58 protein-coding genes and 1 other annotated feature (2 of these 59 running past the window's edge) are annotated in these 57671 nt (G+C 54.0%); of the genes, 20 read left to right on the forward strand and 38 right to left on the reverse strand.

Annotated elements, in window-relative coordinates; genetic code table 11:
- The 4 genes from thrA to yjjY all read right to left on the reverse strand — a co-directional run.
- Positions 1-2150 carry the 5' portion of a bifunctional aspartate kinase/homoserine dehydrogenase I gene (gene thrA / locus QNN88_RS13805; RefSeq protein WP_414240722.1) on the reverse strand. 313 nt of this gene lie to the left of the window's left edge, so only the first 2150 of its 2463 coding nucleotides appear in the window; it begins with the start codon at positions 2148-2150; its stop codon lies beyond the left edge, outside the window.
- Positions 2151-2175: 25 nt separating this feature from the next.
- Positions 2176-2296 (reverse strand) — a sequence feature (Thr leader region).
- A complete protein-coding gene (gene thrL, locus QNN88_RS13810) occupies positions 2232-2297 on the reverse strand; it encodes a thr operon leader peptide (RefSeq protein ID WP_001386572.1) in 66 nt (21 codons plus the stop codon). Its footprint overlaps the feature before it by 65 nt.
- Positions 2298-2633: 336 nt before the next feature.
- Complete coding sequence (locus QNN88_RS13815; RefSeq protein WP_414240723.1) at positions 2634-3320, reverse strand: tRNA/rRNA methyltransferase; 687 nt, start codon at positions 3318-3320, stop codon at positions 2634-2636.
- 398 nt (positions 3321-3718) lie between these two features.
- On the reverse strand, positions 3719-3859 hold the full coding sequence (gene yjjY / locus QNN88_RS13820; protein WP_042998021.1) for a protein YjjY: 141 nt from the start codon (positions 3857-3859) through the stop codon (positions 3719-3721).
- A 95-nt stretch (positions 3860-3954) separates the two neighbouring features.
- On the opposite strand from yjjY, the gene arcA reads away from it, so the two are divergent.
- Positions 3955-4671 carry a two-component system response regulator ArcA gene (gene arcA, locus QNN88_RS13825; protein WP_001194359.1) on the forward strand — a complete coding sequence of 239 codons (717 nt, stop codon included), beginning with the start codon at positions 3955-3957 and terminating at the stop codon, positions 4669-4671.
- A gap of 66 nt (positions 4672-4737) precedes the next feature.
- On the opposite strand, the gene creD is transcribed toward arcA, so the two are convergent.
- Genes creD through creA form a run of 4 tightly spaced genes read right to left on the reverse strand, consistent with a single transcriptional unit; the run spans position 4738 to position 8742 of the window.
- Positions 4738-6084: a cell envelope integrity protein CreD gene (creD, locus tag QNN88_RS13830; protein ID WP_414240724.1), complete on the reverse strand. Its 1347-nt coding sequence runs from the start codon at positions 6082-6084 to the stop codon at positions 4738-4740.
- A 58-nt stretch (positions 6085-6142) separates the two neighbouring features.
- A complete protein-coding gene (gene creC / locus QNN88_RS13835) occupies positions 6143-7567 on the reverse strand; it encodes a two-component system sensor histidine kinase CreC (protein ID WP_414240725.1) in 1425 nt (474 codons plus the stop codon).
- Complete coding sequence (gene creB / locus QNN88_RS13840) at positions 7567-8256, reverse strand: two-component system response regulator CreB (RefSeq protein ID WP_414240726.1); 690 nt, start codon at positions 8254-8256, stop codon at positions 7567-7569. Before creB ends, creC begins: the two co-directional genes overlap by 1 nt.
- A 12-nt stretch (positions 8257-8268) precedes the next feature.
- A complete protein-coding gene (gene creA / locus QNN88_RS13845) occupies positions 8269-8742 on the reverse strand; it encodes a protein CreA (protein WP_414240727.1) in 474 nt (157 codons plus the stop codon).
- A gap of 211 nt (positions 8743-8953) precedes the next feature.
- On the opposite strand from creA, the gene robA reads away from it, so the two are divergent.
- Positions 8954-9823 (forward strand): MDR efflux pump AcrAB transcriptional activator RobA, encoded by an 870-nt coding sequence (robA, locus tag QNN88_RS13850; protein WP_414240728.1) that lies wholly within the window; start codon positions 8954-8956, stop codon positions 9821-9823.
- On the opposite strand, the gene gpmB is transcribed toward robA, so the two are convergent.
- On the reverse strand, positions 9820-10467 hold the full coding sequence (gene gpmB / locus QNN88_RS13855; RefSeq protein ID WP_414240729.1) for a 2,3-diphosphoglycerate-dependent phosphoglycerate mutase GpmB: 648 nt from the start codon (positions 10465-10467) through the stop codon (positions 9820-9822). The genes robA and gpmB overlap by 4 nt on opposite strands.
- 49 nt (positions 10468-10516) lie before the next feature.
- On the opposite strand from gpmB, the gene yjjX reads away from it, so the two are divergent.
- Complete coding sequence (gene yjjX, locus QNN88_RS13860; protein ID WP_414240730.1) at positions 10517-11032, forward strand: inosine/xanthosine triphosphatase; 516 nt, start codon at positions 10517-10519, stop codon at positions 11030-11032.
- Between the two features lie 93 nt (positions 11033-11125).
- Here yjjX and trpR read toward each other — a convergent pair whose 3' ends face one another.
- Positions 11126-11452 (reverse strand): trp operon repressor, encoded by a 327-nt coding sequence (gene trpR / locus QNN88_RS13865; RefSeq protein ID WP_414240731.1) that lies wholly within the window; start codon positions 11450-11452, stop codon positions 11126-11128.
- A 57-nt stretch (positions 11453-11509) separates the two neighbouring features.
- Entirely contained in the window at positions 11510-13447 is a 1938-nt protein-coding gene (gene sltY, locus QNN88_RS13870; RefSeq protein ID WP_414240732.1) for a murein transglycosylase, read from the reverse strand.
- 206 nt (positions 13448-13653) lie between these two features.
- On the opposite strand from sltY, the gene ettA reads away from it, so the two are divergent.
- Positions 13654-15321 (forward strand): energy-dependent translational throttle protein EttA, encoded by a 1668-nt coding sequence (gene ettA / locus QNN88_RS13875; protein WP_414240733.1) that lies wholly within the window; start codon positions 13654-13656, stop codon positions 15319-15321.
- An 89-nt stretch (positions 15322-15410) separates the two neighbouring features.
- Here ettA and QNN88_RS13880 read toward each other — a convergent pair whose 3' ends face one another.
- From QNN88_RS13880 to QNN88_RS13915, 8 genes are all read right to left on the reverse strand, one after another.
- A complete protein-coding gene (locus tag QNN88_RS13880) occupies positions 15411-16154 on the reverse strand; it encodes an oxidative stress defense protein (protein WP_414240734.1) in 744 nt (247 codons plus the stop codon).
- Between the two features lie 93 nt (positions 16155-16247).
- A complete protein-coding gene (gene argO, locus QNN88_RS13885) occupies positions 16248-16883 on the reverse strand; it encodes an arginine exporter ArgO (RefSeq protein WP_043001725.1) in 636 nt (211 codons plus the stop codon).
- A gap of 144 nt (positions 16884-17027) precedes the next feature.
- Positions 17028-17888: a small-conductance mechanosensitive channel MscS gene (locus tag QNN88_RS13890; RefSeq protein ID WP_414240735.1), complete on the reverse strand. Its 861-nt coding sequence runs from the start codon at positions 17886-17888 to the stop codon at positions 17028-17030.
- Between the two features lie 116 nt (positions 17889-18004).
- Positions 18005-18949: an HTH-type transcriptional activator AllS gene (gene allS / locus QNN88_RS13895; protein WP_414240736.1), complete on the reverse strand. Its 945-nt coding sequence runs from the start codon at positions 18947-18949 to the stop codon at positions 18005-18007.
- Positions 18906-19733, reverse strand: coding sequence for a DUF2877 domain-containing protein (locus tag QNN88_RS13900; RefSeq protein ID WP_414240737.1), 828 nt, complete (start codon positions 19731-19733; stop codon positions 18906-18908). Before QNN88_RS13900 ends, allS begins: the two co-directional genes overlap by 44 nt.
- A 97-nt stretch (positions 19734-19830) precedes the next feature.
- A complete protein-coding gene (locus QNN88_RS13905; protein WP_414240738.1) occupies positions 19831-21093 on the reverse strand; it encodes a DUF1116 domain-containing protein in 1263 nt (420 codons plus the stop codon).
- A 15-nt stretch (positions 21094-21108) separates the two neighbouring features.
- Positions 21109-22770, reverse strand: coding sequence for an acyl-CoA synthetase FdrA (locus tag QNN88_RS13910; RefSeq protein WP_414240739.1), 1662 nt, complete (start codon positions 22768-22770; stop codon positions 21109-21111).
- 12 nt (positions 22771-22782) lie between these two features.
- Complete coding sequence (locus tag QNN88_RS13915; RefSeq protein ID WP_414240740.1) at positions 22783-24006, reverse strand: MFS transporter; 1224 nt, start codon at positions 24004-24006, stop codon at positions 22783-22785.
- Positions 24007-24341: 335 nt separating this feature from the next.
- Here QNN88_RS13915 and QNN88_RS13920 point away from each other — a divergent pair, with 335 nt between their 5' ends.
- On the forward strand, positions 24342-25247 hold the full coding sequence (locus QNN88_RS13920) for a carbamate kinase (RefSeq protein ID WP_414240741.1): 906 nt from the start codon (positions 24342-24344) through the stop codon (positions 25245-25247).
- 85 nt (positions 25248-25332) lie between these two features.
- On the opposite strand, the gene fbaA is transcribed toward QNN88_RS13920, so the two are convergent.
- From fbaA to tkt, 10 genes are all read right to left on the reverse strand, one after another.
- Positions 25333-26412: a class II fructose-bisphosphate aldolase gene (fbaA, locus tag QNN88_RS13925; RefSeq protein WP_414240742.1), complete on the reverse strand. Its 1080-nt coding sequence runs from the start codon at positions 26410-26412 to the stop codon at positions 25333-25335.
- A 90-nt stretch (positions 26413-26502) separates the two neighbouring features.
- Entirely contained in the window at positions 26503-27666 is a 1164-nt protein-coding gene (gene pgk / locus QNN88_RS13930) for a phosphoglycerate kinase (RefSeq protein ID WP_042324055.1), read from the reverse strand.
- Positions 27667-27717: 51 nt separating this feature from the next.
- Entirely contained in the window at positions 27718-28737 is a 1020-nt protein-coding gene (gene epd / locus QNN88_RS13935) for an erythrose-4-phosphate dehydrogenase (RefSeq protein ID WP_414240743.1), read from the reverse strand.
- Positions 28738-29024: 287 nt separating this feature from the next.
- Complete coding sequence (locus QNN88_RS13940) at positions 29025-29735, reverse strand: nucleoside/nucleotide kinase family protein (protein ID WP_414240744.1); 711 nt, start codon at positions 29733-29735, stop codon at positions 29025-29027.
- Positions 29732-30241, reverse strand: a complete 510-nt coding sequence (locus QNN88_RS13945; protein ID WP_414240745.1) for an MltR family transcriptional regulator — start codon at positions 30239-30241, stop codon at positions 29732-29734. The genes QNN88_RS13940 and QNN88_RS13945 overlap by 4 nt, the downstream gene beginning before the upstream one ends.
- A 15-nt stretch (positions 30242-30256) precedes the next feature.
- A complete protein-coding gene (gene glpX, locus QNN88_RS13950) occupies positions 30257-31228 on the reverse strand; it encodes a class II fructose-bisphosphatase (RefSeq protein WP_414240746.1) in 972 nt (323 codons plus the stop codon).
- Entirely contained in the window at positions 31225-32499 is a 1275-nt protein-coding gene (locus QNN88_RS13955) for a zinc-binding dehydrogenase (protein ID WP_414240747.1), read from the reverse strand. The genes glpX and QNN88_RS13955 overlap by 4 nt, the downstream gene beginning before the upstream one ends.
- 23 nt (positions 32500-32522) lie before the next feature.
- Positions 32523-33902, reverse strand: a complete 1380-nt coding sequence (locus QNN88_RS13960; protein WP_414240748.1) for a PTS mannitol transporter subunit IICB — start codon at positions 33900-33902, stop codon at positions 32523-32525.
- 26 nt (positions 33903-33928) lie between these two features.
- Entirely contained in the window at positions 33929-34372 is a 444-nt protein-coding gene (gene cmtB, locus QNN88_RS13965) for a PTS mannitol transporter subunit IIA (RefSeq protein ID WP_414240749.1), read from the reverse strand.
- Positions 34373-34687: 315 nt separating this feature from the next.
- A complete protein-coding gene (tkt, locus tag QNN88_RS13970; protein ID WP_414240750.1) occupies positions 34688-36679 on the reverse strand; it encodes a transketolase in 1992 nt (663 codons plus the stop codon).
- A gap of 278 nt (positions 36680-36957) precedes the next feature.
- Here tkt and QNN88_RS13975 point away from each other — a divergent pair, with 278 nt between their 5' ends.
- Positions 36958-37716 (forward strand): M48 family metallopeptidase, encoded by a 759-nt coding sequence (locus QNN88_RS13975; RefSeq protein ID WP_414240751.1) that lies wholly within the window; start codon positions 36958-36960, stop codon positions 37714-37716.
- A gap of 212 nt (positions 37717-37928) precedes the next feature.
- Here the strand turns inward: QNN88_RS13975 and speB are convergent, their stop codons facing one another.
- From speB to QNN88_RS13995, 4 genes are all read right to left on the reverse strand, one after another.
- On the reverse strand, positions 37929-38849 hold the full coding sequence (gene speB / locus QNN88_RS13980) for an agmatinase (RefSeq protein ID WP_414240752.1): 921 nt from the start codon (positions 38847-38849) through the stop codon (positions 37929-37931).
- 142 nt (positions 38850-38991) lie between these two features.
- Complete coding sequence (speA, locus tag QNN88_RS13985) at positions 38992-40968, reverse strand: biosynthetic arginine decarboxylase (RefSeq protein ID WP_414240753.1); 1977 nt, start codon at positions 40966-40968, stop codon at positions 38992-38994.
- Positions 40969-40976: 8 nt separating this feature from the next.
- Positions 40977-41108, reverse strand: a complete 132-nt coding sequence (gene yqgB, locus QNN88_RS13990; RefSeq protein ID WP_414240795.1) for an acid stress response protein YqgB — start codon at positions 41106-41108, stop codon at positions 40977-40979.
- A 93-nt stretch (positions 41109-41201) separates the two neighbouring features.
- The gene (locus QNN88_RS13995) at positions 41202-41345 is read right to left on the reverse strand and encodes a hypothetical protein (protein ID WP_269460499.1); all 144 of its coding nucleotides are present in this window, start codon (positions 41343-41345) and stop codon (positions 41202-41204) included.
- Between the two features lie 539 nt (positions 41346-41884).
- Here QNN88_RS13995 and metK point away from each other — a divergent pair.
- The 8 genes from metK to ruvX all read left to right on the forward strand — a co-directional run bounded on the left by metK (position 41885) and on the right by ruvX (position 49161).
- The gene (gene metK, locus QNN88_RS14000) at positions 41885-43039 is read left to right on the forward strand and encodes a methionine adenosyltransferase (RefSeq protein ID WP_414240754.1); all 1155 of its coding nucleotides are present in this window, start codon (positions 41885-41887) and stop codon (positions 43037-43039) included.
- 424 nt (positions 43040-43463) lie between these two features.
- On the forward strand, positions 43464-44858 hold the full coding sequence (gene galP, locus QNN88_RS14005; protein ID WP_414240755.1) for a galactose/proton symporter: 1395 nt from the start codon (positions 43464-43466) through the stop codon (positions 44856-44858).
- A gap of 78 nt (positions 44859-44936) precedes the next feature.
- Positions 44937-45437 (forward strand): SprT family zinc-dependent metalloprotease, encoded by a 501-nt coding sequence (locus QNN88_RS14010; protein WP_414240756.1) that lies wholly within the window; start codon positions 44937-44939, stop codon positions 45435-45437.
- Positions 45438-45528: 91 nt separating this feature from the next.
- Positions 45529-46236, forward strand: coding sequence for a deoxyribonuclease I (endA, locus tag QNN88_RS14015; protein WP_414240796.1), 708 nt, complete (start codon positions 45529-45531; stop codon positions 46234-46236).
- Between the two features lie 79 nt (positions 46237-46315).
- A complete protein-coding gene (gene rsmE / locus QNN88_RS14020) occupies positions 46316-47047 on the forward strand; it encodes a 16S rRNA (uracil(1498)-N(3))-methyltransferase (RefSeq protein ID WP_414240757.1) in 732 nt (243 codons plus the stop codon).
- A gap of 12 nt (positions 47048-47059) precedes the next feature.
- Positions 47060-48007 (forward strand): glutathione synthase, encoded by a 948-nt coding sequence (gene gshB / locus QNN88_RS14025; RefSeq protein ID WP_414240758.1) that lies wholly within the window; start codon positions 47060-47062, stop codon positions 48005-48007.
- Positions 48008-48181: 174 nt separating this feature from the next.
- Positions 48182-48745: a YqgE/AlgH family protein gene (locus tag QNN88_RS14030; protein WP_414240759.1), complete on the forward strand. Its 564-nt coding sequence runs from the start codon at positions 48182-48184 to the stop codon at positions 48743-48745.
- The gene (gene ruvX / locus QNN88_RS14035) at positions 48745-49161 is read left to right on the forward strand and encodes a Holliday junction resolvase RuvX (RefSeq protein WP_061077975.1); all 417 of its coding nucleotides are present in this window, start codon (positions 48745-48747) and stop codon (positions 49159-49161) included. The genes QNN88_RS14030 and ruvX overlap by 1 nt, the downstream gene beginning before the upstream one ends.
- Before the next feature lie 12 nt (positions 49162-49173).
- Here the strand turns inward: ruvX and QNN88_RS14040 are convergent, their stop codons facing one another.
- The gene (locus QNN88_RS14040) at positions 49174-50154 is read right to left on the reverse strand and encodes a type IV pilus twitching motility protein PilT (RefSeq protein ID WP_414240760.1); all 981 of its coding nucleotides are present in this window, start codon (positions 50152-50154) and stop codon (positions 49174-49176) included.
- 17 nt (positions 50155-50171) lie between these two features.
- On the opposite strand from QNN88_RS14040, the gene QNN88_RS14045 reads away from it, so the two are divergent.
- Genes QNN88_RS14045 through hemW form a run of 5 tightly spaced genes read left to right on the forward strand, consistent with a single transcriptional unit; the run spans position 50172 to position 53478 of the window.
- Positions 50172-50876, forward strand: a complete 705-nt coding sequence (locus QNN88_RS14045; protein ID WP_414240761.1) for a YggS family pyridoxal phosphate-dependent enzyme — start codon at positions 50172-50174, stop codon at positions 50874-50876.
- Positions 50877-50894: 18 nt separating this feature from the next.
- On the forward strand, positions 50895-51461 hold the full coding sequence (locus tag QNN88_RS14050) for a YggT family protein (protein ID WP_414240762.1): 567 nt from the start codon (positions 50895-50897) through the stop codon (positions 51459-51461).
- A complete protein-coding gene (gene yggU / locus QNN88_RS14055; protein WP_044255664.1) occupies positions 51458-51748 on the forward strand; it encodes a DUF167 family protein YggU in 291 nt (96 codons plus the stop codon). The genes QNN88_RS14050 and yggU overlap by 4 nt, the downstream gene beginning before the upstream one ends.
- 7 nt (positions 51749-51755) lie before the next feature.
- Complete coding sequence (locus tag QNN88_RS14060) at positions 51756-52349, forward strand: XTP/dITP diphosphatase (protein WP_414240763.1); 594 nt, start codon at positions 51756-51758, stop codon at positions 52347-52349.
- On the forward strand, positions 52342-53478 hold the full coding sequence (gene hemW, locus QNN88_RS14065) for a radical SAM family heme chaperone HemW (RefSeq protein WP_414240764.1): 1137 nt from the start codon (positions 52342-52344) through the stop codon (positions 53476-53478). The genes QNN88_RS14060 and hemW overlap by 8 nt, the downstream gene beginning before the upstream one ends.
- 116 nt (positions 53479-53594) lie before the next feature.
- On the opposite strand, the gene ansB is transcribed toward hemW, so the two are convergent.
- The 4 genes from ansB to trmB form a co-directional block, all read right to left on the reverse strand.
- Positions 53595-54641 (reverse strand): L-asparaginase 2, encoded by a 1047-nt coding sequence (gene ansB, locus QNN88_RS14070; protein WP_042998066.1) that lies wholly within the window; start codon positions 54639-54641, stop codon positions 53595-53597.
- Between the two features lie 189 nt (positions 54642-54830).
- Complete coding sequence (locus tag QNN88_RS14075) at positions 54831-55550, reverse strand: DUF2884 domain-containing protein (protein WP_414240765.1); 720 nt, start codon at positions 55548-55550, stop codon at positions 54831-54833.
- Positions 55551-55602: 52 nt separating this feature from the next.
- Positions 55603-55929, reverse strand: coding sequence for a YggL family protein (locus QNN88_RS14080; protein ID WP_061076322.1), 327 nt, complete (start codon positions 55927-55929; stop codon positions 55603-55605).
- Positions 55929-56648: a tRNA (guanosine(46)-N7)-methyltransferase TrmB gene (trmB, locus tag QNN88_RS14085; RefSeq protein WP_414240766.1), complete on the reverse strand. Its 720-nt coding sequence runs from the start codon at positions 56646-56648 to the stop codon at positions 55929-55931. Before trmB ends, QNN88_RS14080 begins: the two co-directional genes overlap by 1 nt.
- 162 nt (positions 56649-56810) lie before the next feature.
- Between trmB and mutY the strand changes: the two genes are divergently transcribed.
- Positions 56811-57671, forward strand: the 5' portion of a protein-coding gene (mutY, locus tag QNN88_RS14090) for an A/G-specific adenine glycosylase (RefSeq protein WP_414240767.1). It continues 192 nt past the right edge of the window; only the first 861 of its 1053 coding nucleotides appear in the window; its start codon is at positions 56811-56813; its stop codon lies beyond the right edge, outside the window.

Here is a 57671-nt window from a genome sequence, read left to right on the forward strand (position 1 = left end):
GCGGAGACGTCGCCAGAATCATCAAATTCTTTTGGCAGAACCGGTTCAATGACGATATCCGAGAGCTCCAGCTCGCGTCCGGTTTCACGGGCAAGGATCAGCAGCTTGCGCGCCACGTCCATTCCCGAAAGATCGTCACGCGGGTCCGGCTCGGTATAACCCATTTCACGCGCGATACGGGTCGCTTCAGAGAGGCTCATACCCTCGTCGAGCTTACCGAAGATAAATGACAGCGAACCGGACAGGATGCCGGAGAACTTCAGCAATTCATCACCCGCATTCAACAGGTTTTGCAGGTTTTCGATCACCGGCAAACCCGCCCCCACGTTGGTGTCATAGAGGAATTTGCGCCGTGACTTCGCGGCAGCGAAACGCAACTGATGGTAGTAATCCATCGACGAGGTATTCGCCTTTTTGTTCGGCGTAACCACGTGGAACCCTTCGCGCAGGAAATCAGCATATTGATCGGCAACCGCCTGACTGGACGTACAGTCCACAATCACCGGGTTCAGCAGGTGATATTCCTTCACCAGGCGAATTAAGCGACCAAGATTGAACGGCTCTTTCGCTTGCGCCAGTTCAGCCTGCCAGTTTTCCAGGTTCAGGCCATGCACATGGGTCAACAGCGCTTTCGAATTCGCTACGCCGCACACGCGCAGATCGATATGTTTTTTCTTCAGCCAGGTTTGCTGACGCTTAAGCTGTTCCAGTAACGCACCGCCTACACCACCGACGCCGATAACAAACACTTCGATCACCTGATCGGTATTGAACAGCATCTGATGGGTGACGCGTACGCCCGTCGTGGCATCGTCGTTATTAACCACCACCGAAATGGAACGCTCGGAGGAGCCCTGAGCAATCGCCACGATATTGATATTCGCACGCGCCAGAGCGGCAAAGAATTTCGCCGAAATTCCGCGCAGCGTCCGCATGCCATCCCCGACGACGGAGATAATCGCCAGCCGTTCGGTGACCGCCAGCGGTTCCAGTACGCCCTCTTTAAGTTCGAGATAGAACTCATCCTGCAAAGCTCGCTGTGCGCGGGCACAGTCCGCCTGCGGCACGCAGAAACTGATACTGTATTCAGAGGATGACTGAGTGATCAGCACCACGGAAATGCCTGCGCGGGACATCACCGCAAAGACGCGAGCCGCCATTCCCACCATCCCTTTCATGCCAGGACCGGAGACGTTGAACATCGCCATATTATTCAGGTTAGAAATGCCCTTCACCGGCAGATCGTCTTCATCGCGACTGGCGCCAATCAGCGTACCCGGCGCCTGCGGATTTCCGGTATTTTTGATGAGGCAAGGGATCTGGAACTGCGCGATGGGGGTAATTGTACGAGGGTGAAGGACTTTCGCGCCGAAATAGGAAAGCTCCATCGCTTCCTGGTACGACATCGACTTCAGCAACCTGGCGTCAGGCACCTGCCGCGGATCGCAGGTGTAAACGCCGTCGACGTCTGTCCAGATCTCGCAACAATCGGCACGTAAGCAGGCCGCCAGGACTGCCGCGGAGTAATCGGAGCCATTGCGCCCCAGCACCACCAGTTCGCCTTTCTCATTACCGGCGGTAAAACCGGCCATCAGCACCATGTGGTCCGCAGGAATGCGCCCGGCAGCAATGCGGCGAGTCGATTCGGCAATATCGACGGTAGATTCGAGGTAATGCCCCACTGCCAGCAGTTTTTCGACCGGATCGATAACGGTAACCTGATGGCCGCGCGCTTCCAGTAACCCCGCCATGATGGCGATCGACATCTTTTCGCCGCGGCAGATGAGCGCGGCGTTAATGCTGTCCGGGCACTGCCCAAGCAGACTGATCCCATGTAATACATGCTTAATTTGGGCAAATTCCTGCTCAACAAACACTTTCAACTGCGCCAGCGGAAAGCCAGGCTGGGAGTCGGCGAGTCCCTGCAGAAGTTCGGCGAAAATACGTTCGGCATCGCTGATATTGGGCAATGCATCCTGACCTCCGATGGTTTTTTCAATCATCGCCACCAGATGGTTGGTAATTTTAGCGGGGGCAGAAAGTACGGTCGCTACCTGCCCCTGCCTGGCATTGCTTTCCAGAATATCGGCAACCCGCAGAAAACGTTCTGCATTTGCCACTGATGTACCGCCGAACTTCAACACTCGCATGGTTGTTACCTCGTTACCTTTGGTCGAAAAAAAAGCCCGCACTGTTCAGGTGCGGGCTTTTTTCTGTGTTTCCTGTACGCGTCAGCCCGCACCGTTACCTGTGGTAATGGTGATGGTTGTGGTAATGGTGGTGCTGATGCGTTTCATGGATGTTGTGTACTCTGTAATTATTTACCCTAAATAATTCGTGTTGCAGGAAGGCGGCAATTGCGTGAAGACCCTGAAGCATAGAAAACTATGTGACTGGGGTGAACGAAAGCAGCCAACGCACATGCAACTCGAAGTATGACGGGTAATCTGTCTGTGCTGTATGTCTATATTGGTTAAAGTATCCGGTGACCTAAGTCAATAAATATTTGATTTATTACCCTGACGAAACTTGTTCACGTGCTGCTGGTGAAGGGGGTATTTTCAACTTATACCGCAGGAACACCCCTCTTGTATTTAGCATCTATCACTAAAAAACAGGAAATTGTCAAACTATTATTTTGTGACATTTTTTTCAATATCATGAACCAAACGGTGCAACATTGCCGTGTCCCGCTGCCCTAATCGTCCTAAACGCTGTTGCAGCCAGTCGACCAGTTTGACGTCATCCGCGACCTCCAGTGTGGTCAGTAACGTCATTATTCGTGATCGTAATGCCTGTAATTGAAATTCATCAGATGAATCGACTTCTTTAGCAGGTTGTTGCATTAAATTTGCTAATTGATAGCAGTAGACCATCACCGCCTGCCCCAGATTCAAGGAAGGATAATCTGCAACCATTGGCACGCCGGTCAGAATATCCGCCAGCGCCAGTTCGTCATTGGTGAGCCCTGAATCTTCACGACCAAAAACCAGCGCGGCGTGATTCATCCAGGTCGATTTTTCTGTCAGCAGCGGAACCAGCTCCGCTGGCGTCGCGTAATAGTGGAATTTTGCCCGGCTACGCGCCGTGGTGGCGATGGTAAAATCTACATCGACAAGCGCATCCGCAAGGGTCGGGAAAACGGCAATATTATCAATAATATCGCTGGAGCCATGCGCCACCCAGCGCGTAGCGGGTTCAAGATGCGCCTGGCTGTCGACGATACGCAACTGCGTAAACCCCATAGTTTTCATCGCGCGAGCCGCGGCACCGATATTTTCCGCTCTGGCGGGAGCGACAAGGATAATACTAATGCGCATTTTTCTTCTCTTCATGCCTGTCCGCAGTCAATTGTGTGACATGTGTCAAGATATTACGCGGAGCGAATTTACAAATTTTTAACGAAAAAGTCTGAAAAAGTGTTTCACCATTGGTAATTAACGCTAAACTATTTCCTTACTTTACTAACGTTTTTTATGTTAACAGAAACAGCATATCCTCCTGTTTATCAGCGGTAATTTGATTTAAAATGAATCTCATTTATAGGATTCGCCGTGTTAATTAGTTATCCTGTGCAACTAGTTGGATTATTGCAATTTTGTGATGAAAGCTAGCATTTAGATACGATGATTTCATCAAACTGTTAACGTGCTACAATTGAACTTGATATATGTCAACGAAGCGTAGTTTTATTGGGTGTCCGGTACGTCTTAGCCTGTTATGTTGCTGTTAAAATGGTTAGGATGACAGCCGTTTTTGACACTGTCGGGTCCAGAGGGAAACTACCCACGACCAAGCTAATGATGTTGTTGACGTTGATGGAAAGTGCATCAAGAACGCAATTACGTACTTTAGTCATGTTACGCCGATCATGTTAATTTGCGACATGCATCAGGCAGGTCAGGGACTTTTGTACTTCCTGTTTCGATTTAGTTGGCAATTTAGGTAGCAAACATGCAGACCCCGCACATTCTTATCGTTGAAGACGAGTTGGTAACACGCAACACGTTAAAAAGTATTTTCGAAGCGGAAGGCTATGATGTATTCGAAGCGACTGATGGCGCGGAAATGCATCAAATCCTCTCTGAATATGACATCAACCTGGTGATCATGGATATCAACTTGCCAGGTAAAAACGGTCTTCTGCTGGCGCGTGAACTGCGCGAGCAGGCTAACGTTGCGCTGATGTTCCTGACTGGTCGCGATAACGAAGTCGATAAAATCCTCGGCCTCGAAATCGGTGCAGACGATTACATCACCAAGCCGTTTAACCCGCGCGAACTGACTATCCGTGCCCGCAACCTGCTGTCTCGTACCATGAACCTGGGTACCGTCAGCGAAGAACGCCGTAGCGTTGAAAGCTACAAGTTCAACGGTTGGGAACTGGACATCAACAGCCGCTCTCTGATTGGGCCTGATGGCGAACAGTACAAACTGCCGCGCAGCGAGTTCCGTGCCATGCTTCACTTCTGCGAGAATCCGGGCAAGATCCAGTCTCGTGCTGAGCTGCTGAAGAAAATGACCGGCCGTGAGCTGAAGCCACATGACCGCACCGTTGACGTGACTATCCGTCGTATTCGTAAACATTTCGAATCAACGCCGGACACGCCGGAAATCATCGCCACGATTCACGGTGAAGGTTACCGTTTCTGTGGCGATCTGCAGGATTAATCGGGTTACCACCGTCATAAAAACGGCGCTCAATGCGCCGTTTTTCTTATCCATTTTTCACTAAATTTACTTCCATATGCGTAGCGTATCGTCCTCTGCCGCTGTGGGTGTCGGTTTCGTACGTGAAAACGCATACCAGTCCAGATGCCGCGTCAGGAACATCACACTGCCCAGCGCCAGCAACAGTACGCTCGTCCCCAGTAGCAGCGAGCTGTCTTGCGAACGTAGCAAAACCCACATCACACCATCCAGCGCCAGCAATGCCAGGGTAAAGACCACACTACTGCGCCAGCCCTGCAACACGGCCTGGAGATACACCCCGTTCATTAATGCTCCTACCAGGCTTGCGACAATCCATGCCAGGGTGAAACCAATATGTTCTGAAAGCGCCAACAGCAGCAGATAAAACATCACCAGCGACAACCCCACCAACAGATACTGCATCGGGTGTAGTTTTTTTCCCGTCAACGTTTCGAACACAAAGAAAGCCATAAATGTCAGTGTAATCAGCAGAATGGCATATTTTGTCGCCCTATCCGTCAGTTGATACTGATCGGCAGGAGTGGCAACCGCAACGCTAAACGACGGCAGGTTATACCACCCGTCTTTTTGCGCATCGGCAAACCGATCGCCCAGGTTGGTGGCAAACCAACTGCTTTGCCATTGTGCCTGAAACCCTGACACGCTGATTTCGCGCTTATCCGGTAGAAAATCACCGAGGAAATTAGGATGCGGCCAGTTACTGGTGAGCATCATTTGGCTACTACGCCCCAGCGGAACTACCGAGAAAGCGCCGGTCCCGCTCAAATTGAGCGACATCGTCAGGTTAAGATCGCGCATCGCCCATTGCGCATCCGGAAGCGGAATGTGAAGCCCCTCCCCACGTCCCGTTAACCCTGTTCCCGGCTCGACGGTGAGCGCCATCCCGTTCACCTTCGGTGGTTTTACTACACCAATGCCACGCGCATCGCCCACGCCAACCACGATAAACGGTTTCCCAAGGGTTACGTTGGGCCGGTTCAGTTCGCTCAATCGGGAGACATCAAACTGCGCTTTCAGCGTGACATCGGTATGCCAGACCTGCCCCTCGTAGATACCCACTTTTCGCGGTTCGACGTTCTGGTTACCCTCCACCATCAGCGACTCCGGCAGCCAGAAGCGGATAAAACTGCGTGTGTGCTGCACCTCTTTCTCGTTTTCCAGCACGGTGTATAACTCGGTCACGGGTACGGCAATGAGCGGGCCGACCACTTTTTGCGGTCCGCTGGTACTCTGCCGAATGGCATCCTCTACCACATCACGATAATCAGCACGTTCCACAATAATCTGCCGGACCATCATAAGTGGTATCAACAGCAGCACAATCGCGCCACCCAGGGTGACGATTTTCCAGAACAGGGGGGATTTCAACATAGCGTTCTCCTTATGCAATATCGTCAGAGTACGCACGCTATGTGGGGCGAATTTGAAGTTATGTGAAGTGACGGTGAAGTGTGAGGATGGCCTCGACGCCCCCTTCTGGCCGGTTGCGTAATTCCACACTCCCCTTCAGCAGGCGCGCCACTTCGCGGACGAACGCCAGCCCCAGGCCGCTGCTTTTGAGGCCATTCTCACGCGGCAAGGAGTAAAAGCGCTCGAAGATACGTGCCAGGGCGAAATCGGGAATGCCGGTGCCAGTATCGGCCACCGTCAATGTCACCTTATCTGCATGCGCCTGCGCGCTGAGGGTGATCGTTCCACCTGCCGGAGTAAAATCAATGGCATTGTCCAGCAGATTGCCCAGCGCCTGCCCGAGCAACGCCGGTTCCGCTGAGACGGATAACGCTGAGGGGACAATCTCCAGCGATATCGCCTTCGTCGCCAGTTGAATGGCGCGCGCGTCGCTGATTTGCGCAAACAGTTCATCGACCACAACCGCGGAGAGGGCAATATCCTGACGGTTCTCCAGCCGCGCCTGACGCAGCAGGGTTTCCACCAGCATCTGCATGCGCGCGTTTTGGCTGAGAATATTGTCGGTAAAGCGTTTAACAATGTCCGCAGGCGGATTTTCCCGCAGGATTTCCGCCGCGCCGCGAATGGCCGCCAGCGGACTCTTTAGCTCGTGAGTCAGTGCATACACGTACTGTTCGATGTAATTCTTGCCTTCCAGCTTCAGACGCATGCTCTCTAGCGCCTGCGCCAGCTTGCGTAACTCACTGCTGCCCAGTTCTGGCAGCGGCATCGGCTGGTTGTCGGTCACGGAATCCGCATAGCGCGTCAGGCGGGCAATCGAGCGGTTAATCCACCAGACCATCCCGGCGCCAATCACCAGCGCAATGCCAAGCAGAATCGCGCTGGCCCAGAGGATTCGCCGCTCGCTGCGTTTAATCACCGGCGCCATCGCCGCATTGGGTTTCCCTACGCTGAGCACGCCGATGATCTTTCCGTCGTCGACAATCGGCGCGGCAACGTACATGACCGAGCTTTCCGCATCGGCAGGATCCAGCGGCGTGCTGCGCGCGCCATACTGCCCACGCAGCGTTAGCCAGACATCGTTCCAGCGGGAGTAATCCTGCCCGACCGCTTTATTGACGGAATCAAACACCACTTTGCCCTGCGCGTCCGTCATGTAGACATGGTATTCGTTGCGGACTTTATTAATTCCGCTGATGTTGGCGCGAAAAGGACGGTTATGCAGTTGCGTAAACGCCTGCGCCAGTTGGCCATGCGCCGGGTTACCGGAGAGCAGATCGTCACGTGCCAGCGCCGCCAGCAGCGTGGCGGTATCGATCAGCGTCCCTTCCGTTGCACGCCGTACGCCAGGTTTAATTTCCTGCACAAAAATGGAGAGAACAAACCACGCAGCAACAGCGACAATCAGGAAATAGCCCAACAGCAAACGCATGCCAATGCGCATCAGAGACTCCTCAGACTGTAGCCCATCCCACGATGCGTGTTGATTGGTGAGAGCGTCGGGTTGATAGCGCGCAGTTTGGCACGTAGCGTTTTGATGTGCGTATCGACCGTACGATCATAAGTATCCTGCGCATCAGCCCAGACGATATCCATCAGTTGCTGGCGGGAATAGACGCGTCCTGGTGATAGCAGCAGCGTTTTCAGCAGCAAAAACTCATAGCGCGTGAGTGACAGGGGCGTCCCAAACCAGGCCACTTCAGCCGCCGGTTCATTCAGCTCAAAATGGCCGGTTTTGACGATCGGCGAGGGCGTGGAAAACTTCTTCACCCGGCGTAGTAGCGTGCGGACTCTGGCGCAAACTTCCCGAGGAGAAAACGGTTTGGCGACGTAATCGTCAGCACCGATTTCCAGCCCCAGCAGGCGATCCACCTCGTCACTGCGCGCCGTCAGAAAGAGGATCGGCAATGCCGGATGATGCGCCAGCAACCGCCGACACAGTTCAAAGCCGCTGATATCCGGCAACCCGACATCGAGAATCGCCACATCCGGACACTGATGACGCGCTTTGTCCAGCGCGGGCAGTCCGCGCTCAAAGGCTTCCACGCTGAACCCTTCCTGCTGGAGCATATAAATCAGGGTATCCGCGATACCCTGCTCATCTTCCACCAGCCAGACCGACACCTGCTGCATAGTGCTTCCCTGTTATTCGCGCCACGGCATGATAGGTACCGCGCTAATGGCATTTTTCGGCGATCCGTCGACAACCTTGTCGGAATAGGCCAGATAAGCCAACGCGTTGCGTTTGGCATCATAGAAACGCACGACCTGTAAGGATTTGAAGACCAGCGAAGTGCGTTTCTTAAAGACCACTTCGCCCTGCGCTTTGCCGTTCTTAATTCTGTCGCTCAGTTCTACGGGCCCCACCTGCTGGCAGGAGATGGCGGCATCGGAGGTGTCTTCGGCCAGTCCCAGACCGCCTTTAATGCCACCGGTTTTGGCACGGCTGACGTAACAGGTCACGTTTTTGACATCGGGATCGTCAAACGCCTCCACGACGATTTTATGATCCGGTCCAAAGATTTTAAACACCGTATCGACGGAACCGATCTGCTCGGCGGACGCCAGCGGTGCCAGCATTAACAACAAAGTAGAAAGGACTAAATTCTTGTATTTCATATTGTTACCATTCTTTAAAATTACGCCGCGCAATAATTCGTCATTGTAAAAGAAACTGTTTACAGATCACAGGATTACAATAATCACGTTTTATCGAGGTGAAAAAAAGCATTAATGCGCAAAAAAAACACTGAATGCTAAAACAGCAAAAAATGCTATTATCCAATAATCTGATGTCAGGTGTTTGTAGTTGAAAGGATGAGGATATTTTATGGATCAGGCCGGCATTATTCGCGACCTATTAATCTGGCTGGAAGGTCATCTGGATCAGCCGCTGTCGCTTGACAATGTGGCGGCAAAAGCGGGTTATTCCAAGTGGCACCTGCAGAGAATGTTTAAGGACGTGACGGGCCATGCGATTGGCGCATATATCCGCGCACGCCGCTTATCGAAATCCGCTGTTGCGCTTCGCCTGACGGCCCGCCCGATTCTGGATATTGCCCTGCAGTACCGCTTCGACTCTCAACAAACATTCACCCGCGCCTTTAAAAAACAGTTCTCCCAGACACCTGCACTGTATCGTCGTTCGCCGGAATGGAGCGCGTTTGGTATTCGCCCGCCTTTGCGTCTGGGCGAGTTTGCCCTGCCTGAGCACAAGTTTGTCACCCTTGAAGAGACGCAACTGTTGGGCGTCACCCAGAGTTACTCGTGTTCGCTGGAGCAAATTTCCGATTTCCGCCACGAAATGCGCGTGCAGTTCTGGCAGCATTTCCTTGCGCATGCTCCGGCGATCCCCCCCGTACTGTATGGGCTGAACGAAACGCGGCCCAGTCTGGAAAAAGATGACGAACAGGAAGTATTCTACACCACTGCGCTACCTCAGGAGCAGGCCAACGGCTACGTGCAATCGGCCCACCCGGTGGTGTTACAGGGTGGTGAGTATGTGATGTTTACTTACGAGGGGCTGGGAACAGGCGTTCAGGAGTTCATCCTGACGGTTTATGGTACCTGCATGCCAATGCTGAACCTGACGCGCCGCAAAGGACAGGATATCGAGCGGTACTATCCGGCTGAAGATGCAAAAGCCGGTGACCGCCCAATCAACTTGCGCTGCGAATTCCTGATTCCGGTTCGCCGTTAACGCTGTAACTCATCCAGTGCAGGGGCATCCAGATGCGAAATGTCCCCTGCCGTTTCCACTACCCATCCCGGCGCCAGCCACAGGCTTTCCTGATAATCCACCCGCGAAATCGAGCAGTTACGCAGGCGTAAACGGCGTTCAGCATACGCGGGAAGACCCAGAATCGTACTGACCAGACAGCCCAGCGCGATACCGTGGCTGACCAACAGCGGGCGACTCCCCTGCGGCAATTCCAGACACGCAGCGAGCGCACCATGTACGCGATCGCTCAGTTCCTGCATCGACTCTCCTTGTGGAATACGTCCATCAACGGTGCCGTTGACTAACTGGCGACGCCAGTTCTCTTCTTCTTCCGTTAACGTATCGATATGGCGTTTTTCCAGCACCCCCATATGCAGTTCGCGCAGGCGAGCATCTAAAGTAATATCGCAACCGCAAGCCTGGGCGATGATTTCAGCGGTGCGGCGGGTGCGTCCCAGATCGCTACTGATGACGTGGGTGATGCCGAGGTTTTTCGCGCGTTCACCAACCTGCATTGCTTGTTGCTCACCTTTAGCGGTCAGCGGACTGTCGGACTGGCCTTGAATGCGTCGCTCGGCGTTCCACTGCGTTTCACCGTGGCGAACAAGGTATACCTGTAACATGCTATTTTTCCGTATACTGCGAAGAGTTTTTATAAAATCGAGCTTAATTATGTACCATGTTGTCTCAGCAACCACCAATCCCGCCAAAATTCAGGCAATTCTGCAGGCATTTAACGAGATTTTCGGTGAAGGATCCTGCCATATTGAGTCTGTGGACGTCGAGAGTGGCGTGCCGGAACAACCCTTCGGAAGTCCTGAAACGCGTGCTGGCGCACGGAATCGGGTCGAAAATGCCCGTCGTGCACGACCCGATGCCGACTTCTGGGTGGCTATCGAAGCGGGTATTGATGAAGACGCGACCTTCAGTTGGGTGGTGGTCGAAAATGCCACTCAGCGTGGTGAAGCACGTTCAGCAACGCTGCCGCTGCCTGCCGTGATCCTCGAAAAAGTGCGCGAGGGCGAAGCGCTTGGCCCGGTGATGTCACACTTCACGGGCATTGATAAGATTGGCCAAAAAGAAGGGGCGATTGGCGTGTTTACCGCCGGGAAACTGACGCGCGCCAGCGTGTATCACCAGGCGGTGATTCTGGCGCTTAGCCCATTTCACAACGCGATTTATCGTTAATGTCCCAGGCCGGATAAGACGAAGTCGTCATCCGGCGATGGGGCGGTTGCAAGCCTGATGGCGCTACGCTTATCAGGCCTACGAAAACACTTTTCAGGCGTTTTTCAACAATACGGTTTCCAGCCACTGACGCAGTTCAACAGGGGCAGATTTCAGGCTATTAGAGCCGCGAGTGATCGTCGCAATCCCCGCGCCCAGCTCGTTTTTAAGCTCGCGCTGGCTCATTTCGCCACGTAATAACTCTTCGATAATGCGTACACGCGTCCCCAACGCTTCGCGCTCATCCGGGGTCAGCATCAACTGCAACAGCGGTAAGTGCAGATCCTCTGCGTAAGACTGGCGGAGCAACTCCACAAAACGAAGCCACTCCTGATTACGTTGTTCGGCCATCGCCGATGAATAAGGGGAATGCTGGGTCATGTTATGTCACCCTGTTGTACTCACACACGAGTACAAATCATAACATAACCCACCGGATTAATAACGTCTCTGCCACTCAGAATCGCTCATCAGGGTGTCTTTCTGCCCCATGAAATAGCGATAGTAAGCGTCGTAAGCCAGCACATTCTTCACATAACCGCGTGTTTCCGAGAAAGGAATACTCTCGACAAACGCCACGGCGTCAATCCTTCCGGCGCTGTTGCCAAGCCAGGTGCGCACGCGCCCCGGTCCGGCGTTGTAGGCTGCTGATGAGAAGATCCGATTATTTCCGAACTGCTGATAGACGTACTGAAGATAGCTGGTGCCAATGTTGATATTGGTTTCCGGATCCAGCAACTGGCTCTGGCTGCTGTAGCCCGGAATCGAAAACATCTTCACCGTATGCGTCGCGGTGCCAGGCATAATCTGCATCAGCCCGCTGGCGCCGACCGGCGATTTCACCTTCGGGTTCCAGGCGCTCTCCTGACGCGCGATCGCCATCGCATAGCTTTGCGGAATGTCTTTGCCACGGGTATAGCGGGTAAAGAGATCCTGATACGCCAGCGGGAAGCGCTCCTCCAGATGATCCCAGAGTTTACCGGCGATCGTCGCCTGCACGCTCAGATCCCACCACTGATTATTGAAGGCATAACGCGCCAGCTGCGCCTGCTCGGTCTTCGTGCGACTGGTGACCAGGTTTGCCCATTCGCTGCGGGCGGTGTTATCCAGATTCCAGTACATCAGTTCGCGAACGCGGGCCATTTCGGGTCCCTGAGTTAACGCGTTATTCACATTATCGGGCGCCTTATCAATTTTCAGGACGTATTCTTCTCCCAGACGCTGCGCCGCCGCCATCGGGTAGAAACCGCGCTGTTGCATAAGCGCATGCAGGATCTCTTTTGCTTCTGCTTCACGTCCTCGCTCCAGCAACAGATCCGCCTGCCAGTAGCGCCATTCGTCCTTCTCTTTCGCTTCCATCGGCAGACGCGCCAGCCAGGTATTCAGGCCACGGCGATCGCCGGTCCCGAGCGCCATCCGCACCCGACGCTCCACCAGCGTCGTGGACTGCGAGCGCATAATTGCGTCGTCTCGCCATTTCGCCTGCTCGTCGGTGACGTCGTTGCCCATTAATCGCCAGGCGACGATATCGCGCAGTTCCTGGGTTTGATCCTCATTCAACTGCTGCGCCTGCACCAGAGAGGGGATCATCAGACGCGCGTTTTCCGCATCCTGACGAGCGACGCTGGCAAAGGCCACAGCGGCCATCTGACGGGTGAAATCGGTCGCACCGGTGGTTCGCGCAAAGGTCATGACGCTGTTCGGATCGTTCGCCAGCGAGATAATCGCTGACGCGATAGTCTGGTACTCCGCCGGCATCTGCCCGGCCAGTACCGTCACCAGTCCGTTATTTCCCGCTTTCATTGCCAGGCGAATGCGCTCCAGATAAGCGAGCGGATCCTGAGTGCCAGACGCGCGCCAGACGCTGAACAGTTTGTCACAGGCATTGGGTTGGCTTTTACCGGTCAACCACAGCTCTTTCGCCCCCTGCCAGGCTTCTTCTGTTTGCCCGGTATTCCACTTCGCGTAATAGTAATTGCACTGCGCCTCGGTGGTTCTCGGCTTCTCCGGGCTAAACGCTAATAATCCGCGCCAGTCTTCACGCCGCGCCAGTTCGTTAACGAAACGCGATTCCAGCGTACGCGCTGGCGGCAGGGTTGGGTTAGCACGGACAAAGTTGGTCACTGTAACGGTCGGCTGATTCATTAAATCGTCAGTGATCTGCCGATATTCCAGATAGGGATACAGGGGATAATTCTTCAGGCCCGGCATCATCTGTTCGACGACATCCATTTGTCGATTATCCCAGGCCTGCTTAATTTGTGCGTAACGGTTACGCTGTTCATCCAGTGAATCGGCTCGCGCAGCCTGACTTAACGTCAGCAGGCACACACCGGCGACAATGAGACGCCAGGTAAATCGTTGGGCTTTGTCCACAAGCTCTTCCTCTAAATATGATACGTCGTTGCAGCTTCATGCCGCCTAATGATTTCATGCTAACCAGTCATTGGCATTTACGCCACGTCGCGGACACTTTTTTACTTTTACTGCGAGTGAGATCTGCTGGCTGGGATTGAGAGGGGAAAACGGCTACACTTCGCCTTTGAAAACACTTATTCAATAAATACAGAGGCGAGTCCAACGTGGCCCAATTCGTTTATACCATGCATCGTGTCGGCAAAGTCGTACCGCCGAAACGTCATATTCTTAAAAACATCTCTCTGAGTTTCTTCCCTGGCGCAAAAATCGGCGTACTGGGCCTGAACGGTGCCGGTAAGTCAACGCTGCTGCGCATCATGGCGGGCATCGATAAAGATATCGAAGGTGAAGCCCGTCCGCAGCCTGGCATCAAAATTGGCTATCTGCCGCAGGAACCTCAGCTCAATCCTGAGCACACCGTTCGCGAATCTGTCGAAGAAGCGGTGGCGGAAGTGGTCAACGCACTGAAAGGTCTGGATGAGGTGTACGCGAAGTACGCTGAACCAGATGCTGACTTCGATAAACTGGCTGCGCAACAGGGCAAGTTTGAAGAGATCATTCAGGCGCACGACGGTCATAACCTGAACGTGCAACTCGAGCGCGCGGCTGATGCCCTGCGTCTGCCAGACTGGGACGCGAAAATCGCGACGCTTTCCGGGGGTGAACGCCGCCGCGTAGCGCTATGCCGTCTGCTGCTGGAAAAACCAGACATGCTGCTGCTCGACGAACCGACTAACCACCTGGATGCGGAATCCGTGGCCTGGCTGGAACGCTTCCTGCACGACTTCGAAGGTACCGTGGTGGCGATCACCCACGACCGTTACTTCCTCGACAACGTGGCAGGCTGGATTCTGGAACTGGACCGTGGCGAAGGTATTCCGTGGGAAGGTAACTACTCCTCCTGGCTGGAGCAGAAAGATCAGCGTCTGGCGCAGGAAGCCTCTCAGGAAGCAGCGCGTCGCAAGTCTATCGAGAAAGAGCTGGAGTGGGTGCGTCAGGGCGCGAAAGGCCGTCAGTCTAAGGGCAAAGCCCGTCTGGCACGCTTTGAAGAGCTAAACAGCACTGAATACCAGAAACGTAACGAAACCAACGAACTGTTTATTCCACCTGGACCACGTCTGGGCGATAAAGTCGTTGAAGTCAGCCACCTGCGTAAATCCTACGGTGACCGCGTGCTGATTGACGATTTGAGCTTCTCCGTACCGAAAGGCGCCATCGTCGGCATCATCGGTCCAAACGGCGCAGGTAAATCTACCCTGTTCCGTATGATGTCCGGTCAGGAACAGCCAGACAGCGGCACCATTACGCTCGGTGAAACCGTTAAGCTGGCGTCCGTGGACCAGTTCCGTGACGCCATGGATAACAGCAAAACCGTATGGGAAGAAGTGTCCGGCGGGCTGGATATCATGAAGATCGGCAACACCGAAATGCCAAGTCGCGCCTATGTTGGCCGCTTTAACTTCAAGGGTGTTGATCAGGGTAAACGCGTGGGCGAACTGTCCGGCGGTGAGCGTGGTCGTCTGCATCTGGCGAAGCTGTTGCAGGTTGGCGGCAACATGCTGCTGCTCGATGAACCGACCAACGACCTGGATATCGAAACCCTGCGCGCGTTGGAAAACGCCCTGCTGGAGTTCCCGGGTTGCGCAATGGTTATCTCGCACGACCGTTGGTTCCTTGACCGTATCGCCACCCACATTCTGGACTACCAGGATGAAGGGAAAGTGGAGTTCTTCGAAGGTAACTTCACCGAATACGAAGAGTACAAGAAACGCACGCTGGGCGCTGACGCGCTGGAGCCAAAGCGTATCAAGTACAAACGTATCTCGAAGTAATCGATAAGAGATGGCCGGATGGCGGCGTAAACGCCTCATCCGGCCTGTTTTGTAGGCCGGATAAGCGCAGCGTCATCCGGCACAGAAGGTTATTTCGCGGTGGTGGTTGCCGCAGGCTGCTGACTCCCCGCAGGTTCCAGCTGGAAGACCACATCGACCTGATCGTCAAACTGAATTGCCGCCTGCTCGTACGTTTCCTGAGCCGAAACCGGTGCTGCATCCGCTTTCATCATCCGCACCATCGGAGTGGGTTGATAGTTCGAGACATGGTAGCGCACGCTGTAAACCGGGCCCAGCTTGCTGTTAAAACCAGCCGCCAGTTCCTGCGCCTGATGAATCGCATCATCAATCGCCGCTTTGCGCGCTTTATCTTTGTACGCATCCGGCTGCGCCACACCCAACGACACAGAACGAATTTCGTTCAGCCCCGCTTTCAACGCACCGTCCAGCAACGGATTGAGTTTATCTAACTGGCGAAGCGTCACTTCGACAGTACGCACCGCTCGATACCCTTTCAGAATGCTTTTGCCGTTCTGATAATCGTAATCCGGTTGGGTACGCAGATTGGCAGAACTGATATCTTTCTTCGCGATCTGATTTTGTTCAAGGAAGGAAAGGTATTGCGCCACGCGCTCATCGGCCTGTTTCTTGGCCGTCGCCGCATCCTTTGCCGCCACATTGACCTCAATGGCCAGCGTAGCGATATCCGGCGCGGCGTCCACGCTGGCCGTCCCGGAAGTGACAATATGTGGGCCGTCAGGCAATTCGCCTGCCTGCACCGACATCGCACTGAATCCCATTAATGCCGCCAGGGCCATCACTTTGAACTTCACTGTCGCTCCTCCTTGTTACGTGAGTTGCCCTGAATTTCAGGGCGCATGCAGGCAAGCTTAGCGCGAAATAGTGTGTTGTCCATCAGACATCGCTTAGTTGAACAAGGCGTGAACATGCGCAACGCCTTCTTTTGCCAGTTGAAAAGCAATAAACCACATCACCAACCCCACCAGCGTATTAATGATCCGTTGCGCTTTTGCGGTACGCAGTCGCGGCGCGAGCCACGCCGCCAGTAACGCCAGGCCGAAAAACCACAAGAAAGACGCGCTGACGGTGCCAAGCGCGAACCAGCGCTTAGGTTCCACGTCCAGTTGTCCACCCAGACTCCCCAGCACCACGAATGTATCCAGATAGACGTGCGGATTCAGCCATGTCACCGCCAGCATGGTGGCGATAATCTTCCAGCGCCCCTGCTTCATCACTTCCGCGCTGGCCAGTTCCAGATTGCTGCTCATCGCCGTCTTTAAGGCGCCAAAGCCGTACCACAGCAAAAAAGCTACCCCGCCCCAGGTGACCAGCGCCAACAGCCACGGCGACTGCATTAGCAAGGCGCTGCCGCCAAAAATACCGGCGCAAATCAGCAGTAGATCGCTGATGGCGCACAATAGCGCAATCATGATGTGATACTGGCGGCGTATTCCCTGATTCATGACAAAAGCATTCTGTGGGCCGAGCGGAAGTATCATGGCTGCACCAAGTGCAAGGCCTTGAAAATAATACGATATCACGGTAATTATCCTGAGCGTTGTCTCTATAGCGCAGACTATAGCTCGGGAAGATTATTAGCGGAAATGGATAATATTAATCGTGGATTAGGGAAATTAATGCTGAGGGAGTTATGCCGGATGTCGCAATGCGCATCCGGCACACTATTACTCTGCCGCGCTTTCTTTCACGCGTTTGAAATTTACATCCATCTGCGGATACGGGAAGCTAATACCGGCGGCATCAAACTCACGCTTAATCCGTTCCAGCACGTCCCAGTACACGTTTTGCAGATCGCCGCTGTTACTCCAGACGCGCACCACAAAGTTAATTGATGACGCGCCCAGCTCATTCAAACGCACCGTCATTTCGCGATCTTTCAGAATGCGATCGTCTGACTCGATAATCCCGGTGAGGATCTGTTTCACCTTATCAATGTCAGAGTCGTAGGCGACGCTGATAATAAATTCATTACGGCGCACGGGTTCGCGGGAAAAGTTAATGATATTGCCGGCGATAATTTTACCGTTCGGGATCACCACAATTTTACCGTCGACAGTGCGCATGGTGGTGGAAAAAATCTGCACATTCAGCACCGTCCCGGCAACGCCGCCCAGATCCGCATACTCACCGGCGCGGAACGGACGGAACATGACCAGCAGAACGCCTGCGGCAAGGTTAGATAACGACCCCTGCAATGCCAGACCGACCGCTAAACCGGCGGCACCGAGCACCGCAATCACCGACGCCGTCTGTACCCCGACTCTACCCAACGCGGCAATCAGCGTGAAGGCGATAATCCCGTAGCGCACCAGCGCCGAGAGAAAATCTGCTACCGTCGCATCGATATGACGCGCGACCATCAGGCGGTTAACGGTATTCGACACCAGACGCGCCACAATCATCCCGACAATAATAATGGCCACTGCCGCCACGATGTTGACGGCATAGCTCAGCAGCAACGCCTGATTGCGGACCAGCCAGGTCCCCGCGCCGTTGATGCTGTCGACAACATTCAAATCTTCCATTACATGTTCCTTGGTCATAACTAATCAGAGCAAATGAGATCAATCTCACGAAAACACCCCGTTAAAGGTAAACAATAATGGGTGAATATGCCATTTTCGTTATGTTCAATTCAGGATCACACGTTTTTTTTCTGCTCAGCGGGACGATCCACCATCCGCAAAAATCCGCTCACCAGCGCATTCTTTTGCTTAAAGATTTCTGCCATTTCGCTGACCACTTTCCCGCTTCCGGCATTTTTCCAGGCGATAGAGAGTGGTGACGGCTGACGCGGGTTCACCACCGAACGGGCCACCAGTGCGCCCGACTCGACGTAAGGACGACACAGCCGTTCTGGTAAAAAACCGACGCCCAGGCCGCTTAAATGACAGGCCAGCTTGGTGCTGAGATCCGGAACCTTTATCTCCTTTTGCCCACTCAACAGCCAGGCCACACGGCGGGTAAGCGTGCGCGACGTATCTTCAATATTGATGGCGGGATAGCGACGCAGCATGTCATCCGTTAACACAGCCGCCGGATGGCTGGCTAACGGGTGATTCTGCGCCACCACAAACTGCCAGCTAATGTCGCCCAGCGGCAGTAGCGAAATGTTATTTGACAGCGATTCAGAGCCCGTCACGCCAATCGCCAGCTGATAGTCGTCATACAGCAGCGAATCCCACACGCCCATATAGACCTGACGGGAGATCTGGAAGCGGGTGAAGGGAAATTGTTGATGCAGCCACGTCAGTAAATCGGCGGTCGTCTGCGGCTGATAGAGCAAATTGTTGATGACAATATTGACCTGACGCTCAACGCCCGCATTGATCTGCTGTAACTCATCGGGCATGGCGTCCAGCCAGTTGAGCCACTGGCGGCAATGTTCGAGCAGATGCTGTCCCGCCAGCGTCAGACTGACGGAACGTGTGGTCCGTAAAAAAAGCTGCGTCCCCACCTGCTCCTCCAGCGTTTTTATGCGGTAGCTGATTGCCGCAGGCGTTTTATGCAGCGAACTGGCGGCACGGGAAAAGCTCTCCGTCTCAGCTACCCGAATAAATGTGCGTATTGTTTCCTGATCGAGCATGCATTCCCCTTGAGTCAGCCTTCTGTAACCAGCGTTGCGCCAGCGCAATCCCCAGCACGGTGTCGGCGCCAGAAGTGTGTCCCACCGTGAGCAACCGACGAAGCGCACGACCTGCGTCACGCCCACTTTGCAGGCTTCGCATCACGCCCAACACCGGCGTTGAAAATTCACCAACTCTGGCGCTATTAAGATAGCTACAGCTTACCGATGTTGTCAGCCGTGCGAGTTGATCCGCCGGGGGTAAAAAAAGCTGAACCGGCATCCCGACCGCGATAAAGACCGCCAGCATTCCGGTCAGCATATCATCACCGCTGGGCGTGAGTCCGGGTCCTCGACCGATAAGCCAGCGCCAGTCTGGCGCGACGCCACTCTTCCAGCGTTCCAGGCCGGCAATAATATCCTGATAACAGTCCAGGGTAGTCAGTGGTTGATTGAGTAAGCTCCCCAGGCCGGTTTGCTGACTACAAGAAGACAGGTCAAGAGGCGCGATGGCGATGGGATTTAGTTGCAATCTGAGCGACCGCTGAGGGCGAAGGGTGAGCCCCTGCCCGCTCAGCAGACTCCCGGTTTTGTACAGTTGCGAAACCGCAGTCAGGCAAGAAAACTGAGTACGGCTCAACAGCACGCCGGTCGGCCCCAACCCTTTGCCGTAGCGGTATAACGTCAGTAATTCGCCGTTGGCATGGCTGAAATTGATCGCCTGCGAAAAGCGACTGTGCAGCGTCCATTCACCATCAGGAAGTCGATAAAGCCCGGTGCAGGCCAGAGCATTGAGAATGAACATAGGTTGCTCCGAAATGCCGGATGGCGCTTCACCGTATCGGCCTACGAGTGACACCGCCCCGTAGGCCGATAAGCGTCAGCGCCACCGGGTATAGTGGTTACGCCGTGATGTGATGCTCTTCCGCCAGCGCTTCCAGCGCTTTTTCAAAACACAGCAGCGGTGCGCGAACGGTGCCCGCCCCCACCTGGCCAATCCCTGCTTCGCGGTGAGCGATACCGGTATTGATGAGTGGCGTAATTCCCGTTTCCACGACGCGACGGATATCCAGCCCCAGACATGCACCTTTGAAATCCCAGGACGGGATCTGGAACAAAGGGTTGTTAGCGAGGTAGATTTCCGCCATCTCTTCGGAGGTTTCCAGCGCAGCTCCCATACCACCCGCGCCAACGAAACGCGTCACGCCAGGGGCGGCAATCATTGCTGCGCCACCGATACCCAGCGTTTCAGTAATGGCGCTATCACCGATGTCCGGGTTGGCATCCGCCTGGCTGTAGCCGGTAAAGAACAGGCCCTGCGGCGTATTCACCGGTGCAGTAAACCAACGGTCGCCGGTGCCGCTGACGCGGATCCCGAACTCACGCCCGTTGCGCGTCATTGCCGTCACCACCGAACCGGCTTTTATCACCGCCGCCGCATCCATCACCGCTTTGCTGTAGGCCATCGCCAGGTTAAGGAAGAACTGATCGGTCACGCTCAGGAATTGCAGCACCTCAATGATTTCGGCTTTCGGTCGGTCCAGACCCGCAATCACAGGAGACAGTGTGCGCAGCAGCAGCGACGAGGCGGCGATATTACGCTGATGGAATTCGTCACCCATCGTAATCGCCTGGGCCATCATCGCCGTCAGATCAACGCCATTCTCCATGCGCGATAAAGCGTCCTGTAATACCGGTGCCAGCGTATCGCGCATCCAGCGCAGCCGTGTCTGCACATCCTCACCATAAGCGCCGAAACGCATGACCTTGCCGATCCCTTCATTCAGGTTGCAGCAGGATTGATTGCCGTGCACCACGTCTCGCACCACCAGCACGGGCATGTTTGCAGAGGTGATCCCCCCCATCGGGCCGACCGCACCAACATGGTGACAGGGGATAAACTCCACCTCGCCCTGGCTCAGGAGAGTCACGGCCTCTTCTTCACTGGCAGCCCAACCCTCAAACAGCGAGGCGCCGATGCAGGCACCGCGCATGGGTCCCGTCATCGCTTCCCAGGCAATCGGCGGACCGGCGTGCAGCAATTTACGCCCGGTGGACAATTCAACGACCGCCTCCTTCGCAGGACGGACTGCCACCCAGTGCGGGCGTGCGGCTTTAATGCGTTCAATAATGGCGTCATTGGCCTGTGCAATTGATGAATACATATCGGTACCTCTGAATTAATGTAACTGCTTGAGTAAACTGGCAAGACGCGCATTGCCACCGGCAATCGGCGCCCATTGATAATGCACAACCGGCGTGCCGCTGCTTTGCAGATCCAGCGCGAAGCTGCGCAGCCCGGCATTGATCACCTGTACGCCATCCAGCAAGGGGTTAGGTTCAACTGATGGGCGGGAGTCCTGATGCTGTGTCAGGCTGATGGCGAGCAACACCGCCTCTTCCAGGGTTTCCACTACGGCGATACCTGCGTCACGCAGGATGTCCGTTTGTCCGCTGCGCCCCTGTGGATCGGCGTCGGTTCCGGTCAGGGTCGCAATGGTGACCAACGGCGCGCTGCGCGTCGCGCGGACCTTTTCGACGGCTTCAACAACGGCGCCCGCGGGATCAGCACAGGCGCCATAACCCAGCACCACATCCAGCAGCAGTACCCCCACGTCAGGCATCGCGGCCAGCTTTTCGATTTCAATGCTGCGGGTGGTTGGATCGATCATCGGGTGAGGTCTGCCCAGCGTGTAGCTGTCATCCCCCAGATCAACAATGCGGTGTCCCTGCGCGTCGAGCATGACGCCAGCAGCGTGGCTTTCGCTCACCGGCACATCCAGTCCGGCTGAAAGCAACATCGCTGCCTCCGCCGCAAGGGTTCCGCCGGCATACAGCCCATAAATCCCCTTTCCTGCCACCTCGGGTTGCATCAGGCGCTGCTGAGCCACGCGCATCAGCAACACGGCCAGTTGGGCGGCATCTGAGAGCGAATTCGCCAGCCAGACATTCCCCTCACGGCGCTGTTCCGGTTTATTACCGAGAAAGAGCGCGACCACCGGTTTACCTACCTTTTGCATCGCATTGATAATGCGGGTTCTGACCTGCGGCGACGGCGGCTTAGAGACAAACGTGATCACCCGCGTGGCATCATCAGCCGCCAGCATCTCCAGCGCCGTTAACGCACTGATGCCTCCCACTTCCGCACTCAGATCGCGCCCCCCCAAACCGATGGCATGGCTGATGCCCTGTCGGTGCAGCGCAATCTGCGAAGTGACCTCCTGAATACCGGTCCCGGATGCGCCTATCACGCCAATGCCGCCTTCCGGTAATACGTTCGCGAACGCCAGTGGGCTACCGGCAATCATCGCCGTCCCGCAGTCCGGCCCCATCACGATCAGCCCTTTTTCGCGAGCCAGCGTTTTCAGCTCAACTTCCTGCTCCAGCGGCACGTTATCGGAAAACATCATCACGTTCTTACCCGCCAGCAATCCCTCTTTTGCCACGGAGGCCGCATATTCCCCGGCAACCGAAACCAGCAGCAGATTAGCCTGCGGTAATTTCTGGCACGCGCTCTCCCAGCGACGTGCCTTCAGCAGTTGCTGTGAACTGCCCGAGGCGCTGGCAATCGCGCTCAACTCTTTTTCCAGTTGCTCACGAATTAATTCGAGGATCTCCGGTTGCTCGTCATGCGTTCGTACCGCCACACAAATATCGTTCGGTGTGGCCTCGACAAAATCACCATGCCAGAAGCCGGTAGAATCCAGCATTGCTTTATTCGCCGGCGTGCCCATCATCACGGAAACCTGGTCAACTTCCGGTCGCTCACTTAATTTCCGGGAAATGATCATCAGGCTGACGGAATCCTGAAAACTTCCCTTTTTAATAAAGGCGTAAATCATTACCGCTACCTCTTATGTACGTTTTTCTTTCAAAAACAGCATCGCAACCAATCCAATAGCTAACAGAATGGCTGACACATAAAAACTGGATGCCAGGCTGCCTGTAATATCGCGCGCCGCGCCGGCAATAATGGGTGCAAGAATAGAAGAGCTCATGCCGATAAAATTAAATAAGCCAAACGCGGTGCTGTAATTATTTTCATCGACGCTATCAGCAACCAGCGCAACCAGCACGGGATCCAGCGCCAGTTTGCCGACGAGACCGTAAACACACAGAGCGACAATCACGCCGGTCATATTTGGCATCCAGACAATGGATAGCATGCTGAGGATCGCCACCGGAACAAGGAACATAATTAACGGTTTGCGTTTGCCTAATTTGTCAGACAGGCTGGAGAATAACAGCGCGCCGGGGATTGAAATCCAGGCGACCAGCGAAGAGATAAACCCGGTTTCACTCCCGGCAATACCCCGCTCATTTTGCAGATAATAGGGAAGCCAGGTCAGAATAACGAAGAATCCAAACAGGCTGCAGAACACCATGATATAGGTCAGAACGAGGTTGCGGTTTTTCAGGAGATCGCTGAATTTGCCTTTTTTCACCGGCTGACCGTCGGTATCTACGGTACGTTTCTTTTCTTTCACAAACAGCCAGATCGCAATCCCCACCAGTACCGAAGGAACTGCCATCGCGTAGAACGGCATCCGCCATGAATGGCCCTGATCGTATACCAGCCAGCTTGATGTCATCAGCCCGAGCGCAATACCAAAGGCCATACCGCTATTGATAATTGCACTGCCCAGCGAGCGGTATTTTTTAGGGATTTGCTCAGAAGAAAGCCCATACTGAGGCCCGTAATAGGTCCCTTCTCCCGCGCCCGTTACCACGCGGGCAAACAGCAGCGTGTACCAGCTTTTTGCCCAACCGGTAACCGCCGTGAATACGCCAAAGAGAATAAACCCTGGCACCAGCACTTTTTTCTTACCGATTTTGTCACCCAGTATTCCGGCCGGAACCTGTAGTAATGCATAAGAAAAATAAAACACAGAATTAAGAATACCTAATTGCGTTCCACTTAAGCCAAACTCTTTCTCCAGCTCGCCCATTACCGGGTTCAATACCGTCCGGTCGGCATACATAAAAATCCATCCCAACCAGAACAGGAAAATGGTCACCCACCAGGCCGGTATTCCTTTTTTCTTCGTGACCTCAGTCACTTCACATGATTCAGACATAAGCAATCTCCCGGTAATATTTACCGTTGAACACCTCAGGTTATCTGACGATTGATGAGGCTTGATGTTTTAACTCTGCTCACCATATCGGGCCACGACGCCATTTCGTTTGAGCAAAGTCACACAAAATCCATTGTTATAAATTCCTGGGAACTGACCGCAGCATTATTAAAAAAACTCTAACAATCATTTTTTAAATAATTTAAACAAAGCAATTAAAAATAATCCGAATTAACGCGTTATTTTTATCAGTCAATAAGCTGTCGAAGAAGTCACATTATAAATAGCCAGGAACGTTATTTTGACCACGAGATATTTTGCACATTGAGGTCATAATGAAAAAGAAACTGGTCATTGCGCTGGGTGGAAATGCTTTATTGCAGCGCGGAGAAATACTGAGCGCGGAAAACCAACAGCGCAGCATTCAGGTTTTTGCGCAACGGGTGGCGACGCTGGCCCGCGATTATCAACTGGTGATTGTTCACGGAAACGGGCCTCAGGTCGGGTTGCTGGCGTTGCAGAACGCGGCCTACACGGAATCTCCCGCCTGGCCGCTGGATATTCTGGTGGCTGAGAGCCAGGGTATGATCGGTGCCGCTATCGCCCAGGCGCTGACGCAAAACGTGGGCAACTCCTCTGTCACCACGCTGATGACGCGGGTCGAAGTAGACCCACAGGATGAAGCGTTTGCCGCTCCGGGTAAGTACATTGGCCCTGTCTATCAACCGGATCAACAAGCTGAACTGGAGCAACGCTATGGCTGGACGATGAAGGCGGATGGGCAGTACATTCGTCGGGTCGTTCCCTCACCGATGCCGCAAAACATTCTCGACAGCGATGCCATCAGGATACTGGTGGAAGCGGGACACACGGTGATTTGCTGTGGCGGCGGCGGCGTTCCGGTGGTGGCACAGGGCGAAGGATACCAGGGAACCGAAGCGGTGATCGATAAAGATCTGACAGCCGCGGTGTTGGCGAATGCCATCAACGCCGATCATCTGCTGATCCTGACCGATGCCGATGCCGTCTATGAACACTGGGGGACGCCGCAGGCGCGTGCGTTACGCCATGTGACAACCGAAGAGTTGGCGCCTTTTGCGGCACCGGATGGCGCAATGGGACCAAAAGCGGCAGCAGTGATCCAGTTTGTTAAGCAAACCGGGCGTTCGGCGTTTATTGGCGCGCTGAAAGATGCACCGCAGATACTCACGGGTGAGAAAGGCACCTGCGTGTCGCAATAACGCCTTATTGCCGGATAAAATGTGTCTCAACAAGTAAAAAAAATGGCTTCCCGAAGGAAGCCATTTTTACAATCAGCAGGCTATATTACAGAACGTCGATCGCGTTCAGTTCTTTGAAAGCCTGTTCCAGACGCGTGATCATAGAAGTCTGGCCAGCACGCAGCCATACGCGCGGATCGTAGTATTTCTTGTTCGGCTGATCTTCGCCTTTCGGGTTGCCCAGCTGACCCTGCAGATACGCTTCGTTATCTTTGTAGTACTTCAGAACACCTTCCCAGGTCGCCCATTGGGTATCGGTATCGATGTTCATTTTGATGACGCCGTAGCTCACAGAGTCTTTGATTTCCTGAGCAGTAGAACCGGAACCGCCGTGGAAGACGAAGTTCAGGCTGTTGTGCGGCAGGTTATGTTTCTTAGAAACATAGTCCTGAGAGTCACGCAGGATGGTCGGGGTCAGAACCACGTTACCCGGCTTGTAAACGCCGTGTACGTTACCGAAAGAAGCCGCGATAGTGAAACGCGGGCTGATTTTGCTCAGCTCGGTGTAGGCATAATCCACGTCTTCCGGCTGGGTATACAGGGCAGAAGCATCCATGTGGCTGTTGTCCACGCCATCTTCTTCACCACCGGTGCAACCCAGTTCGATTTCCAGAGTCATGCCCATTTTGGACATGCGCGCCAGGTATTTGGAGCAGATTTCGATGTTCTCTTCCAGAGACTCTTCAGAAAGGTCGATCATGTGAGAAGAGAACAGCGGTTTACCGGTCGCCGCGAAGTGTTTTTCACCCGCGTCCAACAGACCGTCGATCCACGGCAGCAGTTTCTTCGCGCAGTGGTCAGTGTGCAGGATAACCGGAACACCGTAATGCTCAGCCATCTGATGTACGTGATGCGCACCAGAGATTGCGCCCAGGATTGCCGCACCCTGAGGAACATCAGTTTTCACGCCTTTACCCGCGATAAACGCAGCGCCACCGTTGGAGAACTGAACGATAACCGGCGCTTTCACTTTTGCAGCGGTTTCCAGAACGGCGTTGATAGAGTCGGTACCGACGCAGTTAACTGCTGGCAGAGCGAAGTTGTTTTCTTTTGCTACCTGGAAAACTTTCTGTACGTCATCACCGGTGATAACGCCAGGTTTTACGAAATCAAAAATTTTAGACATGTTACGAGTCCTGTATCTTCGGCCTTGGAAAGGGGTGCGTGCCACTATAGCGCGCTGAAAATTGGGCAGGTTTCCCTGCCCATGAATGTCTTACTTCTTAGCGCGCTCTTCGAGCATCGCTACTGCAGGCAGAACTTTACCTTCCACGAATTCGAGGAATGCACCGCCGCCAGTGGAGATGTAGGAGATTTTGTCAGCAATACCGAACAGGTCGATCGCCGCCAGCGTGTCACCGCCGCCTGCGATAGAGAACGCGTCGCTGTCAGCAATCGCGTTAGCCACGATCTCAGTCCCTTTACGGAAGTTCGGGAATTCAAACACGCCAACCGGGCCGTTCCACAGAATGGTTTTCGCATTCTTCAGGATTTCAGCCAGCTGCTGTGCAGAAGCGTCACCGATATCCAGAATCTGCTCGTCTTCTTTCACGTCGTTGACGGATTTCAGCGTAGCGGCAGCGCTTTCAGAGAACTCGGTCGCGACGCGAACGTCAGTCGGAACCGGGATATCGCACGTGGTCAGCAGACGTTTGGCTTCGTCAACCAGATCGGCTTCGTACAGGGATTTACCGACATTGTGGCCCTGAGCGGCAACGAAGGTGTTCGCGATGCCGCCGCCAACAATCAGCTGATCGGCGATTTTGGACAGGGAATCCAGAACGGTCAGTTTGGTAGAAACTTTAGAACCGCCAACGATAGCGACCATCGGGCGAGCTGGCTCTTTCAGCGCTTTACCCAGCGCATCCAGTTCAGCGGCCAGCAGCGGACCGGCACACGCGACGTCAGCGAATTTGCCGATACCGTGAGTGGAAGCCTGCGCGCGGTGAGCCGTACCAAACGCGTCCATTACGAACACGTCGCACAGCGCAGCGTATTTTTTGGACAGCGCTTCGTCGTCTTTCTTCTCGCCTTTGTTAAAGCGAACGTTTTCCAGAACCACCAGTTCACCCGCAGCGACTTCAACGCCGTCGAGGTAATCTTTCACCAGGCGAACCGGGTTAGACAGTTTGTCTTTCAGGTAATTAACAACCGGCAGCAGAGAGAATTCTTCGTTGTACTCGCCTTCGGTAGGACGACCCAGGTGAGAAGTCACCATCACTTTAGCACCTTGTTTCAGGGCCAGTTCGATGGTTGGCAGAGACGCACGGATACGCGCATCGCTGGTCACTTTCCCTTCTTTAACTGGTACGTTCAGATCCGCACGGATAAAAACACGTTTACCAGCAAGATCCAAATCGGTCATCTTGATTACAGACATGGTGAATCCTCTCGTTGATTCTTGATAAAGTTTTGCAGACGCCCTTGCGCCCTACCTGAAACCTTTTGCAGCCATCGCTAACGTGGTGTCGAGCATTCTGTTCGCGAAGCCCCATTCATTGTCACACCAGACCAGGGTCTTAATCAGGTGCGCACCACTGACTCGCGTTTGAGTGCCATCGACGATGGCGCTGTGCGGGTCGTGATTAAAATCTACTGAGACCAACGGTAATTCCGTATAGTCAACTATATCATGAAATGCACCTTGTGCCGCTTTTTGCAGCAACTGGTTGACTTCATTCGCTTTTACCGGCTTCATCACCGTGACGCTCAGGTCGATTGCCGTGACGTTTATCGTGGGTACACGCACCGCAATGGCTTCAAAACGATCGTTAAACTGCGGGAAAATACGCGTGATGCCCGCCGCCAGTTTGGTATCGACCGGAATGATCGACTGACTCGCCGCACGTGTACGGCGCAGGTCAGGGTGATACGCATCAATGACCTGCTGATCGTGCATCGCGGAGTGAATTGTCGTCACCGTACCGGACTCTATGCCATAGGCATCATCCAATAATTTGATAATGGGAATGATACAATTCGTGGTGCAGGACGCATTGGAAACGATGCGGTGTTCCGCGCGCAGTTGGTCCTGATTGACGCCAAATACCACAGTGGCGTCGAGATCGTTGCTGCCAGGATGTGAAAAGAGCACTTTCTTTGCTCCCGCGGCGAGATGCGCTTCGCCGTGTTCGCGATTACCGTAAACCCCTGTGCAATCCAGCACGATATCAATGCCCAGTTCGCGCCAGGGCAGCGCGTCAAGCGCGGGCTCATGCAGAATGCGGATCGCGTCGTCGCCGACATAAAGTTGTTCGCGCTCCTGGCGAACATCCCATGCAAAACGCCCATGGCTGGTGTCATATTTCAACAAATGCGCCATGCCCGAAGCATCCGCCAGTTCATTGATTGCCACCACGGTGATTTCCGCCCGACGTCCAGATTCATATAAAGCACGAACCACATTACGTCCGATGCGACCGAAGCCATTAATCGCTACGCGTACGGTCATAGATCTCCTGCAAGGCTATCCCGATTCAGATGTGGCTGACAGAGTAATCCAGCGCATCGTTCAGGGAAACCTTACCTGTCGCAAACTGCGACTGATTGATTATTTGTCGAACATTTAATCGACTGAAACGCTTCAGCTAGAATAAGCGAAACGGGGAATAAAAGGAATGATTGTCCAGACGATTAAGCCAGCTATATGACCTGCATCACATTTTACCCGCTACGGACGGGGGTAATTATTCCAGTAAGCCGTAATAATCATCACGTCTTAGCTGGAATAATTTATCGTCAGGCGAGACGGTATTCCCCACTGAGGTTCATCTCCAGTAGCAGGCTGGCAGGGCGACTTTCGCGCAGCACTCGCTCAACATTAGGCCCGTCTGTGCGTTCGTAAAACGCCCCGGCATCGGCTGGTGATAATCCACCGGCCCGTTTGCGCTCCACCAGTCGGGCTCGCAGGGCCTGGGCTGGCGCACGGATAAAGAGGGAAAAATCGCAGAACGCCGCCAGCGCCCGCCATCTCTCGTCATCCCGCAGCAGCCAGTTTCCTTCCACAATGACAATCGGCGCGTTTACGACAATCGCGTCTTCGACCGGATCGTGTTTTTGCCGATCGTACTGCGGCCAGGTCCCTTCGCCGTCCCGTATCTGGCGCAGATTCTGCGCAAGCTTATCAACGTCAAAGGTCTCTGGTGCCCCTTTATATGCACGCAGATTGTGGGCGTCCAGCCAGTCATTGTAGTGATGAAAACCATCCATCGGCAGCGTCTGGATCGTCGGCAAAAAGGGATCCTGACGAGAAAGCCATTCCCAGAACGTGGTGAGTGTGGATTTTCCGGTCCCGGGCGGCGCACTCAGAAACACAACGGTGCGCCGTCTGGTGTTCGCGGAATGGATGTTTGCCAGTCGCTGTAATAACGGCTTATGAACGTTCTCTATCTCATCATCATGATAATGGGCTTCAACCCGCAACCCGTTGACCATCAGTCCGATTTTCACGGTGTTAATTCCTTCAAAATTGACGTCACCGCCAGCGCCATTGCCGTCTTGACCATTGCGGAAAAACGAACCTCCGACCACGCCGCAAAATCGGCAAACTTCATCGACTCCAGCGCGCTATATAAGGTCGTGTTTCGGGTGATACTGTTGACGTTGCTGATAAAATCCCAGGTGATGTCATCAGCAAATCCTGGGATTTCATCCCGTTCGCTGACGTACTGATAAAACTGCGAAAAATGCGTAATGTCGGCATAAAGCCATTTGTCCATTTTTCCCAGCGCATAAATCAGGCGTAGCGCAACGTCAATATCATCAAGCGGCCCACTCTGGGCAAGTAACGGCTTCACTGCATATTCCACAATCTCTTCATCGTTATCGACAAACAGCGACGGCAGAAAGCGCTTTATGCCCTGCAGCAAAATAGTATGTGCCGTCGTCATAAACGAAAGTAAATTGTTCTGAGCATCCAGTTGCTCAAGCACATCGTCTTCTGTCAGCGTCGTCATTCGTATCCCGATAAATCACCATGAATGCAGAGAGTCTATTATATTACACGTTCGGTCCGCCCCGCCGATCAGTAAAGTTTGCGTGCGTACCCCCTTTGCAACCTGTTGGATCCCATTCACCAGATCGCCTCTGGTCACCCCGGTCGCGCTAAAAAGGACGTCATCTCCTGCCACCAGTTCGTCGAGTGTATAAACCCGATTAACCTCGACACCCATTTCAGCACACCGCTGGCGCTCCTGAGCAGCAATCAGCCGATGCTCTGCGGTATCGCCTTTTGCTTCACAAAAATCGACAAGCTCGGCTTGCATATCGCCCCCCAATGCTTTCACCGCGCAGGCAGAAATCACGCCTTCCGGCGCACCGCCCGTGGTATACATCAGGTCATAGAGGTTATCCTGCAAACAGGCCAGCACGCTGGCGGCCACATCGCCATCGGGCAGGGCGTAGACTTTCACCCCCAACTGTGTGGCTGCGGCAATCTCCGGTTGAAGTCGCGGTTTATCCAGTGTGACCATGCGCAGTTGCTCCAGCGGTTTGCCCAGCGCTTGTGCCACCTGACGCAGATTATCTGCCAATGGCAGGGCAAGATTAATCCCCCCTTTCGCCTGCCGGTTAACGACCAGTTTTTTCATGTACATATCCGGGGCGTGAAGCAAACTTCCCCGCGGCGCAAACGCCATCACTGCCAGCGCATTGCTCTGCCCCATCGCAACCATCCGGGTACCTTCAATGGGATCGACGGCGATATCCACCTCCGGTCCGCCGCCATTGCCAACCTCTTCGCCAATCCACAACATCGGCGCGTGATCTATTTCGCCCTCGCCAATGACGATGCGCCCGCGAATGGCAATGTCATTCAAGGCCGTACGCATCGCGCTCACTGCCAGGCCATCGATTTTGTTCTTATCGCCGCAGCCGGTTTGCGGCCAGGCAGCCAGCGCTGCCTGCTCCGTGATGCGAAACAGCGGCCATGCCAGGGATTTCATGCCGCCTCCCCGATATCCACGCCAAACTGCGCCAGCAGATACTTTTCTGCTTTCTCATTCCAGATTCCGTGTGTCTCCTCCACAAGACGCGCCAGTTCCCTGAACAACGGATCGGTTTTGCCTTTCTCGGCGAAATCAGCAATTGCCGTCAGCGGCATCGTGACGCCGTTATAGATGAGCTTCTTACCACCCGGAATATCCGGTAAGTTCAGAACGGTATCTGGCACCGCATCAAGACCGCCGATATGGGTCACCATAAACGACGGTTGCAGTTGTCCTGTTGCGCTCAGCGCGATTGCCTCTTTCATGTCCTCGGTGGAACCGCCAGAAGTTCCGACTACGTGAGTGCTGTTGTAATGCACGTTGTAGAAATTAAACGGCACCTTGAAACGGCTATCCGTCGGACCGGCAAAGAAATTCAGACAGCCATCTTCTGCCAGAAGGTCGTCCGCCAGTTCAACAACGGACGGCACGGCGGCATAGACAAAAACGTCATCGAACCCGGCACCGCCCGTTAATTCGCGCAGTTGCGTCGCGGGGTCGGCCATACCGGACGAATTCACATAGGTGAGCTCGATTCCCTTGCGCGCGGCCAGTTCCACCGGCAGCAGCTTTTTAGCCTGCTCCAGACGCGTTTCATCAATATCCACAACCACCACACGTGCCGGTTGGATCCCGCCATTAATCGCATAATCAATCGCACCAATACCCATCGGCCCGGCGCAGGCTAAAAGCGCAATATTGCCGCCGGGCTTAATCCCCATTCTGTGCTCATACACATAAGGCGTCGTATGGTAATTCGCTTTATAAGCACCGATAATGCAGCACATCGGTTCCGCCAGTGAAGCAGCCGCAAAATAAGAACCGTGATATGGCAATACGCATCCCAGGTTTATCGCGACTTCAGGAATAATCATATACGTGGCATTACCACCAAAATATTCGTAGCTGTACCCCGCGGAATAACCGCTCGGCAATCCCATTGCGGGTTGTAAAACAAAGCGTTGCCCTTTTTTATATTTCCCGGTTAAATTTTTTCCTACTTCAACAATAATCCCGGCGCATTCGTGACCGGTAATCACCGGATGATTTTCCAGATCATCCGGAACACGTTTATGTTCACTGGCTAATGTCGCGGCCTTCCAGGTGGATAAGCATACGCTGTCGGAAATCACGCTGACTAATAGTTCATTATCCGTAATTTCAGGTAATTCAAACTCACGGATACGCACATCCTGCTTGCCATAAATTGCAGCCACTTTCGTTTTCATATTAACTCCAGGAACCAGAAATACTAATTCGACGTTAAGTGATTAAATAAATCGTCAAGCTGCGGGTCGCCAATATAGTTTTTGATCAACACCAACGGTTTATCGCTAACCCGTTTAACGCGCCCTTCAAGACTGGCATGGGTAACAATAATATCAGCGTCAACTGGCACATTTTCGATGGCATAATGCTTCACCTCGACAGCCAGCCCCGCTTTTTCCAGGCGCTTACGAAACGTCGTCGCCCCCATCGCGCTGGACCCCATTCCCGCATCACACACAAAGGCGATACGTTTGACATGGCGATATGAAAAACTACCTGCCTGCTTCATGGCTTTGACAGCGTTGGCGGAATCACTGAACGTCTCTTCACTTTCGGCCAGACCATTTTTTTCCATTTTCAGGATCAATGAGGTGATGATAAAGGTCACTACCGTTCCCGCCGTGACGCCCGCAATCGTGGCAAGGAAAGAACCTTTTGGCGTCAAGGCCAGGTAAGCGAAAATCGACCCTGGACTGGGGCCCGCAACCAGGCCGCCGCCTAACAGATTGAACACCCATGTTCCGCTCATTCCCCCGGCAATCATGCCGATAAGGGTCAGTGGCTTCATAAGCACGTACGGGAAGTAGAGTTCGTGAATGCCGCCCAGGAAATGGATAATCATGGCGCCGGGAGCCGATTTCTTCGCCATTCCTTTACCAAAGAAGGCAAACGCCAGCAGTAAACCTAAACCGGGGCCAGGATTTGAGGCCACCATGAAGAAGATGGATTTTCCTGTTTCCGAAGCCTGCTGCATTCCCAGCGGATAATAAACTCCCTGGTCGATTGCATTATTCAGAAAAAGGATTTTTGCGGGCTCATTAATCAGTGAAAGCAGCGGCAGATAACCCGCGTGCACCAGTGATTCAATACACTCTTTCACAAAGTTATTGGCAATGAGAACCGCCGGTCCAATAACTTCAAACCCCAGCAGGCACAACATCATTCCGGCAATGCCTAAAGAGAAGTTATTGATCACCATCTCAAAGCCCGCGGGGATACGCTGGTCCAGCAGCCGGTCAATGTATTTAATCACCAGGCCACCCAGTGGCCCCATGATCATTGAACCGAGGAACATCGGGATATCCGCGCCAATAATCACGCCGATCGTACCGATTCCCCCCATCACCGCCCCACGCTTCCCACCGACCAGATGTCCACCGGTGGAACCAATCATTACGGGTAATAAATAGGTAATCATCGGGCCGACGATTTTGGCGAAATGCTCATTAGGCATCCACCCTGTCGGAATAAATAATGCAGTAATAAAACCCCAGGCAATAAAAGCACCGATATTCGGGATGACCATGGCAGTCAAAAATCCGCCAAAAGCCTGGACCTTTGCACGAGCAGACTTGTGTTCCATATTATTATCCTGTCGAGGAGAAATGATTATGCGCGGGCGATAATATCCGCCAACTGCTTTTCTGATTTGGCTGCTAATAATGCAGCCAGAGTTTCCTCTTCACAAAGAAGTTCGCTTAATGCCTGGATAGCGCCAATATGTGAATCGGCATTCGCCGCCGACAACCCGATGAGCAATTTTACGGGTTCGTCATCGTCGGAAAATTGCACTTCCTGTTTAAGAAGCGTTAATGACATTCCTGTTTTTAACGCACCACATTCTGGCCGGGCATGCGGCATCGCCACACCGGGTGCCAGAATATAATAAGGACCATTGTTAATCGTTGAATCTTTTATAGCCTGGATATAATTGGCATTCACATAATGATTCGCCAGTAATGATGACATGGAAAAATCAATGGCTTCCTGCCAGTTCTTTGCCACCGGTTTTATTGAAATTGAAGCTTCAGGAAAATAGTCAATCAACCGCATAAATTGTCCTTATTTTATTTTTAGGGTACAACGTCTTGCTAAAAACAAAATACGCGTGCGACCAAATGAAATCAATCGAGGAGAAAACAGAGACAGGGAAAAGAGACAATAATACAAATCATTAAAAAACAGATTGTTATAACTAAAAATAAAAATAGCAATATTAATTATGTGATGAACATTGCAAATTCAATAATATACTAAATATCAATTCTGTGAAGCAGATCTACAATAACCCCTTGCCTGAGCAGAAATAATTACCTTTTCAGATGATAACGGGCCGCCGAAGCGACCCGTTAGAGACTGTTGTAATGATTACAGCAGCGCTTTTGCTTTCGCGACAACGTTGTCGACGGTGAAGCCGAACTCTTCGAACAGCAGCTCTGCCGGCGCAGATTCACCGAAGGTGGTCATACCGACGATCGCGCCGTTCAGACCCACGTATTTGAACCAGTAGTCAGCGATACCGGCTTCCACGGCCACGCGAGCGGTAACCGCTTTCGGCAGTACGGATTCACGGTACGCCGCATCCTGCTTGTCAAACGCATCGGTAGACGGCATGGAGACCACACGCGCTTTCACGCCTTCGGCAGTCAGTTTTTCCCATGCGGCAACCGCCAGCTCAACTTCAGAACCGGTCGCGATGAAGATAAGCTCAGGCTGGCCTGCGCAATCTTTCAATACGTAGCCACCGCGAGCGATGTTCGCCAGTTGCTCTTCGGTACGTTCTTGCTGTGCCAGGTTCTGACGGGAGAGGATCAGCGCGGTCGGGCCGTCCTGACGCTCAACGCCATATTTCCACGCCACGGCGGATTCAACCTGGTCACACGGACGCCAGGTGCTCATGTTTGGCGTGACGCGCAGAGAAGCCACCTGCTCTACCGGCTGGTGAGTCGGGCCATCTTCGCCCAGACCGATGGAGTCGTGGGTGTAAACCATTACCTGGCGCTGTTTCATCAGCGCTGCCATACGCACCGCGTTACGGGCATATTCCACAAACATCAGGAAAGTGGAGGTGTACGGCAGGAAACCACCGTGCAGGGAGATACCGTTGGCAATCGCGGTCATACCGAATTCACGAACGCCGTAATGGATGTAGTTACCCGCAGTATCTTCGTTGATCGCTTTAGAACCCGACCACAGAGTCAGGTTAGAAGGCGCGAGATCTGCGGAGCCGCCGAGGAATTCCGGAAGCAACGGACCAAAAGCTTCGATCGCATTCTGAGACGCTTTACGGCTGGCGATTTTTGCCGGGTTAGCCTGCAACTTAGCAATAAACTCTTTCGCTTTTGCGTCGAAATCAGACGGCATTTCACCTTTCATACGACGGGTGAACTCAGCGGCTTCCTGCGGGAAGGCTTTGGCGTAGGCGGCAAATTTCTCGTTCCAGGCAGACTCTTTCGCCTGACCGGCTTCTTTCGCATCCCACTGGGCGTAGATTTCAGACGGGATTTCGAACGGCGCGTATTTCCAGCCCAGCTGTTCGCGAGTCAGTGCGATTTCTGCATCGCCCAGCGGCGCGCCGTGGGAGTCGTGGGTACCCGCTTTGTTCGGGGAACCGAAACCGATGATGGTTTTGCACATCAGCAGGGACGGTTTGTCGGTCACCGCACGCGCTTCTTCGACTGCGCGTTTGATGGCGTCTGCGTCATGACCATCAACACCACGTACCACGTGCCAGCCGTACGCTTCGAAACGTTTAGCGGTATCGTCAGTGAACCAGCCTTCAACGTGACCGTCGATAGAGATACCGTTGTCATCGTAGAACGCCACCAGTTTGCCCAGCTTCAGCGTACCGGCCAGAGAGCATACCTCGTGAGAGATACCTTCCATCATGCAGCCATCGCCCATAAACGCATAGGTGTAGTGGTCAACGATGTCATGGCCCGGACGGTTAAACTGTGCAGCCAGTGTTTTTTCAGCGATAGCCATACCGACCGCGTTCGCAATACCCTGACCCAGCGGACCGGTAGTGGTTTCCACACCGGCGGTGTAACCCACTTCCGGGTGACCCGGGGTTTTGGAATGCAGCTGACGGAAGTTCTGCAGCTCAGACATCGGCAGATCGTAACCGGTGAGGTGCAGCAGGCTGTAAATCAACATGGAGCCGTGGCCGTTGGACAGCACGAAGCGGTCACGATCGGCCCAGGACGGGTTGCTCGGGTTGTGCTTCAGGAAATCACGCCACAGGACTTCGGCAATGTCAGCCATACCCATCGGGGCACCCGGGTGACCGGATTTGGCTTTCTGTACTGCGTCCATGCTCAGCGCACGAATAGCATTGGCAAGCTCTTTACGTGAGGACATTTTGACTCCAGATCGGATGATGAAGGCCATGCCCGTAACGACTTGACGACAGCGCGTTTTGGGCTACGCCGGAAAAAAGTGCCAACAATGTAACCCAAGCCGCGTGTCATGTACATGGAGCATCCTTTTGCCGCTTCAGAAATCTCCGGATCACACTCGCATGTTGCGCAATCTGCTCGCCCGCTTGTTGTTCTTTTCTTTATACTTAGCCTGAGCGCGGATTCATCTGCAAATCGCGCACTTTTAGACCCCTCCTCATTTCGTGTGGAAGAAAAAACATGAAGATTCGCGCGTTACTGCTTGCTATGGGCATGGCGACGGTGCTGACCGGCTGCCAGAATATGAACTCCAACGGACTGCTCTCCTCGGGAGCCGAGGCTTTTCAGGCTTATAGCCTGAACGATGCGCAGGTTATCGCGTTAAGCAACCAGGCCTGTACGGAAATGGATGGTAAAGCGACTATCGCGCCAGCCGGCAGCGAGTACGCTAAACGCCTGAGCAAAATCGCCACGGCGCTCGGCGATAACATCAACGGACAAGCGGTCAACTATAAAGTCTACATGGCGAAAGACGTGAACGCCTTCGCGATGGCGAACGGCTGTATTCGTGTATATAGCGGCCTGATGGACATGATGACGGACAACGAAGTCGAAGCCGTGATTGGCCATGAAATGGGTCACGTTGCGCTCGGACACGTGAAGAAAGGTATGCAGGTGGCGCTGGGCACTAACGCCGTTCGCGCAGCCGCAGCCTCAGCGGGTGGAATAGTCGGCAGCCTGTCGCAGTCACAGCTCGGCGATCTGGGAGAAAAACTGGTGAACTCGCAGTTCTCCCAGCGCCAGGAATCGGAAGCGGATGACTACTCGTACGATTTGTTGCGCAAACGCGGTATCAGCCCGGCGGGTCTTGCCACCAGCTTCGAAAAACTGGCGAAACTGGAAGAAGGTCGTCAAAGCTCCATGTTTGACGATCACCCGGCCTCCGCAGAACGTGCGCAACATATTCGCGATCGTATGAAAGCGGACGGGATTAAGTAACATTCAAGCGTGCCGGATGACGGCGTAAACGCCTTATCCGGCCTACAGAACTACAGAACTACAGAACTACAAATTTTGTCCGGTGATCGGGCGTTATTGGCGAAGCCAGTTTGGGCCTGGACAGCGCACAGCCACCGGAGCGTACGCATAGTACGTGAGGATGGCGAGCACTGCCCGGGTTCAAAATGGCGAGTAAAATAGCCCGAAACCCGTTACTCGCCTTTCTTCGCCGCCTGAATGTACAGCATCTCCAGCGCCAGCGTTGCCGCCGCCAGGGCGGTGATTTCTGACTGATCGTAAGCCGGCGCCACTTCCACCACGTCCATCCCTACGATGTTCAGATCTTTCAGTCCGCGCACCAGCTTAATAGCGCGATCGGAAGTCAGACCGCCAATCACTGGCGTACCGGTCCCCGGAGCGAATGCCGGATCCAGGCAGTCGATATCAAAGGTCAGATAGACCGGCATGTCGCCGACAATCTGCTTCACCTGGGCGATGATGTCATCAACGCCGCGATCGTTCACCTGACAGGCGTCCAGCACGGTAAAGCCGTTGTCTTTATCGAATTCCGTACGAATACCGATCTGCACAGAGTGATGCGGATCGATCAACCCTTCGTTCGGCGCAGTGTAGAACATGGTGCCATGGTCGAACTCACAGCCATTCGCATAGGTGTCGGTGTGGGCATCGAAATGGACCAGTGCCATTTTGCCAAAGTGTTTTGCGTGCGCGCGCAGCAGCGGCAGCGTCACAAAGTGGTCACCGCCAAAAGAGAGCATCCGTTTACCGGCAGCCAGCAGTTTCTCTGCATGCGCCTGCAGTTTTTCACTCATTTCACGCGCGTCGCCAAAGGCGTAAACCAGGTCGCCGCAGTCCACCACGTTCAGGCGCTCACGCATGTCGAAATTCCACGGGAAGCGATTGTGTTCCCAGGCCAGATTCGTTGACACCTGACGGATTGCCGCCGGGCCGTGACGCCCGCCCGCACGACCGGACGTCGCCATGTCAAACGGCACGCCAGTGATCACCCAGTCGGCATCGCTGTCATACGGCTGGAAGTTCATTGGCAAACGCAGGAAACCAAAGGCGTTTGAAACCAGGGAGTTATCGTACTGATGACCTAAGGTGCTCATGGCAAAAACCTCTTATTCGTCGATATAAAAAAACCCTCCCGCGTCGTTAGGCCCGACGAGAAAGGGTTTGATTCGTAAACACAGTAATTGAGTAAATTATCGCTGCTTATTTGCCCAGGTTCAAGTCGCCCGGGCGCAGGCATTACTCATCTTCGAGATACGTATAGCCGTACAGACCCGCCTCAAACTCTTCGAGGAACTGCTGCTGCAGCGCATCGTCCAGGCCGGTTTGCTTCACCTGATCGCGGAAGTGTGTCAGCAACGTTTTCGGATCCAACTGTACATATTGCAGCATGTCCGCCACGGTATCCCCTTCATCCGACAGCTCAACTTCTACGCTACCGTCCGGGAAGACAAACACGTCCACCGCCTCGGTATCGCCAAACAGGTTGTGCATGTTGCCGAGGATCTCCTGATACGCGCCGACCATAAAGAAACCGAGCATCGGCGGATTCTCCGGATCGTACTCTGGCATCGGCATGGTAGTCGCAATGCCGTCGCCGTCGATGTAGTGATCGATAGCGCCGTCGGAATCGCAGGTGATGTCCAGCAGAACCGCACGACGCTCAGGCACCTGATCCAGCCCTTCCAGCGGCAGGACCGGGAACAGCTGATCGATCCCCCACGCATCCGGCATTGACTGGAACAGCGAGAAGTTGACGTACATTTTGTCCGCCATACGCTCTTGCAGTTCGTCAATGATCGGACGGTGCGCGCGGTTTTGCGGATCCAGCTGTTTCTGCACTTCGTGGCACATGCTCAGATAAAGCTGTTCCGCCCACGCACGTTCCTGCAGGCTGAAAGTGCCGGAGGAGTAACCGATGTGAATGTCATGCAGATCCATCTGGCTGTCGTGCAGCCATTCACGCAGCGAGCGACGGGTCCCCGGCTCGTGCATCTCCTGCCAGGTTTCCCACATGCTTTGCAGCGCGCGCGGCGCGTCGTCAGCCGGCGCAACAGGCACGGTATATTCGTTACGCTCAACGCCGATGATGTTGGACACCAGCACCGTGTGGTGCGCGGTCACCGCACGACCGGACTCGGTGATCACCGTCGGATGCGGCAGGCCGTTTTCTTCACAGGCATCGCCAATCGCCCAGATGATATTGTTGGCGTATTCGTTCAGACCATAGTTCACCGAGCAGTCAGACTGCGAACGGGTCCCTTCGTAGTCCACACCCAGACCGCCGCCCACATCGAAGCACTGGATGTCAACGCCAAGCTTATGCAGCTCAACATAGAAACGGGCAGACTCACGCACGCCGGTAGCAATATCACGGATATTCGCCATCTGCGAACCGAGGTGGAAATGCAGCAATTGCAGGCTATCGAGACGCCCGGCTTCACGCAGCGTTTCCACCAGTTGCAGAACCTGCGTTGCCGCCAGGCCGAATTTGGATTTTTCGCCGCCGGAGGACTGCCATTTGCCAGACCCCTGCGAAGCCAGACGCGCACGCACGCCCAGACGCGGAATGACGTTCAGACGTTCGGCTTCATCCAGCACAATGGCGATTTCCGACATCTTCTCGATGACCAGATAGACTTTATGGCCCATCTTCTCGCCAATCAGCGCCAGGCGAATGTACTCACGGTCTTTATAGCCGTTACACACAATCACGGAACGGGTCATCCCGGCATGGGCCAGGACCGCCATCAGTTCCGCTTTGGAACCGGCTTCCAGACCCAGCGGTTCGCCAGAATGAATTAAGGATTCGATGACACGACGATGCTGGTTAACCTTGATGGGGTAAACCAGGAAATAGTCGCCGTTATAGCCGTACGACTCACGCGCGCGTTTGAACGCCGCGTTAATGGAGCGCAGGCGGTGTTGCAGGATCTGCGGAAAGCAGAACAGCGCTGGCAGGCGTTGCCCTTGCGCTTCACGCGCTTTCACCAGCTTAGCGAGATCGACGCGCGCTTCGGGGACGTCAGGGTCCGGGCACACGCTAATGTGACCCAGTTCATTGACGTCATAGTAGTTATTGCCCCACCAGGCAATATTGTAAGTACGCAGCATCTTGCTGGCTTCCTGGGAGCTCATTGCAACCTCCTGCATGGAGCGTAGTACACCCTGTTCGCCTGCTGACGAAGGCGAACCCAAAGACATGTCGTCAGACATAGCGAACCTCAAATTTTATTAACAAGTGTAAAACAGTTGACTACTATCGCAATCCGAAGAGGCGATAACAACCCATAAACAGTCGGATTTTCCAGCAGAAAGTGCTGGTGCTCCGCCTGCGCGACCGGTTTCTTTTTCATATCATTGTAAAGCACGTAACCGAACTTACGTATGACGGTTCGGCGAAACCACGAGAAAACTCTTGTTTCCACAAGAGCGCCCTTGTTCAGTCCTTAGTGCCAGTTACCGGCTCTGGAGTCCTGAGAAGCGCCGAGATGGGTATAACATCGGCAGGTATGCAAAGCAGAGATGCAAATTGTGGAGGACATACGCACACCAGAACGGTGCGACAGATTCAGCAGAATACAACGGTTCATTATCTCTTATCACCTCCATGGTCGCTCCAACAGGAACGCACCAACAAGCCAAAGCTAACGTTTTAACCCGGCTGGAAGTGGCGACACGAAGAAAACGTCGTGTGCTTTTTGTCTATCCAAAATAATTCGAGTTGCAGGAAGGCGGCAACGCAGTGAGTCCCAGGGAGCTTACATGAGTAAGTGACTGGGGCGAACGAGGAAGCCAACGCACATGCAACTTGAAGTATGACGGATATGAGCCGCGCGCCGCGTTTTATACCGACAACAGAATCAAAAAGCAAAACATAAATGCGCAGATTGTCAGCAGTGTTTGTAAAAATTTCCCCTCATGTTTTCAACACAGTGAGAGCTGATTCAAAAAACAGTGGAAATCGGGTGAAGAAGTGACCTAAAATAGCCATCCAGATGTTAATCCATCCATACTGATTAACACTCAGACTGCCAGTGTCACTAACCTGCAGGCCTTGGTAGAATCTTCTGCTTTGGCTTTTCCGCACAACAGTTTGAGCTAACCAAATTCTCCTTAGGTGAAATAAAACATGGCAAAACACCTTTTTACGTCCGAGTCCGTATCAGAAGGGCATCCTGACAAAATCGCTGACCAAATCTCTGATGCCGTGCTTGATGCCATCCTGGAACAGGATCCGAAAGCGCGCGTCGCGTGTGAGACCTACGTGAAAACCGGCATGGTTTTAGTTGGCGGTGAAATCACCACCAGCGCCTGGGTCGATATCGAAGAGATCACACGTAACACCGTGCGCGAAATTGGCTATGTGCATTCCGACATGGGCTTTGATGCCAACTCGTGTGCAGTCCTGAGCGCAATTGGTAAACAGTCTCCGGATATCAACCAGGGCGTTGACCGTGCCGATCCGCTGGAACAAGGCGCTGGCGACCAGGGCCTGATGTTTGGCTATGCCACCAACGAAACCGACGTGCTGATGCCTGCACCGATCACCTACGCACACCGTCTGGTGCAGCGTCAGGCTGAAGTGCGTAAAAATGGTACCCTGCCGTGGCTACGCCCGGATGCGAAAAGCCAGGTGACCTTCCAGTACGACGACGGCAAAATTGTCGGTATCGACGCCGTGGTGCTCTCCACCCAGCATGCGGAAGATATCGATCAGACGACGCTGAAAGACGCGGTGATGGAAGAGATCATCAAGCCGGTTCTGCCGACTGAATGGCTGACCTCAGCTACCAAATTCTTCATCAACCCGACCGGTCGTTTTGTTATCGGTGGGCCAATGGGCGACTGCGGTCTGACAGGTCGTAAGATCATCGTTGATACATACGGCGGCATGGCGCGTCACGGTGGCGGCGCGTTCTCCGGTAAAGATCCGTCGAAAGTGGACCGTTCTGCCGCGTACGCTGCACGTTACGTGGCGAAAAACATCGTTGCGGCGGGCCTGGCTGACCGCTGTGAAATTCAGGTTTCCTACGCAATCGGCGTGGCGGAACCGACCTCCATCATGGTGGAAACCTTCGGGACTGAGAAAGTGCCTTCAGAACAACTGACTCTGCTGGTGCGTGAATTCTTCGACCTGCGTCCGTACGGTCTGATCCAGATGCTGGATCTGCTGCACCCGATTTACAAAGAAACCGCTGCATACGGTCACTTTGGTCGTGAGCATTTCCCTTGGGAAAAAACCGACAAAGCCGCTCTGCTACGCGACGCTGCCGGTCTGAAGTAATTCGACTGAGCGTTGTGTTGAAAAAGCCAGCCTTCGGGCTGGCTTTTTTCTGTCGGATGGTGGCTGCGCCTGCGCCTTACCAACCTACGGGTTTTTGAGGTGTTTGTAGGCCGGGTAAGGCGCAGCCGCCACCCGGTAACGTTTGAAACCGTTTACACCACGCCCAATATATCGCGCTTTCAGAATAATCCCTTTGCGTGATCGCCTTTCTTCTGCTGTTACATTTCATTTCAGTTAAGTCTGAAACTCATCCAGATGAGATGCACATCACCCCTTTTACCTCTATATTTTCAAAGTCTTAATTATTTTTACGCTTATGCGTTAGTGTAACCGATTACACTAACGTGATAACTATCACATATTTTTGCGGGTTACTCGCCTACCCTTAACATCAACAAAACTGATAACCCAACCGGAGGGCATAATGCCTGACAATAAAAAACAGGGGCGTTCCAATAAAGCCATGACATTTTTTGTCTGCTTCCTTGCAGCCCTGGCAGGATTACTTTTTGGCCTGGATATCGGCGTTATTGCTGGCGCATTACCGTTTATCACCGATGAATTCCAGATTTCCGCACACACTCAGGAGTGGGTCGTCAGCTCCATGATGTTCGGTGCAGCAGTCGGTGCCGTCGGCAGCGGCTGGCTCTCCTTCAAGCTCGGGCGCAAGAAAAGCCTGATGATCGGCGCGATCCTATTTGTCGCCGGTTCGCTGTTCTCCGCAGCGGCGCCGAACGTTGAAGTGCTGATCCTTTCCCGCGTTTTGCTGGGCCTCGCCGTTGGCGTGGCCTCGTACACCGCCCCGCTGTACCTGTCTGAGATCGCCCCGGAAAAAATTCGTGGCAGCATGATCTCCATGTACCAGTTGATGATTACCATCGGGATCCTCGGCGCCTATCTGTCGGATACCGCCTTCAGCTACAGCGGCGCATGGCGCTGGATGCTGGGCGTGATTATCATCCCGGCGATTCTGCTGTTGATCGGCGTTTTTTTCCTGCCGGACAGCCCGCGCTGGTTCGCCGCGAAACGTCGTTTCGTTGATGCCGAACGCGTATTACTACGTCTGCGTGATACCAGTGCAGAAGCCAAACGCGAGCTGGATGAAATCCGTGAAAGTCTGCAGGTGAAACAGAGCGGCTGGACGTTGTTCAAAGAGAACAGCAACTTCCGCCGTGCGGTGTTTCTTGGCGTACTGTTGCAGGTGATGCAGCAGTTCACCGGGATGAACGTTATCATGTACTACGCACCCAAAATCTTCGAAATGGCAGGTTACACCAATACCTCTGAGCAGATGTGGGGTACCGTGATTGTCGGTCTGACCAACGTGCTGGCCACCTTTATCGCCATCGGCCTGGTTGACCGCTGGGGGCGTAAACCGACGCTGACGTTGGGCTTCCTGGTGATGGCAGCCGGAATGGGTATCCTTGGGACGATGATGCATGTCGGCATCCACTCGCCGTCCGCACAGTACTTCGCTATCGCGATGCTGCTGATGTTCATCATTGGTTTCGCCATGAGTGCCGGTCCGCTGATTTGGGTGCTGTGTTCTGAAATCCAGCCGCTGAAGGGCCGCGATTTCGGCATCACCTGCTCTACCGCCACCAACTGGATTGCCAACATGATCGTTGGCGCGACGTTCCTGACTATGCTGCAAAACCTCGGCAATGCGAACACCTTCTGGGTTTATGCGGGTCTGAACGTGCTGTTTATTCTGCTGACACTGTGGCTGGTGCCGGAAACCAAACACGTTTCACTGGAACATATCGAACGTAACCTGATGAAGGGACGTAAGCTGCGCGAAATCGGCGCACACGATTAATCTGCCCTTTGCGTCCTCCCCCATGGGAGGACGCCTTCCTCTTGCAGTCCCGTCCCTGTCGCATTATCCTCTGCCGTTATGAAAGCCCCCCGTCTCCCTATCGCCGTCCAGCAAGCCGTTATGCGCAGCCTGCGGGATAATCTCGCTCAGGCAAACCTGAAGCTTGGACGCAGCTATCCCGAACCCAAACTGGTGTATCAGCAGCGCGGCACCTCTGCCGGCACCGCCTGGCTGGAAAGCTATGAAATCCGGCTGAACCCGGTCCTGCTCATGGAAAACGTTGAGGCGTTTATCAACGACGTGGTACCGCATGAACTGGCGCATTTACTGGTGTGGAAACGCTTTGGCCGGGTTGCGCCGCACGGTAAAGAGTGGAAGTGGATGATGGAAAGCGTGCTCGGCGTCCCCGCAAGACGCACCCATCAGTTCGAACTGCAATCGGTACGCACTAACACTTTTCCTTACCGCTGCCAGTGTCAGGAGCATCAACTCACCATCCGCCGCCATAATCGCGTCGTTCGCGGCGAAGCCACCTATCGCTGCGTTCACTGTGGCGAACCCTTAGTACCGCTTAAATAACCTGAACGATCAGGAACTTTCCTGATCTGACTGATTGCATCACACATCAACTTTCGTTACGTTGCGGGCTCGTTTTGATACGGAGTTCATGATGTACCGTTGTCACACATTCGCTGCCGCTCTTGTTGCGGTAGTCATTTCCGGCCCGGCGTTGGCCACTGGCATTAATAGTTTTTCACAGGCAAAAAGCGCGGGCGTCAAGGTTAACGCTAATGTTCCGGGCGACTTCTATTGCGGATGCAAAATCAACTGGCAAGGGAAAAAAGGCGTCGTCGATCTCGACTCCTGCGGCTACAAAGTGCGGAAGAACGAGAATCGCGCCAGCCGAATCGAATGGGAACACGTGGTTCCGGCATGGCAGTTTGGTCATCAGCGTCAATGCTGGCAGGATGGCGGGCGGAAAAACTGCACCAAAGATCCGGTGTATCGCAAAATGGAAAGCGATATGCACAACCTGCAACCCACCGTTGGCGAAGTGAATGGCGATCGCGGAAACTTTATGTACAGTCAGTGGAACGGCGGCGAAGGACAGTACGGGCAGTGTGCGATGAAAGTCGATTTCAAAGAAAAGCTGGCTGAACCTCCTGCACGCGCCCGCGGCGCGATTGCCCGCACCTATTTTTATATGCGTGACCAGTACAACCTCACGCTTTCTCGTCAGCAAACCCAGCTTTTCAACGCCTGGAACAAGATGTACCCGGTCACCGACTGGGAGTGCGAGCGCGACGAACGTATCGCGAAGATTCAGGGAAACCATAACCCTTACGTGCAACGCGCTTGCCAGGCGCAAAAGAGCTAACCTACACTAGCGGGATATTTGATTAACCCCTTACCCCGCGCGGCGAGCCTGCGTGGGGAGATGACGCGGATTTATAACTATGCGTATTCCCCGCATTTATCACCCAGAGCCCCTCACCGCCGGCAGCCAGATTTCCCTGTGTGAAGATGCCGCCAACCATATTGGACGCGTCCTGCGGATGGGGCCGGGCCAGGAACTGCAACTGTTTGATGGCAGCAATCAGGTTTTCGCTGCCGAAATCACTCGCGCCAGCAAGAAAAGCGTGGACGTAAAGGTGTTAAGTGGCAAGATTGACGATCGGGAATCGCCGCTGCACATCCACCTTGGTCAGGTCATGTCGCGCGGCGAAAAAATGGAGTTCACCATCCAGAAATCGATCGAACTGGGTGTAAGCCTCATTACGCCACTTTTTTCTGAACGCTGCGGCGTTAAACTGGACAGTGAACGTCTGAACAAGAAGCTTCAGCAGTGGCAGAAAATTGCTATTGCCGCCTGCGAACAGTGTGGTCGCAACCGGGTGCCGGAAATTCGCCCGGCGATGGATCTGGAAGCCTGGTGTGCGGAACAGGACGAGGGATTGAAGCTGAACCTCCATCCGCGCGCCAGCGACAGTATTAATACCTTGCCGCTGCCGGTTGAGCGCGTTCGTCTGTTGATTGGCCCGGAAGGCGGGTTGTCAGCAGAGGAAATAGCCATGACCGCACGCTATCAGTTTACTGATATCCTGTTAGGACCTCGCGTTCTGCGTACTGAGACAACTGCGCTCACCGCCATTACCGCGCTTCAGGTGCGATTTGGCGATCTGGGCTAACGGAGAAGAATAATGATCAAGCTCGGCATCGTGATGGACCCCATCGCAAACATCAATATCAAGAAAGATTCCAGCTTCGCTATGCTGCTGGAAGCGCAACGTCGTGGTTACGAACTTCATTATATGGAGATGGCCGATCTTTATCTGGAAAACGGTGAAGCCCGCGCTCATACACGGACGCTGAGCGTCGAGCAGAACTACGATAAATGGTATGAGTTTACCGGCGAGCAGGATCTACCGCTCGACGAGCTCGACGTCATTCTGATGCGTAAAGATCCGCCGTTTGATACGGAGTTTATCTACGCCACTTACATCCTGGAACGCGCAGAAGAGAAAGGCACGCTTATTGTCAACAAACCGCAGAGCCTGCGTGACTGTAACGAAAAACTGTTCACGGCCTGGTTCCCGGACCTGACACCGGAAACGCTGGTCACCCGCAACAAAGTGCAAATAAAGGCGTTCTGGCAAAAGCATAGCGACATTATCCTTAAGCCGCTGGACGGCATGGGCGGCGCATCGATCTTCCGCGTTAAAGACGGTGACCCGAACCTCGGCGTGATTACAGAAACTCTGACCGAGCATGGCACCCGCTACTGCATGGCGCAGAACTATCTGCCCGCCATTAAAGATGGCGATAAGCGCGTATTGGTTGTGGATGGCGAACCGGTTCCGTACTGCCTGGCACGTATTCCGCAAGGCGGTGAAACCCGTGGTAACCTGGCCGCTGGCGGCCGCGGCGAACCGCGTCCATTAACCGACAGCGACTGGGAAATCGCACGCCGTATCGGGCCGACGCTGAAAGCCAAAGGGTTGATTTTTGTCGGTCTGGATATCATTGGCGATCGTCTTACCGAAATTAACGTCACCAGCCCAACCTGTATCCGCGAAATCGAAGCCGAATTCCCTGTCTCCATCACCGGGATGCTGATGGACGCAATCGAAGCGCGTTTGCAAAAATAATCAGCCATAAACCAGCGTTGTAGGCCTGATAAGCGTAGCGCCATCAGGCATTAAGACACCGATGCCTGAGAACAACACAGGCGTCTTATCCGGCCTACAGTAGTGACATCCGTGCGCTTTACCCACATACTGACCCCTGTTGCTTTTTTGAACCAGGAAACAGAACCTCTGACAATGAATTTACAGCATCACTTTCTTATTGCCATGCCTGCTCTCCAGGATCCGATTTTCCGCCGCTCCGTGGTGTACATCTGCGAACATAACGAAGACGGCGCAATGGGGATTATTGTGAATAAGCCTCTGGAAAATCTCCAGGTTGAAGGGATTCTGGAAAAACTGAAAATCACGCCGGAACCACGTGATGCGGCGATTCGCCTCGATAAAGCTGTGATGCTGGGCGGCCCGTTAGCAGAAGACCGAGGGTTTATCCTGCACACCCCGCCGTCGCGTTTTGCCTCCAGCATCCGCATCTCGGATAATACGGTGATCACCACATCACGCGATGTGCTCGAAACCTTAGGCACGAGCGAGCAACCTGCTGATGTGCTGGTTGCGCTCGGTTACTCCTCCTGGGAGAAAGGCCAGCTTGAGCAGGAACTGCTGGACAATGCCTGGCTGACCGCCCCTGCCGATCTCAATATTTTGTTCAAAACGCCGATTGCCGACCGCTGGCGTGAAGCCGCCCGGCTGATTGGCATCGACATCCTGACGATGCCCGGCGTGGCAGGGCATGCCTGATGAGCGGAACATTACTGGCTTTTGACTTTGGTACGAAAAGTATTGGTGTGGCGATTGGTCAGCGAGTAACCGGCACGGCGCGCGCGCTGCCCGCGATAAAAGCGCAGGACGGCACGCCGGACTGGAACCTGATCGAACGGCTACTCAAAGAGTGGCAGCCCGATGAGATCATCGTTGGCTTACCGCTCAACATGGACGGCACCGAACAACCACTCACCGCCCGCGCACGCAAATTTGCCAACCGCATTCACGGCCGCTTTGGCGTTACCGTCACCCTGCATGATGAACGACTTAGCACCGTAGAGGCACGCTCCGGACTGTTCGAACAGGGCGGTTATCGCGCACTGAACAAAGGCAAGATCGATTCGGCTTCTGCCGTCATCATCCTCGAAAGCTACTTTGAGCAGGGCTACTGACCCTGCAGTTTCTCAAAGCCGCCCTTGCGCTTGTCGCTGTTGCAGGCTCTGGGAAAAGGTCATCATCCCCACCTGCTGCCCGGTCTGAATGACGTGAGGTAGCTGATGGGATTTCCCTTCGCGAATTAAATTCCCCGCTGCGGGGGTGTTAATCAGTAACTCAAACAGCGCGACACGCCCTTCCTGCTTATCAGGTTCGAGTTTTTGCGACAACACGGCCCGCAGGCTGCTTGCCAGTTGGCTGCGTACCGGGTCTTTCTCCTGAGCCGGGAAAGAGTCCACCAGGCGCTCAATCGCCTGTGCCGCGCCGCGTGTATGCAGCGTCGCCAGCACCAGATGTCCCGTTTCCGCTGCCGTGAGTGCCAGACGAATGGTCTCGCTGTCGCGTAACTCGCCCAGCAGAATCACATCCGGATCTTCACGCAGCGCGGCGCGCAGCCCTGCGGCAAACGAGGCACAGTGTAACCCCACCTCACGCTGCTGAATCAGGCAGCAATCGCTGGTGTAGACATACTCGATGGGATCTTCCAGCGTCAGAATATGCTCCTCCACATAGTGATTCAGCCAGCCCACCATCGCCGCCAGGGTGGTGGATTTACCGCTGCCTGTCGCGCCCGTCACCAGGATCAGGCCGTTCTCGCTGCGAAGCAGTTCCACCAACACGGCGGGGACGCCTAACGTTTCCAGCGTCGGGCACTGCGTCGGCAGTAGCCGCAGCGCCAGCGACGTCCCCTGCCGCTGGTGAAAGGCGCTGGCCCGCAGGCGTTGGTTATCCGCGAGCGAAACAGCGAAATCCAGTTGCCCATTTTGTCGTAACGCCGCCTGCTGCCCCTCATCCAGCCAGTCTGCCAACAGTCCGTTAATATCGGTTGCGGTGAACGGGGCACGTTCCATGCGCCCCCGTTTACGCCAGCGCGCAGGCCACGCATTGCTTAGGTGTAGATCCGAGACGTTATGCTTTACACTAAGGGCCACAATTTCTTCCATATTCATACTCAGATCCTCGGAAAATGAACGATATCGCGCATAACCTGGCACAGGTCCGGGACAAAATCTCAGCCGCCGCATCGCGTTGCGGGCGTGCTTCAGAAGAAGTTACGTTGCTTGCAGTGAGCAAAACCAAACCTGCGAGCGCCATCGAAGAAGCCATTGCTGCTGGCCAGCGAGCCTTTGGTGAAAATTACGTGCAGGAAGGGGTGGAGAAAATTCTCCACTTTCGTGAAAAAGGCACGGCCGGTCTGCAATGGCACTTTATTGGCCCGTTACAGTCCAACAAAAGCCGTCTGGTGGCCGAGCACTTTGACTGGTGCCATACCCTCGACCGCCTGCGCATTGCGACCCGGCTGAATGAACAGCGTCCGGCAGAATTTGGACCGCTGAACGTGCTGATTCAAATCAACATCAGCGATGAGAACAGCAAGTCCGGTATTCCCCTGGAAGAACTGGATGCGCTTGCCGCAGAGGTCGTCGAATTACCGAATCTTCGTCTGCGCGGTTTGATGGCGATCCCCGCCCCTGAGTCAGATTATGTAAGGCAGTTTGAAGTTGCCCGCCAAATGGCTGTAGCATTTGCTGGGCTGAAAACGCGCTATCCTGACGTCGATACCCTGTCGCTGGGTATGTCGGATGATATGGAAGCCGCCATTGCGGCGGGTAGCACGATGGTACGTATCGGCACCGCCATTTTTGGTGCACGTGATTACACAAAAAATTAAGGAAATCTGAGGAACGCCATGAATACGTTGACCTTCTTGCTCTCAACGGTTATTGAGCTGTACACCATGGTGCTGTTATTGCGCGTGTGGATGCAATGGGCTCGCTGTGACTTTTACAACCCTTTCTCCCAGTTTGTGGTGAAAGTGACGCAACCGATTATTGGGCCGCTGCGCCGTATTATTCCGCCGATGGGGCCGGTTGATAGCGCCTCGCTGCTTGTTGCGTTTATCCTCAGCTTTATCAAAGCGATAGTGCTGTTTAAAGTGGTGACCTTCCTGCCGATCGTCTGGATCGCCGCCGTGCTGATCGTCCTCAAAACTATCGGCTTGCTCATATTCTGGGTGCTGCTGGTGATGGCCATTATGAGCTGGGTAAGTCAGGGCCGTAGCCCGATTGAGTTTGTGTTGATGCAACTGGCCGATCCGCTGCTGCGCCCGATCCGTCGTATTCTCCCCGGCATGGGCGGTATCGATTTCTCGCCAATGATCCTCGTCCTGCTGCTGTATGTGATTAACATGGGCATTGGCGAACTGCTGCAAGCGACCGGTAATATGCTGCTGCCGGGGCTGTGGATGGCGCTATGAGTGCCGTCACACGCTGTGATGACGGACTGGTGTTACGGCTCTACATTCAGCCGAAAGCCAGCCGTGACAGCATCGTGGGGTTGCATGGCGACGAACTGAAAGTCGCCATTACCGCCCCACCGGTCGATGGCCAGGCGAACAGTCATCTGGTGAAGTTTCTCGGTAAGCAGTTCCGTGTGGCAAAGAGCCAGGTTGTCATTGAAAAGGGCGAACTTGGCCGCCATAAACAGGTTAAAATCATTCATCCGCAACAGATCCCGCCCGAAGTCGCGGCGTTAACTGATTAGGTATCCTATGCAAAAAGTTGTCCTCGCAACCGGCAATGCCGGTAAAGTGCGTGAGCTTGCGTCGCTGCTCAGCGATTTCGGGCTTGATGTGGTGGCGCAAACCGATCTCGGCGTCGATTCTGCCGAAGAAACTGGGCTAACCTTTATTGAAAATGCGATTCTGAAAGCGCGTCATGCTGCGCAAATCACTGGTTTACCGGCGATTGCCGACGACTCAGGTCTGGCTGTGGACGCACTGGGTGGCGCGCCGGGCATCTATTCTGCGCGCTATTCTGGCGAAGATGCGACAGACCAGAAGAACCTGGAAAAGCTGCTGCTTACCCTGAAAGATGTGCCGGACGATCAGCGCCAGGCGCGCTTCCACTGCGTGCTGGTTTATCTGCGCCATGCAGACGATCCCACTCCGCTGGTGTGTCATGGTAGCTGGCCGGGCGTCATCACCCGTCAGGCGGCAGGCAACGGCGGCTTTGGTTATGACCCGATTTTCTTCGTCCCTTCGGAAGGGAAAACCGCCGCCGAACTGACCCGTGAAGAAAAAAGCGCCATCTCTCACCGTGGACAGGCGCTGAAACTGCTGCTGGACGCCTTACGTAATGGTTAAGTTGCCGCCGCTGAGTCTTTACATTCACATCCCGTGGTGCGTACAGAAATGCCCGTACTGCGATTTCAACTCGCATGCGTTAAAAGGGGAAGTCCCGCACGATGATTACGTCCGGCATCTGCTGAGCGATCTCGACGCGGACGTCGCGTATGCGCAGGACCGTGAAGTGAAGACGATATTCATCGGTGGCGGTACGCCAAGCCTGCTTTCTGGCCCGGCAATGCAAACGCTGCTGGATGGCGTGCGTGCACGCCTGAATCTGGCAGCAGACGCAGAAATCACCATGGAAGCGAATCCGGGTACGGTCGAAGCCGATCGCTTTGTTGATTATCAGCGTGCAGGAGTGAACCGTATTTCCATCGGCGTGCAAAGCTTTAGCGAACCGAAGCTGAAGCGTCTGGGACGCATTCACGGCCCGCAGGAGGCCAAACGTGCGGCAAACCTGGCCAGTGGATTAGGTCTGCGCAGTTTTAACCTCGATTTAATGCACGGCCTGCCGGATCAGTCGCTGGACGACGCGCTGGACGACCTGCGCCAGGCGATTGCGCTGAATCCGCCGCATCTCTCGTGGTATCAGTTGACGATTGAACCGAATACGCTGTTTGGTTCTCGCCCACCAGTATTACCGGATGATGATGCATTGTGGGACATCTTTGAGCAGGGCCACCAGTTGTTAACCGCCGCAGGTTATCAGCAGTATGAAACCTCAGCCTATGCCAGACCGGGCTATCAGTGTCAGCACAACCTGAACTACTGGCGCTTTGGCGATTACCTGGGGATTGGCTGCGGCGCACACGGCAAAGTGACGTTCCCGGATGGCCGCATTCTGCGTACCACCAAAACGCGCCATCCGCGTGGCTATATGCAGGGGCGTTATCTGGAAAGTCAGCGCGATGTGGAACAGGTCGATAAACCGTTTGAATTTTTCATGAACCGCTTCCGTCTGCTGGAAGCGGCTCCGCGGGCTGAATTTACGCAGTATACGGGACTGAGTGAAGTGGTGATTCGTCAGCCGCTTGATGAGGCCATAGCCCAGGGGTATCTGACCGAGAGTGATGATTACTGGCAGATTACTCAGCACGGTAAGTTGTTTTTGAATTCGCTGCTGGAGCTGTTTCTGGCGGAGTAAACGGTAACGATGTAGTCAACGTAGGCCTGATAAGCGTAGCGCCATCAGGCAATTTGCCAGATGGCGACTGCGCCTTTCCGGCCTGGAACAGGCCAGGACGCAGCCGCCTTCAGCGATTAATACTGATTAAACATCGTCTGGATCTGTTTCGGATCTTTAGTCTGAGTCAGCGCCAGTTGCAGCAGTACGCGTGCCTTCTGTGGGTTCAGGGAACCAGAGGCAACAAAACCGTACTTCGCATCATCGATTTCAGCATCCTGCGTGGTTGAACCCGTCGGTACGCGGGAAGAACGCACCACAACCGTCCCTTTATGCGCCGCGGTAGCCAGCGTATCGAAGACCGTTTTATACAGGTTGCCGTTACCCACACCGGCGCTCACAATTCCATCATAACCAGCATCCACCAGCGCTTTTGCCGGCAGATCTGAAGCATTCGCGTAGTTATAGACGATCCCCACCTTCGGGAGTTCATTCAGCTTAGAAACGTCGAACGGCGTGGAGGTGGTGTGCTTACGCGCAGGCGTGCGTTGATAGTCGATTTTGCCGTTATGAATGTAGCCCAGCGGTCCGTAGTTTACGGATTTAAAGGTCGCCACATCGGTGGTGTTGGTTTTGGTCACGTCGCGCCCGTCAAGCACGGTGTCGTTCATCACCACCAGCACGCCACGGTTGGCAGAGGCTTTATCCGCCGCGGTCACTACCGCGTTATAGAGGTTGAACGGACCGTCCGCGCTCATCCCGGTAGACGGACGCATTGCGCCGACCAACACTACCGGCTTGTTGCACTTCACGGTCAGATCGAGGAAGTACGCCGTCTCTTCCATGGTGTCAGTACCGTGGGTAATCACGAAGCCGTCGGTGCTGTCACACTCGTTATTGATCTTTTTCGCCAGGGTTAACCAGACGTCGTCGTTCATATCCTGCGAACCGATATTGACGACCTGCTCACCCTTAACGTTAGCGATATCCTTAAGTTGAGGAACGGCTTTGACCAGATTCTCTACGCCAACTTTGCCCGCCGTATAGTTAGATTTGGTTGCGGAGTCACCGCCACCGGCAATCGTCCCGCCGGTCGCTAAAATGGTAACGTTCGGTAAGGCGAGTGCTGCACCGCTGAAACCCATCACCAGTGCCGCCAGTGCCGTTTTCCTGAAAAACTCCATGTTATTTCTCCAGTTACGTGAATTTGCCGCATTATCCCAATGCCAGAGCTGAATAATGTGATTTCATCCAATTAACCAGACAAATATATTTTTTAGATTGTTAAATTTAGAGGTGGATATCAAAACGAAGCGGAAAGGCAAAACAAAATGGCACAGAGACGATCTGTGCCATTGTTTTAAAAGAAAAGTTTATTTAAGCGTGCTGACCAGCGCCTTGCGGTTATCTTCCAGCGTCACCACGCGGCTGCACACGTCTTTACCGAACTGCTGGAAGTCTTTTTCCTGATTCTTCCATTCGGTCTGGATCGCGGATTGCAATCCGCCGAGGCTACCCAGCACGCCCTGCAGTGGATTCCCACCGCCTTTCAGTACGGCTTTCGCCCCCATCTCGTTGATGCTGTCCTGCAAAATGCCGCCCATCGCCTGGTTCACCAGTTGCTGACCGTCGGCACGCACCTGATCGATAGCTTTATAGTGGAAGGTCAGACCGTCGGTACGATGCTCAATAATCCGGTTCATCTGCTCTTTCAACTGGGCATCCAGTTTCGTCAGACGTCCGCGCATATTACTGCTCTCGCCGACTTCTTTGGCGATAATTTTATCCAGCGCCACGCGCCCTTTTTCGACACGGTTTCGGGCGCCTTCATCAATCCACGGCAGCGCGCTGCGCAGTTCGGCCTGGTAATCTTTCGCCTGCTCGCGCTGTGCGGCGCTCAGCGTGTATTGTTTACCGTTGTACATCACGTTGCCATCCGGCGTGATCACCAGGTTGCCGTTTTCGCCCTTCACCTGCACCGTCTGCGGGCTCAGAATCACATCGTCACGCGGCGTGACGCTGCACTGGTAATCTGCATGAGCCGCCATCGCCGTTACAGAAAGGGCTGCCGCCAGCAGCGTTTTGCGCATCATAACTTTCCCTCAAGACAAATCGGGCCAGCAAATGCTGGCCCCGTATGTGTAGTTAGTCCCACCAGACGTCGAAAAGTTCGCTGGTACGCACTTCTTCAAGTTTGTGCTCCTCCAGCCACTTACGTACAATCGCCTGATGTTCTTCCGTGCACTTGCCGATTTCCTGCATGCAGATCAGACCTTCCCAGGCCAGATAACCGCTGCCGTCAAAGGCCAGTTTGTTGGGTTCAATAACGTCGTTGATAAAGTCATCAACGATTTTATCAACCTGCTCTTCAGATGTGCCTTCCGGGAAACGCCATGCCACCGAAAATCCTAATTCCTGGAATTCGTCGATGTGCATTTTTTTACGCAGACGACGGCTACGGTTCTTTGCCATTATTTCACCCTCTCGAACATTAAGTCCCATACGCCGTGACCAAGACGATGGCCACGTTGTTCAAATTTGGTTACCGGGCGCGATGGTGGGCGCGGTACATAATCTTGACTCTCTGACAGGTTTTTATACCCGTCAATGGAGGACATCACTTCAAGCATGTGCTCCGCATAGGCTTCCCAGTCGGTCGCCATATGAAAAACCCCGCCCAGCTTCAGTTTGCTTTTCACCAGCTCAGCAAACGGCACCTGAACGATACGGCGTTTATTATGACGTGCTTTATGCCACGGGTCAGGGAAAAAGAGCTGAACCATCGATAAAGAATTGTCAGGAATCATTTTATGCAGCACTTCAACGGCGTCATGACACATCACACGCAGGTTCTCGACGCCCTCTTCCTGGGCCGATGCCAGACAGGCGCCCACGCCCGGCGAGTGAACTTCAATACCGAGGAAATTTTGCTCCGGGCGCGCTTTCGCCATCGCCACCAGAGAAGCGCCCATACCGAAGCCAATCTCAAGCGTGACCGGCGCTTCACGGCCAAACAAAGTCACGAAATCCACCGGCTCTTCGCTGAATTCAACGCCCATCACCGGCCAGTAGTTTTCCAGCGCGTGCTCCTGCCCTTTGGTCAGCCGCCCCTGGCGACGAACAAAACTACGAATCCGGCGCAGTGGACGGCCGTTTTCATCAAATTCCGGTGAGATGACGTCGTTTTTCATAAAAGTTAAGTCTGCTTGTGATTAAAGTCTGAAAACGGGCATTATCCAAAGTTAGTTGCCGGATGCAAGTAAAGGAAGCGCTCGCGCTGCGGAAAGTTCCGGTTTACACCCCGTTGCCTCTGTGCTGCAATCTGGCCCCCAACAATAATGAATTCGGTGACCATGCAAGCGTCTCAATTTTCAGCCCTGGTTCTGGACTGGTACGATAAATACGGGCGAAAAACCCTGCCCTGGCAAATTGATAAGACGCCTTACAAAGTATGGCTCTCTGAAGTGATGCTGCAACAGACGCAGGTGGCAACGGTTATTCCCTACTTTGAACGGTTTATGGCCCATTTTCCGACGGTGACCGATCTCGCCAACGCGCCGCTGGACGAAGTGCTTCACCTGTGGACGGGGCTCGGTTACTACGCCCGCGCGCGCAATCTGCACAAGGCGGCGCAACAGGTTGCCACTCTGCATAACGGCGTGTTCCCGGAAACCTTTGAAGAAGTGGCGGCACTCCCCGGCGTCGGGCGTTCAACCGCCGGGGCGGTGCTCTCTCTCTCGCTGGATAAACCTTTTCCGATTCTGGACGGCAACGTTAAACGCGTGCTGGCGCGCTGCTATGCTGTTAGCGGCTGGCCGGGTAAAAAAGAGGTTGAGAAAAAGCTTTGGGATCTGAGCGAGCAGGTTACGCCAGTGAACGGCGTGGCGCGTTTTAACCAGGCGATGATGGATTTAGGCGCAATGGTATGTACGCGCTCAAAACCGAAATGCTCGCTGTGCCCGTTGCAGAACCGTTGTGTCGCCTGTGCGAACGGCAGTTGGTCACTTTACCCCGGCAAGAAACCGAAACAGACGCTGCCAGAGAGGACAGGCTATTTTCTATTGCTGCAACATCAGGACGAGGTCTTACTGGCACAACGCCCGCCAAGCGGATTATGGGGTGGGTTATTCTGTTTTCCACAGTTTGCCAGTGAAGAGGAATTACGGGAATGGCTGGCACAACGGCATGTTAACGCTAATAATTTGACCCAACTT

This window comes from Citrobacter sp. ANG330, from assembly GCF_047467925.1.
Classification (GTDB): domain Bacteria; phylum Pseudomonadota; class Gammaproteobacteria; order Enterobacterales; family Enterobacteriaceae; genus Citrobacter_A; species Citrobacter_A amalonaticus_G.

Excerpts from the sequence above, each read along its gene's own strand:
- fbaA (WP_414240742.1), bottom strand. The coding sequence starts at position 26,412 with ATGTCTAAAATTTTTGATTTCGTAAAACCTGGCGTTATCACCGGTGAT.
- QNN88_RS14040 (WP_414240760.1), bottom strand. The coding sequence starts at position 50,154 with ATGAATATGGAAGAAATTGTGGCCCTTAGTGTAAAGCATAACGTCTCG.
- creD (WP_414240724.1), bottom strand. The coding sequence starts at position 6,084 with ATGTTGAAATCCCCCCTGTTCTGGAAAATCGTCACCCTGGGTGGCGCG.
- pgk (WP_042324055.1), bottom strand. The coding sequence starts at position 27,666 with ATGTCTGTAATCAAGATGACCGATTTGGATCTTGCTGGTAAACGTGTT.
- allS (WP_414240736.1), bottom strand. The coding sequence starts at position 18,949 with ATGCTCGATCAGGAAACAATACGCACATTTATTCGGGTAGCTGAGACG.
- creC (WP_414240725.1), bottom strand. The coding sequence starts at position 7,567 with ATGCGCATTGGCATGCGTTTGCTGTTGGGCTATTTCCTGATTGTCGCT.
- yggU (WP_044255664.1), top strand. The coding sequence starts at position 51,458 with ATGAGTGCCGTCACACGCTGTGATGACGGACTGGTGTTACGGCTCTAC.
- tkt (WP_414240750.1), bottom strand. The coding sequence starts at position 36,679 with ATGTCCTCACGTAAAGAGCTTGCCAATGCTATTCGTGCGCTGAGCATG.
- QNN88_RS13915 (WP_414240740.1), bottom strand. The coding sequence starts at position 24,006 with ATGTCTGAATCATGTGAAGTGACTGAGGTCACGAAGAAAAAAGGAATA.
- hemW (WP_414240764.1), top strand. The coding sequence starts at position 52,342 with ATGGTTAAGTTGCCGCCGCTGAGTCTTTACATTCACATCCCGTGGTGC.
- metK (WP_414240754.1), top strand. The coding sequence starts at position 41,885 with ATGGCAAAACACCTTTTTACGTCCGAGTCCGTATCAGAAGGGCATCCT.
- QNN88_RS14060 (WP_414240763.1), top strand. The coding sequence starts at position 51,756 with ATGCAAAAAGTTGTCCTCGCAACCGGCAATGCCGGTAAAGTGCGTGAG.
- gshB (WP_414240758.1), top strand. The coding sequence starts at position 47,060 with ATGATCAAGCTCGGCATCGTGATGGACCCCATCGCAAACATCAATATC.
- yqgB (WP_414240795.1), bottom strand. The coding sequence starts at position 41,108 with ATGAAAAAGAAACCGGTCGCGCAGGCGGAGCACCAGCACTTTCTGCTG.
- QNN88_RS13920 (WP_414240741.1), top strand. The coding sequence starts at position 24,342 with ATGAAAAAGAAACTGGTCATTGCGCTGGGTGGAAATGCTTTATTGCAG.
- creB (WP_414240726.1), bottom strand. The coding sequence starts at position 8,256 with ATGCAGCAGGTGTCGGTCTGGCTGGTGGAAGATGAGCAGGGTATCGCG.
- QNN88_RS13900 (WP_414240737.1), bottom strand. The coding sequence starts at position 19,733 with ATGTTCATTCTCAATGCTCTGGCCTGCACCGGGCTTTATCGACTTCCT.
- yjjY (WP_042998021.1), bottom strand. The coding sequence starts at position 3,859 with ATGACTAAAGTACGTAATTGCGTTCTTGATGCACTTTCCATCAACGTC.
- galP (WP_414240755.1), top strand. The coding sequence starts at position 43,464 with ATGCCTGACAATAAAAAACAGGGGCGTTCCAATAAAGCCATGACATTT.
- QNN88_RS14075 (WP_414240765.1), bottom strand. The coding sequence starts at position 55,550 with ATGATGCGCAAAACGCTGCTGGCGGCAGCCCTTTCTGTAACGGCGATG.
- QNN88_RS13890 (WP_414240735.1), bottom strand. The coding sequence starts at position 17,888 with ATGGAAGATTTGAATGTTGTCGACAGCATCAACGGCGCGGGGACCTGG.
- QNN88_RS14010 (WP_414240756.1), top strand. The coding sequence starts at position 44,937 with ATGAAAGCCCCCCGTCTCCCTATCGCCGTCCAGCAAGCCGTTATGCGC.
- creA (WP_414240727.1), bottom strand. The coding sequence starts at position 8,742 with ATGAAATACAAGAATTTAGTCCTTTCTACTTTGTTGTTAATGCTGGCA.
- yjjX (WP_414240730.1), top strand. The coding sequence starts at position 10,517 with ATGTACCATGTTGTCTCAGCAACCACCAATCCCGCCAAAATTCAGGCA.
- QNN88_RS13975 (WP_414240751.1), top strand. The coding sequence starts at position 36,958 with ATGAAGATTCGCGCGTTACTGCTTGCTATGGGCATGGCGACGGTGCTG.
- gpmB (WP_414240729.1), bottom strand. The coding sequence starts at position 10,467 with ATGTTACAGGTATACCTTGTTCGCCACGGTGAAACGCAGTGGAACGCC.
- epd (WP_414240743.1), bottom strand. The coding sequence starts at position 28,737 with ATGACCGTACGCGTAGCGATTAATGGCTTCGGTCGCATCGGACGTAAT.
- trmB (WP_414240766.1), bottom strand. The coding sequence starts at position 56,648 with ATGAAAAACGACGTCATCTCACCGGAATTTGATGAAAACGGCCGTCCA.
- QNN88_RS13945 (WP_414240745.1), bottom strand. The coding sequence starts at position 30,241 with ATGACGACGCTGACAGAAGACGATGTGCTTGAGCAACTGGATGCTCAG.
- QNN88_RS13910 (WP_414240739.1), bottom strand. The coding sequence starts at position 22,770 with ATGATTTACGCCTTTATTAAAAAGGGAAGTTTTCAGGATTCCGTCAGC.
- trpR (WP_414240731.1), bottom strand. The coding sequence starts at position 11,452 with ATGACCCAGCATTCCCCTTATTCATCGGCGATGGCCGAACAACGTAAT.
- endA (WP_414240796.1), top strand. The coding sequence starts at position 45,529 with ATGTACCGTTGTCACACATTCGCTGCCGCTCTTGTTGCGGTAGTCATT.
- cmtB (WP_414240749.1), bottom strand. The coding sequence starts at position 34,372 with ATGCGGTTGATTGACTATTTTCCTGAAGCTTCAATTTCAATAAAACCG.
- rsmE (WP_414240757.1), top strand. The coding sequence starts at position 46,316 with ATGCGTATTCCCCGCATTTATCACCCAGAGCCCCTCACCGCCGGCAGC.
- QNN88_RS14080 (WP_061076322.1), bottom strand. The coding sequence starts at position 55,929 with ATGGCAAAGAACCGTAGCCGTCGTCTGCGTAAAAAAATGCACATCGAC.
- ruvX (WP_061077975.1), top strand. The coding sequence starts at position 48,745 with ATGAGCGGAACATTACTGGCTTTTGACTTTGGTACGAAAAGTATTGGT.
- QNN88_RS13905 (WP_414240738.1), bottom strand. The coding sequence starts at position 21,093 with ATGTATTCATCAATTGCACAGGCCAATGACGCCATTATTGAACGCATT.
- QNN88_RS13815 (WP_414240723.1), bottom strand. The coding sequence starts at position 3,320 with ATGCGCATTAGTATTATCCTTGTCGCTCCCGCCAGAGCGGAAAATATC.
- speA (WP_414240753.1), bottom strand. The coding sequence starts at position 40,968 with ATGTCTGACGACATGTCTTTGGGTTCGCCTTCGTCAGCAGGCGAACAG.
- speB (WP_414240752.1), bottom strand. The coding sequence starts at position 38,849 with ATGAGCACCTTAGGTCATCAGTACGATAACTCCCTGGTTTCAAACGCC.
- QNN88_RS13960 (WP_414240748.1), bottom strand. The coding sequence starts at position 33,902 with ATGGAACACAAGTCTGCTCGTGCAAAGGTCCAGGCTTTTGGCGGATTT.
- QNN88_RS14030 (WP_414240759.1), top strand. The coding sequence starts at position 48,182 with ATGAATTTACAGCATCACTTTCTTATTGCCATGCCTGCTCTCCAGGAT.
- QNN88_RS14050 (WP_414240762.1), top strand. The coding sequence starts at position 50,895 with ATGAATACGTTGACCTTCTTGCTCTCAACGGTTATTGAGCTGTACACC.
- QNN88_RS13995 (WP_269460499.1), bottom strand. The coding sequence starts at position 41,345 with ATGAACCGTTGTATTCTGCTGAATCTGTCGCACCGTTCTGGTGTGCGT.
- robA (WP_414240728.1), top strand. The coding sequence starts at position 8,954 with ATGGATCAGGCCGGCATTATTCGCGACCTATTAATCTGGCTGGAAGGT.
- arcA (WP_001194359.1), top strand. The coding sequence starts at position 3,955 with ATGCAGACCCCGCACATTCTTATCGTTGAAGACGAGTTGGTAACACGC.
- glpX (WP_414240746.1), bottom strand. The coding sequence starts at position 31,228 with ATGAAATCCCTGGCATGGCCGCTGTTTCGCATCACGGAGCAGGCAGCG.
- ansB (WP_042998066.1), bottom strand. The coding sequence starts at position 54,641 with ATGGAGTTTTTCAGGAAAACGGCACTGGCGGCACTGGTGATGGGTTTC.
- QNN88_RS14045 (WP_414240761.1), top strand. The coding sequence starts at position 50,172 with ATGAACGATATCGCGCATAACCTGGCACAGGTCCGGGACAAAATCTCA.
- QNN88_RS13955 (WP_414240747.1), bottom strand. The coding sequence starts at position 32,499 with ATGAAAACGAAAGTGGCTGCAATTTATGGCAAGCAGGATGTGCGTATC.